Below are 45075 nucleotides of genomic sequence, written 5' to 3'. Positions count from 1 at the left end.
TGGTACTGCAGGGGGGACCCTGTGGGAGAGTAGGACGCCGCCGAACAATCATTGTGGGAAAGCCCCGCACCTCTGGTGCGGGGCTTTTCTGCGTTCGGGGCCCACCCCTGTGCATCCCGGCCTCGTGGCTGAGGGTAAGGTCATGGGGCACATCGTCAGCTCGTTCCCACAGGAGGCCCCCGGGTGGAGGTCCAGGAGACTCGCGTTCAGACGAACCGGGTCCTCACCATCCCCAACATCCTCAGCATGGCTCGCCTCGTCGGCGTACCCCTGTTCCTGTGGTTGATCCTCCGGCCCGAGTTCGGCGGGCCCAACAGCGACGGCTGGGCGTTGCTCGTGCTCGCCTTCAGTGGTGTGAGCGACTATCTCGACGGGAAGCTGGCCAGGCGCTGGAACCAGATCAGCAGCCTCGGCCGGCTGCTGGATCCGGCCGCCGACCGGCTGTACATCCTTTCCACGCTCGTGGGACTCACCTGGCGGGAGATCCTGCCGCTCTGGGTGACGGTCGTCCTTTTGGCCCGCGAGCTCATGCTGCTCGTCGCGGTCGGAATCCTCCGTCGGCACGGGTACCCGCCGCCGCAGGTGAACTTCCTCGGCAAAGCTGCGACTTTCAACTTGATGTACGCGTTCCCCTTGCTGCTGCTCAGTGACGGAACCACATGGCTTGCGTCACTCGCTGAAGTTTTCGGGTGGGCCTTCGCCGGATGGGGTACAACTCTCTATTGGTGGGCAGGGATCCTCTACGTGGTCCAGGTCCGTCGACTCGTGAAGGCGGATACCGCGGCCGATTGAGCCCGTCCGTCCCGTGCCGTGCAGCGTCGCCGGCAGGACGAGGACGCTTAGAGAGCCCGAAGCGCGGGCAGGCGAAGTCGGCAGGACCGTCGTCTCTTCAAGGAGGACGCTTCCGACATGAAGGCCGTCGTGATGGCCGGTGGCGAAGGCACCCGTCTTCGCCCCATGACCTCGAGCATGCCCAAGCCTCTTCTGCCGGTGGTGAACCGGCCGATCATGGAGCATGTTCTGAGGCTGCTCAAGAGGCACGGTCTCAATGAGACCGTCGTCACCGTGCAGTTTCTCGCTTCTCTCGTAAGGAATTACTTCGGGGACGGCGAAGAGCTCGGAATGGAGCTCACGTACGCGAACGAGGAGAAGCCGCTCGGCACAGCGGGGAGCGTGAAGAATGCCGAGGAGGCGTTGAAGGACGACGCCTTCCTCGTCATTTCGGGGGATGCGCTCACCGATTTCGACCTCAGTGATCTGATCGCCTTCCACAAGGAGAAGGGCGCCCTCGTCACGGTCTGTCTGACCCGTGTGCCCAATCCGCTGGAATTCGGCATCACGATCGTCGACGAGGAAGGAAAGGTCGAACGATTCCTGGAGAAGCCCACCTGGGGGCAGGTCTTCTCCGACACGGTGAACACGGGCATCTACGTCATGGAGCCCGAGGTCTTCGACTACGTCCAGCCCGACGTGCCCGTCGACTGGTCGGGTGATGTCTTCCCGCAGTTGATGAAGGAAGGCAAGCCGATCTACGGCTATGTCGCCGAGGGCTACTGGGAGGACGTCGGCACCCACGAGAGCTACGTCAAGGCCCAGGCCGACGTGCTCGAGGGCAAGGTCCAGGTCGACATCGACGGCTTCGAGATCTCCCCGGGGGTCTGGGTCGCCGAAGGGGCCGAGGTCCACCCCGACGCCGTGCTGCGCGGTCCGCTGTACATCGGCGACTACGCCAAGGTGGAGGCCGGCGCGGAGATCCGCGAGCACACGGTCATCGGATCCAACGTCGTGGTCAAGAGCGGGGCCTTCCTGCACAAGGCCGTGATCCACGACAACGTCTACGTCGGGCAGCAGAGCAATCTGCGCGGCTGCGTGGTCGGCAAGAACACCGACGTCATGCGGGCGGCCCGGATCGAGGACGGGGCCGTCATCGGGGACGAGTGCCTGATCGGTGAGGAATCGATCGTGCAGGGCAACGTGCGGGTCTACCCGTTCAAGACGATCGAGGCCGGCGCGTTCGTCAACACCTCCGTCATCTGGGAGTCGCGCGGGCAGGCCCACCTGTTCGGCGCGCGGGGCGTGTCCGGCATTCTCAACGTGGAGATCACCCCCGAGCTGGCGGTGCGGCTGGCCGGCGCGTACGCGACCACGCTGAAGAAGGGTGCGACGGTCACCACGGCGCGTGACCACTCCCGTGGTGCGCGGGCGCTCAAACGGGCGGTGATCTCGGCGCTGCAGGCCAGCGCCATCGACGTGAGGGACCTGGAGAACGTGCCGCTGCCGGTGGCCCGGCAGCAGACGGCGCGGGGCAGCGCCGGCGGGATCATGGTGCGGACCTCGCCGGGTGTGCCGGACTCCGTCGACATCATGTTCTTCGACGAGAGAGGTGCGGACCTCTCCCAGGCCGGGCAGCGCAAGCTGGACCGGGTCTTCGCGCGGCAGGAGTACCGGCGGGCGTTCCCCGGGGAGATCGGCGACCTGTCCTTCCCGGCCAGCGTCTTCGACTCGTACACCGGCTCGCTGCTGCGGAACGTGGACACCTCCGGAATCGCGGAGGCGGGGCTGAAGGTGGTCGTGGACGCCTCCAACGGCAGTGCCGGACTCGTTCTGCCCAGCCTCCTCGGGCGGCTCCAGGTGGACTCGCTGACGATCAACCCCGGCCTCGACGAGTCGCGGCCGACCGAGTCCGCCGAGAGCCGGCGGGCCGGTCTGGTGCGGCTCGGCGAGATCGTCGCCTCGGCACGGGCCGCGTTCGGCGTGCGCTTCGACCCCGTGGGGGAGCGGCTCTCGCTCGTCGACGAGCGCGGGCGGATCATCGAGGACGACCGGGCGCTGCTGGTCCTGCTGGACCTGGTGGCGGCCGAGCGCAGATCCGGGCGGGTCGCGCTGCCGGTGACCACCACGCGGATCGCGGAGCAGGTGGCCGCGTACCACGGCACACAGGTGGAGTGGACGACGACCTCGCCGGACGACCTCACGAGGGTCGGGCGCGAGGAGTCGACGATCTTCGGCGGGGACGGCCGCGGCGGGTTCATCGTGCCGGAGTTCAGCAGCGTCTTCGACGGTGCGGCGGCGTTCGTGCGGCTGATCGGTCTGGTGGCGCGGACGCAGCTCACCCTCAGCCAGATCGACGCGCGGATCCCGCGGGCCCATGTGCTGAAGCGGGACCTCGCCACGCCGTGGGCGGTGAAGGGACTGGTGATGCGCCGGGTGGTCGAGGCGGCCGGGGACCGGTCCGTGGACACCACCGACGGCGTACGGGTGGTGGAGGCCGACGGGCGCTGGGTGATGGTGCTGCCGGACCCGGCCGAGGCCGTCACCCATCTGTGGGCCGAGGGCCCGGACGACGCCTCCGCGCAGGCCCTGCTCGACGAGTGGGCGGCGGTCGTCGACAGCGCAGGTCACTAGGGGAGACGAGGGTCCGGACGGGTCCGGAGGGCCGGGAGGTGCCCGAGGGGCGCCTCCCGGCCGTCGGAGGGGCCATTCGGCGGTAGGGCGTGCGACGTGCGACGATGTGCGGCATGTCGCAGCAGCCCCCCGTTCGGAGCACAGGATCGCCGCCTCCGCGTCCGGACGCGTCCATGTCGCTGCTGAACAACGTGATCGACCACGCGCTGGACGACGGCTACGCCGAGGCGTCCGCCCGGCGTGCCGCGGAGGGCGGCGGTCTGCCCCGTACGCTCCGGGCCAAGCTGGGTCTCGCGGCCGGCCTGGTGCTCGCGGCGGCCGTGGTGACGCTGGGTGCCGCCGAGGCGCGGGTGTCCGCGCCGGTCGTCGCCAAGGAGCGCCAGGACCTGATCGACCGGATCGAGTCGGAGACCTCCGCCGCCGACAAGCTGGAGGCGGACGTCGAGCGCATCCGCGGCGAGGTCGGCGAGCGGCAGCGCAAGGCCCTGGAGCAGCACGGCGGTGACCAGGGGGAGCTGGTGGCGCTGCTGTCGGGGGCGACCCCGGTGCACGGCCCCGGTGTGAAGCTGGTCGTCGACGACGCCAAGGGCGCCGACGCGGGAGGCGGCGGTCCGCGCGAGAGCGCCGGGTTCTCGGACACCGGGCGGGTGCGCGACCGTGACATGCAGCAGATCGTCAACGGGTTGTGGCAGTCGGGTGCGGAGGCCGTCGCGATCAACGGGCAGCGGCTGACCGCGCTCTCGGCGATCAGGGCGGCGGGCGACGCCATACTGGTCGACAACAAGCCACTGGTGCCGCCGTACACCGTTCTCGCCATCGGTGACGGGCAGCGGCTGAGCACGGCGTTCCAGGACAGCGCCGACGGCCAGTACCTGCACGTGCTGCAGGAGAACTTCGGGATCCGCACGAGCATCTCGGCCGAGGGCGACGTACGTCTGCCGGCCGCGCCGAGCCTGATCGTACGTACAGCAGAGCCGAGGGGAGCCGGGGCGGCCAAGGCCACCGGGCAGGCCACGGCCGACACAGGGAAGGGCACATCTTGATCGCCGTACTGGGCCTGATCGTGGGAGTCGTGGTCGGACTGTTGGTCCGGCCCGAGGTTCCGGCGGTGGTCGAGCCCTATCTTCCGATCGCCGTGGTCGCCGCCCTCGACGCGGTCTTCGGCGGCCTGCGCGCCATGCTCGACGGGATCTTCGTCGACAAGGTCTTCGTGGTGTCGTTCCTGTCGAACGTGGTCGTGGCCGCGCTGATCGTCTTCCTCGGCGACAAGCTGGGCGTGGGCGCGCAGCTGTCGACCGGTGTGGTGGTCGTCCTCGGCATCCGGATCTTCTCCAACGCGGCCGCCATCCGGCGGCACGTGTTCCGGGCGTGAGGCCGATGAGCGAGAACGACAAGAAGCCCGGTCCGGACGAGGGGCTGCCCGAGGGCGGTGCCGAGGGACGTCGGGACGAGGCCACGCCCGCGCCGGCTCCTGAGCCCGCGGTCCCGGCGGCGCCCGGCCCGCTGCCCGCACCCGCGGCTCCGCCCGCGCCCGCGGCCCCGCCCGCACCCGCGGCTCCGGTGGAGCCGCAGGTCTCCGGGCGGCAGCTGCTGGCCGCGAGCCTGTGGCCGCCGAGGGTGACCCGGGCCCAACTGATCGTCGCGCTGCTGCTGTTCGCGCTGGGACTCGGTCTGGCGATCCAGGTCAGCTCCACCACCGACAACAGCGCGCTGCGCGGGGCCCGCCAGGAGGACCTGGTGCGGATCCTCGACGAACTCGACGACCGTACGCAGCGCCTCGAGGACGAGAAGACCCGTCTGGAGGGCCAGCGCTCGGAGCTGGAGTCCAGCTCCGACCAGGCCGAGGAGGCCCGGAAGCAGACCCAGGAGAAGGAGCAGCAGCTCGGGATCCTGGCCGGCACGGTCGCCGCGCAGGGGCCCGGCATCACCCTGACGATCACGGATCCCAGCGGGGCCATCGAGTCGGACATGCTGCTCGACGCGATCCAGGAGCTGCGGGCCGCGGGTGCGGAGGCGATCCAGGTCGACGGCGTGCGGGTGGTCGCGGACAGCTACTTCTCGGGAAGTGGCAGCGACATGCAGATCGATGGAACGAAGGTGACCGCTCCGTACGTCTTCAAGGTCATCGGCAAGCCGGAGGATCTCGAGCCCGCGCTCAACATCCCCGGTGGCGTCGTACAGACACTGGAGAAGGAGCAGGCCACGGCCACGGTTGAGCGTTCCGGGAAGATCGTCGTCGACGCCTTGCGGCCTGCGAAGCGGCCTGACTACGCTCGGTCGTCCTCGCAGTGAGGCAGGGGGCGATGAGGGTCACGCGGCAAGGGCATGACGTTGCGGGGGGTCGCCGCACCACAAGGGTGGTGCGTGGTGGAAACTGTCGAGTGGTTACGGACGTTGTGAAGATGTCCGGGTCGGCAGGTGTGTTGAGTCAGGGTTCGTCCTGCCCCACGGGCGGGTCTGTTTCGGTCAAGGGGAATCGCCCGTGAAGTGGTTTTCGAAGTTGTTCGGCAAGAGCGCCAGCGAGGACGGCGGCAACGCCAGGCACCGCGCCCCGCGCCACGCCCAGAGCGAGGAACAGGGCGGCGAGCGCCCGCTCTTCCGCGACGAGGTGGGTGCTCAGGGCGGTGACATTCCGGGCGGACAGGGCGCGTCGTCTGTTGACCCTGCCGGTGCCGCGCGCATAGGTTTCGGTGAACCATCAACCTCAGGTACGGGTGGAGGGTTCACCCCCGACCCGTACGCGACACAGACCTCCGCGGGGCAGCCGCGGCAGGAGGACGCGTCCATGCCGGTGTGTACGAGGTGCGGTCACCGCAATACGGCGGACAGCCGTTTCTGCTCCCACTGCGGCGCGCCGCTGCGGGGCGGGGTGGCTCCGGAGCGGGCCTCCGAGACCACCTCGACGATCTCCATCTCGGGGCTGGAGGCCTACGACTCGGAGGTCACCGGTCAGACCGCGCTTCCGTCGCTCTCGGCCGAGGCGCTGGCCGCGGTGGAGGCCCTGCCGCTCGGTGCCGCGCTGCTCATCGTGCGACGCGGTCCGAACTCGGGCAGCCGCTTCCTGCTGGACGGCGAGCTGACCACGGCCGGCCGGCACCCGCAGAGCGACATCTTCCTGGACGACGTGACCGTGTCGCGTCGCCACGTGGAGTTCCGTCGGCAGCCGGACGGCACCTTCACGGTGTCGGACGTCGGCAGCCTCAACGGCACCTACGTCAACCGCGAGCCGATCGACCAGGTCGTGCTGTCCAACGGTGACGAGGTGCAGATCGGCAAGTACCGGCTCGTGTTCTTCGCGAGCCAGCGGGGCGTGTGACGCCCCGGAGAACCTTCAGGGAAGGTCCATGCTGCGAACACCGACGGGCGGTGCCGGACACGGCACCGCCACCGCGGGCGAACGGCTGGTCAGCATCGGCACGGTGCTGAGCCAGCTGCGTGACGAGTTTCCCGAAGTGACGATTTCCAAGATCCGGTTCCTGGAGGCCGAGGGGCTCGTCGAGCCCCAGCGCACGGCCTCCGGGTACCGGAAGTTCAGCCCGCGGGATGTGGAGCGGCTCGCTCAGATCCTGCGGATGCAGCGGGACCACTACCTCCCGCTGAAGGTCATTCGCGAGCATCTGGACGCCCTGGAGCGCGGCGAGCAGGTCAAGCTGCCTTCGCCGAGCCCGCAGCGGGATCTGCTCGACGGGGCCCTGGACGGCCGGGAGGCGGAGGGCGACCGTCCCACCGCGGCCCGGATCGGGCGTGCGGAGCTGCTGGCCGCCGCCGAGGTCACCGAGGCCGAGCTGGCCGAGTGGGAGTCGTACGGACTGATCGCGCCGGTCGAGGGCGGCGGGTACGACGCGGAGACCGTCACGGTGGCGAAACTGGTGGCGGATCTGGGGAGATTCGGTCTGGAACCCCGGCACCTGAGGGCCGTCAAGGCCGCCGCGGAGCGTGAGGCCGGACTGGTCGAACAGATGGTCGCGCCGCTGCGCCGGCACCGTAATCCGCAGACCAGGGCGCATGCCGAGGCGACCGCGAAGGAGCTCGCCGGGCTCTCCGTACGCCTGCACGCGGCACTGGTCCAGACCGCCCTGGGACTGCGGCTGTCGTGATCAGGGGATGGCCCGACTACCCAAACCGGCCGGGCACGTCCTAGGGTTGCTGTGTGAACGAGCTCGACGTTGTGGGTGTCCGGGTGGAAATGCCCTCCAACCAGCCGATCGTTCTCCTGCGTGAAGTGGGAGGCGATCGGTACCTCCCCATCTGGATCGGACCGGGAGAGGCGACCGCGATCGCCTTCGCCCAGCAGGGCATGGCCCCTGCAAGGCCGCTGACGCACGACCTCTTCAAGGACGTCCTGGAAGCCGTGGGGCAGGAGCTCACCGAGGTCCGCATCACGGATCTGCGGGACGGGGTCTTCTACGCCGAGCTGGTCTTCGCCAGCGGCGTCGAGGTGAGTGCCAGGCCGTCCGACGCGATAGCGCTCGCGTTGCGCACCGGGACGCCGATCTACGGCAGTGACGGGGTGCTCGACGACGCGGGGATCGCGATTCCGGACGAGCAGGAGGACGAGGTGGAGAAGTTCCGCGAGTTCCTCGACCAGATCTCACCGGAGGACTTCGAGACCGGCAACCAGTGAGGCCCCCCGTGGCCGTGCCGAAGAGCGTCCTCGGCGCATTCGAGTAGCCTTTCCCCGGAGAGGGGCACGTGAAACCACTCTCAGGGTGATTATCACTCGGCGTGCCGAGTGTGGCGATCGTTGACGCACCCCGAGTGACTGCCTACCTTCGAGTGGGCAGGTCAAGGACGGAGGGTCGGCGTGATGAGCAGCGGCGACGGTACGGCAGGGGGCTTCCTGGGGCGTGCCCCCGGGGAGAAGGGCCCGTATCCGCTTCACGGCAGTGTGGGCGACTTCGGCGGGGACGTGAGCGCGGGCGCGGAGGCAGTCGGCTACCGCGGCCCCACGGCCTGCGCGGCGGCCGGCATCACCTACCGGCAGTTGGACTACTGGGCGCGCACCGGGCTCGTCGAGCCGAGCGTGCGGCCCGCGTACGGGTCGGGGACCCAGCGTCTCTACAGCTTCCGCGACGTCGTGGTCCTCAAGATCGTCAAGCGCTTTCTGGACACCGGGGTCGCGCTGCAGAACATCCGCGCGGCCGTGCAGCACCTGCGGGCCAGGGGCTTTCGCGACCTGGAGCGCATGACGCTCATGAGCGACGGCGCCACCGTGTACGAGTGCTCCTCGCCCGACGAGGTCGTGGACCTGCTCCAGGGCGGCCAGGGCGTCTTCGGCATCGCCGTAGGGGTGGTGTGGCGGGACGTCGAGGCGGCGCTGTCGCAGCTCCACGGCGAGCGGATCGACACCGGGGAGACGCTCATCGGACACAACCCGGCGGACGAGCTGGCGCGCCGGCGCCGGGACCGCGCGGTCTGACCGCCACCGGGGCGCCGTGAAGGGCGTCCCGGCCGGCCTGCCGAGGGCGGGCGGGTCCGGCGCGCGCGGGTGCGCGTTCGGGTCCGTTGTCAGTGGCGTAGGGCAGCATCGGAACCGTGAGAGCCGCGCCCACCATCCTGCATCTCGACATGGACGCCTTCTTCGCCGCGGCGGAGCAGGCGTCGAAGCCGAGCCTGCGCGGGAAGCCGGTGGTCGTGGGCGGGCTCGGGCCGCGCGGGGTGGTGGCGACCGCCTCGTACGAGGCCCGGCGCTTCGGGGTGCACTCGGCGATGCCCATGGCGCAGGCGCGGCGGCTCGCGCCCAACGCGGCGTATCTGGTGCCCCGCTTCGCCTTCTACCGCGCGATCAGCGGACAGGTCATGGAGCTGCTCGGGCGGCTCTCGCCGCTCGTGGAGCCGCTCAGCCTGGACGAGGCCTTCGTCGACCTGGAGGCCGGCGGTCTCGCCGACGACAGCGCGAGTGCGCGGGCCACGGGGGAGCGGCTGCGCCGGGACATCCTCGCGACGACCGGGCTGACCGGCTCGGTCGGGCTCGCCGGGTCGAAGATGCTCGCGAAGATCGCCTCCGAGGAGGCCAAGCCGGACGGGCTCGTGCTGATCGAGCCCGGCACGGAGCGCGAGCTCCTGGGGCCGCGGTCGGTGCGGATCATCCCGGGGGTCGGGCCGGCGACCGGGGAGCATCTGCGGCGGGCCGGGATCACCACGGTCGCCGAGGTGGTCGAGGCGGGCGAGGACGAGCTCGTACGGCTGCTCGGACGGGCGCACGGGGGCTCGCTGTACCTGATGGCCCTCGGGCACGACGACCGGCCCGTGGTGGCCGAGCGGGACGCCAAGTCCGTCTCCGTGGAGGACACCTTCGACGTGGACCTGCACGACCGGCTGCGGATCCGTCTCGAGGTCGAGCGGCTCGCCGAGCGGTGCGTGGCGCGGCTGCGCGGCTCGGGCCACTCGGGGCGGACCATCGTCCTGAAGGTGCGGCGCTACGACTTCTCGACCCTGACCCGCTCCGAGACGCTGCGCGGGCCGACGGACGACCCGGTGGTGGTGCGGGAGGCGGCGGCGCGGCTCCTCGACCTCGTGGACACCACGGGCGGGGTGCGGCTGCTCGGGGTCGGGGTGAGCGGGCTCGCCGACTACACGCAGGAGGACCTCTTCGCGCAGGCCGAGGCGGAGGCGCGGGCCGAGGCGGAGGCGCGGGCCGAGGCCGGCGCGCCGGCGGCCGAGGACACGGTGGCTCCCGAGGCGGCCGGGCCCGTGCCGCCGACGGCCGCCGAGGCCGCCGAGCGGCACTGGGCGCCCGGCCTGGACGTGCGCCACGCGGAGTACGGAGCGGGCTGGGTGCAGGGGAGCGGGGTCGGGCGGGTCACCGTGCGCTTCGAGGAGCCGGGGGCGCTGGTGCCGGGGCGGGTGCGGACGTTCTCCGTCGACGATCCGGAGCTGGAGCTCTCGGATCCGCTGCCCTTGGTGCCGGGTGGGGCGACGGGGGCGGCTGCCTGAGGCACGCCGAGGGGGTGACCCGGCCTTCGGCCGGGCCGTGTGGCCCGCCCGCACCACCCGTTCAGGTGCTTGCGCAGGGGTGCGGGCGTCACGTCGGGGTCTCGGCGCCGTGGACGGTCGGCCGGTGCGGGCCCCGCTAGGCCTCCTCCTGGCCCGCCAGGCGCCCGAAGTCGTGGTGCGGGGTGTCCGGGGGCGGCGGGGGCAGCGCGAGGCTGTAGTGGCGGTAGAGCTGGAGTTCCTGCTCGGGGGAGAGGTGGCGGCCCACGCCGAAGTCGGGGGCGTCCTTGATCAAAGCGCGCTCGTACGGGATGTGGAGGCCGTCACCGGCCAGCTCGCTCGGCTCCAGGGGGACGAACGCGTCCCGGCTGAACAGGCCGGTGCGCACCGCGGCCCATTCGGGGACGCCCGTCGCGTCGTCCAGGTACACCTCGTCCACGGTTCCGATCTTGTGTCCGTTCCGGTCGAACGCCTTGCGGCCGATCAGGCTGCGCGGATCGATATCGGTCTGCACGGTCCCTCCAACTGGTCGCAACTCCTCTACACCCCTACGAAAGTGCACAACTGGGATGTCGGCCACTTGAGCGATGGGAGGCTCAACCGCGCTGGTAGGGTGGCTGTGGCTGTCGACCCTGCGCGGGAGAGTCCTCCGGAGAAACCTTTCGGAGGCGCCGAAGGAGCAAATCCTCCCCGGAATCTCTCAGGCCCCCGTACCGCGCGGACGAGGTCACTCTGGAAAGCAGGGCGGGCGTCGACGGCACCCGCTCTCACCGACGGTGAAAGCCGGCCCTTCCGCGAGGCATGGCCGGTGAAGCTCTCAGGTTGAGATGACAGAGGGGGAGGCCGTCCGGGCACCCGCGCCGTGGTGCCCCTCGCAGGTCGTGACGACCAGGAGGCCCCCGCAGCATGACCGCCAACCGCATTCCGCTCTCCGAGCTCGAGCAGGGCATTCCCTTCGAGCAGCGGCACATCGGGCCCGACGCCGAGGCGCGGGCCAAGATGCTCGCCCAGGTCGGTTACGGCTCCCTCGACGAGCTGACGGCCGCGGCCGTGCCGGACGTCATCAAGAACGCCGAGGCGCTCGGCCTGCCGGCCGCCCGCACCGAGGCCGAGGTGCTGGCCGAGCTCCGGGCGCTGGCCGACCGCAACCAGGTGCTGGCCCCGATGATCGGTCTCGGCTACTACGGGACCTTCACCCCGCCGGTCATCCTCCGCAACGTCATGGAGAACCCGGCCTGGTACACCGCGTACACGCCGTACCAGCCCGAGATCTCCCAGGGCCGCCTCGAGGCCCTGCTCAACTTCCAGACGATGGTCGCCGACCTCACCGGTCTGCCCACCTCCGGCGCCTCGCTGCTCGACGAGGGCACCGCGGCCGCCGAGGCCATGGCCCTGTCCCGGCGCGTCGGCAAGGTCAAGGGCGGCGTGTTCCTCGTCGACGCCGACGCCCTGCCGCAGACCATCGCCGTCATCGAGACCCGCGCCGAGCCCACCGGCGTCGAGGTCGTCGTCGCCGACCTGTCCGCCGGCATCCCGGCCGAGGTCGCCGAGCGCGGCGTCTTCGGTGTGCTCCTGCAGTACCCGGGTGCCTCCGGTGCCATCCGCGACATCAAGCCGGTCATCGACCAGGCCCACGAGCTGGGCGCGATCGTCACCGTCGCCGCCGACCTGCTCGCGCTGACCCTGCTCACCTCGCCCGGTGCGCTCGGCGCCGACATCGCCGTCGGCACCACCCAGCGCTTCGGCGTCCCGATGGGCTTCGGCGGCCCGCACGCCGGCTACATGGCCGTCCAGGACAAGCACGCCCGCTCGCTGCCCGGCCGCCTCGTCGGCGTCTCCGTCGACGCCGACGGCAACAAGGCCTACCGCCTGGCCCTGCAGACCCGCGAGCAGCACATCCGCCGCGAGAAGGCCACCAGCAACATCTGCACCGCCCAGGTGCTGCTCGCCGTCATGGCCGGCATGTACGCCGTCTACCACGGCCCGGACGGCCTGAAGGGCATCGCGCAGCGGACCCACCGCTACGCCGCGATCCTCGCCGCCGGACTGCGCGCCGGGGGCGTCGAGCTCACCCAGGGCGCCTTCTTCGACACCCTCACCGCCCGTGTGCCCGGCCGCGCCGACGCGGTCGTCGCCGCCGCCCGCGAGGCCGGTGTCAACCTCTACCGCGTCGACGCCGACCACGTGTCGCTGTCCTGCGACGAGACCACCACCCGCGCGCAGCTCGACGCCGTCTGGGCCGCCTTCGGCGTGACCGCGGACATCGACGCGCTGGACGCCGTCACCGAGGACGCGCTGCCCGTCGACGCGCTGCGCTCGGACGCGTACCTGACCCACCCGGTCTTCCACGCGCACCGCTCCGAGACCGCGATGCTGCGCTACCTGCGCCGCCTCGCCGACCGCGACTACGCGCTCGACCGCGGCATGATCCCGCTCGGCTCCTGCACGATGAAGCTGAACGCGACGACCGAGATGGAGCCGGTGACCTGGCCCGAGTTCGGCCAGATCCACCCGTTCGCGCCGGTCGACCAGGCCGCCGGCTACCTCACGCTCATCAACGAGCTCGAGGAGCGCCTCGCCGAGGTCACCGGCTACGACAAGGTGTCCATCCAGCCCAACGCCGGCTCCCAGGGCGAGCTGGCCGGTCTGCTGGCCGTCCGCGCCTACCACCGCGCCAACGGCGACCTGCAGCGCACGGTCTGCCTCATCCCGTCCTCCGCGCACGGCACCAACGCCGCCTCCGCGGTCATGGCCGGCATGAAGGTCGTCGTGGTCAAGACCGCCGACGACGGCGAGGTCGACGTCGCGGACCTGCGCGCCAAGATCGAGCAGTACCGCGACGAGCTGTCCGTGCTGATGATCACCTACCCGTCCACGCACGGCGTGTTCGAGGAGCACGTCGCCGACATCTGTGCCGAGGTCCACGAGGCCGGCGGTCAGGTGTACGTCGACGGTGCCAACCTCAACGCGCTGGTGGGCCTGGCCAAGCCGGGCAAGTTCGGCGGCGACGTCTCGCACCTGAACCTGCACAAGACCTTCTGCATCCCGCACGGCGGCGGCGGCCCGGGCGTCGGCCCGGTCGGCGTCCGGGCGCACCTCGCCCCGTACCTGCCGAACCACCCGCTGCAGCCCACCGCGGGCCCGGAGACGGGCGTCGGCCCGATCTCGGCCGCCCCGTGGGGCTCCGCGGGCATCCTGCCGATCTCCTGGTCGTACGTGCGCCTGATGGGCGGCGAGGGCCTCAAGCGCGCCACCCAGGTGGCCGTCCTCGCGGCGAACTACATCGCCAAGCGCCTGGAGCCGCACTACCCGGTGCTCTACACCGGTCCGGCCGGTCTGGTCGCCCACGAGTGCATCGTGGACCTGCGCCCGCTGTCCAAGGCGACCGGCGTCAGCGTCGACGACATCGCCAAGCGTCTGATCGACTACGGCTTCCACGCGCCGACCATGTCCTTCCCGGTGGCCGGCACGCTGATGATCGAGCCCACCGAGTCCGAGGACCTGACCGAGCTCGACCGCTTCTGCGACACGATGATCGCGATCCGCGCCGAGATCGAGAAGGTCGGCTCCGGCGAATGGCCGGCCGAGGACAACCCGCTGCGCAACGCCCCGCACACCGCGGCGGCGCTGGGCGGCGAGTGGAACCACCCGTACACCCGTGACGAGGCCGTCTTCCCGGCGGGCGTCTCGGCCGCCGACAAGTACTGGCCGCCGGTCCGCCGCATCGACGGCGCGTTCGGCGACCGCAACCTGGTCTGCTCCTGCCCGCCGCTGGACGAGTACGACAACTGAGCACGACCTGAGCACCACCTGAGCACGGCGTAAGGGCCGGCCCGGAGCTTTCTCCGGGCCGGCCCTCGGCGTTCGTTCCGCGCTTCTCTCGGGTGGCTCAGGCCGCCGTCGTCACACTGGCCGCCGTCAGCGGCCGGTGCGGGGCGATGATCTGGCCGTCCGGCAGCAGCTCACCGGTGTCCTCGAAGATCAGGACCCCGTTGCACAGCAGGCTCCAGCCCTGCTCCGGGTGGTGCGCCACGAGTCGTGCCGCCTCCCGGTCGGCGGAGTCGGCGGTGGGACAGGCAGGCTGGTGCTGGCACATGGGTGGGTTCTTTCGCTGCGTCGTAGTGGATGTCCTGCGGCTCTTCGGATGCATCGCCGCCCCCGTAGGTCGGTTCGGTTCCGGTCCAGTCTTGCCCTAGGGACGCCGTTCCGCAGGTATTTCGCGGCAGCTCGTCCCCTCCTGGGAAGACGCATCACCCGCAGGGGCGGTTCAGGTCAACTGCACCGTCTCTTCGGGGGGTTCGGGGTGGTCCGAGCGGGCTAGTCCGAACGGGACAAGGATCGGACAGCAGTGCGCCCCGGGGCCGTGGGGCTCCCGGGGCGCGGGGTGCGCGTGGAGTGGATCAGGCGGGTGCCGCGGTCCCGAGGAGGGACGGCGGCACAGGCCCCAGGCGCAGGCTGAGCACGGGCAGGAGGTCCGCGACCCGGTAGGGGCGGTTGGCGGCGATCCCCGGTGGCGCGGGCGAGAGCGGCACGAGGAGGTCGGCCGCGCCGGGGACGACGCTGTCCCCGTCGGCCTCGGTGTCGGCGTGCAGCCACAGGGTGAGCATGTACAGCTCCGGTACGGACAGCAGCCGTGGCTGGTACGGGGTGAGCAGCGCCTCGGCCTGGATCAGGGCCCGTTCGGTGGCGGTGACGTAGGGGCCCTCGAAGAAGTGGGAGAAGGACCAGCCGTCGGGGGTGAGCATGGTGTCCGCGGCGGCGATCGCCCGGTCCCCGTTCCTGATCAGGAAGCGCCACCCGGCGAGCCGGGTGCGGGGCGGCTGTCCGGCGGCGCCGGCGCCGGCCGAGCCGACTCCCAGCACATGCACGGGCAGGGGCAGTTCGGGGCTCAGCGGTCCCTGTGCGGCACGCAGTGCAGGGGTGCGGGCCTCACGGACGGCTGTCGGCGAGCCGAGGGCCGTGAGGACACTGCGAAGGGCCGGCGCCGGGGCCGGGGAGGGTCGGAGCATGGTGGGTCGCCTCTCACTCAAGAGACACGGTGATGCGTGGGCAGGTACGACGGCGCTGTCAGCGACGGGGCCAGAGAAGGGGGCCATGAGGCCATGGCCGGGCGCCAACACTCTGCCTCGTCCGCGGAGTTTATACGACACGTGTTCACACAGTGTTTCCGCTAGACGGCGCCGGTATTCCTGACAAGGTGTCATTCGGTCGTATTTCCACGGCGATTCGATGGAATACGCGCGTCCGGCGGAACGCGTGCCTGCGATTTCCACCGGGAACGGGGTCGGCTGAATCTCGATCCCCCGCTGCGGGACAATATGACATTGGTATATGTCGATTGCCTCGTGCTCCCGGGTACTGCCGGTGGAGTGCCCGGCCCAGACTAACCGTCAACGCACACGTCCCGCAGGCGTTATGGATCAGTCGGCTGGGCATCATGGTCCGTGATGCTCGCGGCCGTCGTGGCGGCTGCCCACTCGGGGAGGGACGCTTCGATGGGGGAGAAGGTCGTGACGGACGGCTTCGACCTGTCCGACCGACAGCGCTACCGCAGGAAACTGCAGCAGTGCCTCGCGGGACTCGCGCGACTGCTCGCGGAGAAACGGTTCGACCGGCCCCGCAATCTCATGGGCATGGAGATCGAACTCAATCTCGCGGGCGAGGACGGCCTGCCCAGGATGCTCAACGCACCGGTGCTCGACCGTATCGCGAGCCCCGATTTCCAGACCGAACTCGGATTGTTCAACCTGGAAGTGAACATCGCCCCGCACCGGCTCGGCGGCCATGTATTCGACCGGCTGGCGGAGGAACTCGGCACCGGCCTCGGATATGCCGACCGCAGGGCCGCGGAACTCGGCGCCGGAGTCGTCATGATCGGCATACTGCCGACGCTCACCCAGGACGACGCCGTTTTCGACAACCTCTCCGCCGCAGACCGCTACACGCTCCTCAACAACCAGATCCTCGCCGCCCGCGGAGAGGACTTCACCCTCGACATCCACGGGGTGGAGCGCCTGGTCTGCTCCTCCTCCTCGATCGTGCCGGAGGCGGCCTGTACGTCGGTGCAGCTGCACCTGCAGGTCACCCCGCCCCGCTTCGCCGCCGTGTGGAACGCGGCGCAGGCCATCGCGGGGGTCCAGATAGCGGTGGGCGCCAACGCGCCCTTCCTCTTCGGCCGGGAGCTGTGGCGGGAGTCCCGGCCGCCGCTGTTCACCCAGGCCACCGACACCAGGCCGCCGGAGCTCCAGGCCCAGGGGGTCCGCCCGCGCACCTGGTTCGGGGAGCGCTGGGTGGACTCCGTGTACGACCTCTTCGAGGAGAACCTGCGCTACTTCCCGTCCCTGCTGCCGCTCCTCGACGAGGAGGACCCGCTGCGGGTCCTGGACGAGGGCGGGGTGCCCAAGCTGCACGAGCTGGTCCTGCACAACGGCACCGTCTACCGCTGGAACCGGCCCGTGTACGGCTGGGTCGACGGGGTCCCGCACCTCAGGGTGGAGAACCGGGTGCTGCCGGCCGGGCCGACCGTCACCGACGTGGTCGCCAACGCCGCCTTCTACTACGGACTGGTCCGCTCGCTCGCCGACGACTCGCGGCCCGTCTGGAAGCGGATGGCCTTCGAGGACGCCGAGCACAACTTCGACACCGCGTGCCGCCACGGCATCGACGCCGAGCTGCGCTGGCCCCGCTCGGGGCGCTCGGGCGGCCTGGCGAGCGTACCGGCCGTGCGTCTGGTCCTCGACGAGCTGTTGCCGCTGGCCGCCGCCGGCCTCGACGCCTGGCACGTCGAGCCGCGGGACCGCGACTTCTACCTGGGCGTGATCGAGGAGCGCTGCCGGCGGCGGGTCAACGGCGCCTCGTGGCAGGCGGACACCTTCCACCAGGCGCTGGACTCCGGTCACGGGCGTGCGGCGGCCCTCGCGGCGACCACCCGCCGCTACCGCGAGCTGATGCTGACCGGCGAGCCCGTGCACACCTGGCCGGTGGGGGTGCCGGCCTCCGCCTAGGTAGGGTTCCCGTACCCGGATCACTGTGGGGAATGGGAGACAGGTGTGGTGTCGGAGCAACGAGTGAGGGACGCTGCCCTGCCCCCGGACGGCCTGCCGCGCCGGATCCTGCGCGACGAGACGCTGATCGTCCTCGCGCTGTCGCTCGGCGCGAGCGGGGTCTCGGCCCTCATCAGCTTCATCGGCTCGCTCACCAAGCCGGGCGCGCTCAAGGACCAGGCCGCCACGCTCAACGGCTCGTACGCGCCCGGCCGCCCCTGGCTCGACCTCTCCTGGCAGCTGTTCGGCATCGCCACCGCGCTCGTCCCGGTCGTCCTCGTCGCGCACCTGCTGCTGCGCGAGGGCGCGGGGGTGCGCGGGCTGCGGGCGATCGGCTTCGACCGCACCCGGCCCTGGCCCGACCTGGGGCGCGGGGCGCTCGTCGCGGCCGGCATCGGCAGCGCGGGGCTCGCCTTCTACCTGGGGGCGAGGGCGGCCGGGTTCAACCTCACCGTGGTGCCCGAGTCCCTGCCGGACGTGTGGTGGAAGTACCCCGTCCTGGTGCTCTCGGCGATCCAGAACTCCGTCCTGGAGGAGGTCGTGGTCGTCGGCTACCTGCTGCGTCGGCTCGACCAGTTGGGCTGGTCGCCGCGGGCCTCGCTGGCGGCGAGCGCGGTGCTGCGCGGCTCGTACCACCTCTACCAGGGGATCGGCGGCTTCATCGGCAACATGGTCATGGGCGTGGTGTTCGTGTGGCTGTACCGGCGCTGGGGGCGGGTGGGGCCGCTGGTGGTCGCGCACGCCCTGCTCGACATCGTGGCCTTCGTCGGATACGGGCTGCTCGCCGGCAAGGTGGGGTGGCTGCCCACCCCGTAGCGCGGGTGGACGACACGAGGGGCGTACGGCATCGGCCGTACGCCCCTCGTCGTCTTGCGGTGCCCCGGCGCCGCAGCCTCAGCCGTGCAGCTCGCCCTCGATGACGGTGACCGCGTGGCCGGTGAGGAGGGTGCGGTCGCCGCGCAGCCGGGTGCGGACGAAGCCGGTGCGCGCGCCGCCCTGGAAGCCGGTCAGCTCGTCGCGACCGAAGCGGGCGGACCAGTAGGGCGCGAGGGCGGTGTGGGCGCTGCCCGTGACCGGGTCCTCGTCGATGCCGACGGCCGGGAAGAAGCCGCGCGAGACGAACTGGTAGGCGCCCTCGGGCCGGTCGGCGATGGCGGTGGCGATGATCCCGCGCCCGGACAGGGTGGCGAGCGCGGCGAAGTCCGGGGCGAGGCCGCGCACGGTCGCCTCGTCGCGGAGCTCCACGACCAGGTCGCCGATGTGGGCGGCGGTGTCGTGCACGGCGACGGGTTCGGCGCCCAGCGCCTTCGCCAGGCCCTCGGGGGCGTCCACCCGGGTCAGCGAGGAGGTCGGGAAGTCCAGCGTGATGGTGCCGTCGGCCTCGGCCGTGGCGCTGAGGATGCCGCAGCGGGCGGCGAAGCGGACCGTGCCGGTCGCCGTGCCGGTGCTGTGCAGGACGTGGGCGGTGGCCAGGGTGGCGTGGCCGCACATGTCGACCTCGGTGGTCGGGGTGAACCAGCGCAGGGCCCAGTCCGCCTCGCCGCCCGGGGGCAGCGGGTGGGCGAAGGCCGTCTCCGAGAGGTTGACCTCGGCGGCGACGTTCCTGAGCCAGGAGTCGTCCGGGAAGGAGTCGAGGAGCAGGACTCCGGCGGGGTTGCCCGAGAAGGGCCGGTCGGTGAAGGCGTCGACGATTCGAATCCGCATGTTCCGGACCGTACCGGAGCCGCGAAACGGCGGACCAAGGCCAATCCGGGAGCACTGGACCGATCCTCCGGCGAGGACCCGGCGCCGCCCGATTTCGCCGGGACCATCGCTCGGGTGTTGCTCAACGAACTGTTCCGATATATCGTTGAGGCATCGCGACAGTTCAACGATGGAATCCCGATGGAAGGAGCGTTGCGATGCGTATGTACGGACATGAGCACGGACACGGCTACGGAGCCGGGCGCGGAAACTGCGGACCCGGCCCTCGTGGTGACTTCGAAGGACGCCGGGCCGCCTTCGGGCCGTTCGGTCCCGGCTTCGGCGGCGGTGGCCCCTGGGGCGGCGGCGGCTTCGGCGGGCGCGGGCGTGGCGGAGGCCGCGGCCGGGCGCGGCGCGGCGATGTGCGCGCCTCGATCCTGGCCCTGCTGAAGGACCGCCCGATGCACGGCTACGAGATGATCCAGGAGATCGTCGAGCGCAGCGGCGGGGCCTGGAAGCCGAGCCCCGGCTCGGTCTACCCGACCCTCCAGATGCTGGAGGACGAGGGGCTGATCGCCAGTGAGAGCGAGGGCGGCAAGAAGCTGTTCACACTCACCGACGCCGGTCGCGCGGAGGCCGAGGCGGGGCCCGAGGCCCCGTGGGAGGAGGCCGGGCGCGGTGTCGACTGGGAGGCCGTGAACGAGATCCGGCAGGCCGGCTTCGGTCTGATGGAGGCGTTCGGCCAGGTCTGGAAGACCGGCACCCCCGATCAGCGGCAGAAGGCCGTCGAGGTGATCAACGAGGCCCGCAAGAAGCTGTACCTGATCCTGGCCGACGAGCGCTGAGCCGCAACGGCAGGAGCGTGGGGCCCCGCGGCGGAATGCCGCGGGGCCCCACGTCGTACGGAGTGCCGGCCCGCCCCGTCAGGCGACCAGGCCCGCGAGCTTGCGCAGCGACTCGGTCAGCGCCGCCGTCGCCGAGTCCTTGAGCTTGCCCGCCATCAGGGACACGGCCGCACCCGTGAACTCCCCGTCGATCCGTACGGTGGTGGCGGCCTCTCCGTCGGCGGTGAGGGAGTAGCGGGTGCCGACGTTGACGCCCATCGGGCCCTTGCCGCGGATCGCGAACACCCGGCCCGTCTCCAGCTCCTCCACCGTCCAGGTCACCTCGGCGGGGAAGCCCATCAGCTTCATGTTCTCGGCGAAGGTGGCGCCGGCCTCCAGGGTGGCCGGGCCGCCGTTCGGGAAACTGGTGTGGGTGGCGTTCCACTCCCCGTACGAGCCGAAGTCGGTGAGCTGCGCCCACACCTTCTCGGCCGGCGCCTCGATCCGTGCCTCCGCGCTGACTTCGGCCATGACGACCACCCCTTCACGCGTACCAGTCGGGCTTTCGGTGTCGCGGAACGTAGCCGGAGCGGCGCCAACATTCAATACTGATGAACCGTCAGTTCTGCGGTCTCGCCGCCGATCCACCAGATCTGGGCGGAGTCGAACCAGTCGGAGGCGCGCGGGCCGCCGCTCTCGTCGTGGCAGTGGAAGGCGGCCCAGAACAGGTCGGCCGGCAGCGCCGCCCGCGGTGCGTACACGCGGTAGACGTACTGCCGCCCGTCGAGCGCGAGAAGGGCCACCATCCAGAACATGTCTGAAGGACGTTGCGGGACGGGTCTGTGGTTGCGTGCGGGGCGTATGGCAAGGCGGCGCGCGCCCCTGACGGAGAACTCGTGCGATCTCCTCCGTAAGGAGGAGGAACCGCACGTCCGTGCACGACTCCGGTGGGATGCGCAGATGCTTCTCGCCGGGGATGTCCCGCCTTGCCCGGGCTGATGAGGTGGAAGGGTGCGTCCTCCCGTCCCTCCCGACCGCGTGCCCGAGCTGCTCGGGCCCGTCGCCGGCCCCGTGCCGCCCCGGCTGTCCGCGAACCGCCGCGCCGAGCTCGCGGACGGGCTGACCGTCGAGCTGGTCACCGCGGTGCAGGGCGCCCGGCGGCGCGCCCGGCGGGACGGCGACCGGCAGATCGACACCGCCCACCTGCTGCACTCCCTGATCGAGGCCGACCCGGAGGCCGGCGCTGCCTTCGAGAGCCCGGGGCAGCGGGCCAGGGTGCTCGGATACCTCGTCCAGCGCCCCATCGGATACGGGCTGCGCTGGCAGCGCTCCGTCGAGGACACCGGCTCGGACCTGCCCGTCCTTCGGGTCGAGGGCACCGATTCGGGCCTGCCCGTCCTGCGGGACGAGCGTGCGGTCCCGGAGCTGCCCGTCCTTCGGGGTGAGGACACCGGCTCGGACCTGCCCGTCCTTCGGGTCGAGGGCACCGATTCGGGCCTGCCCGTCCTGCGGGACGAGCGTGCGGTCCCGGACCTGCCCGTCCCGCTGGGCGACGCCGGGCTTCCCGGCCTGCCCGTCCCGCGGCGCGGCGCCGGGGCGGCCGTCGGCTGGTCGCCCGCCGCGGCCGGCGCTCTCGCCGGGGCCTTCGAGCGGGCCGCGCTCCGCGGTGACCGGCGGGTCCGTGGGCTCGACCTGCTCGCCGCGCTCGCCGCCGACCCCGGCAACCGGGCCGCCGAGGTGCTCCAGAGCGCGGGCGTCGACCCCCGCGATCTGGTCGATCGGCTCGGGGAGCCGTCTCAACAGGTGTAACGGGGGTTACGCACCTGACGGCGTCCTGTCATGATGGCCCGATGCACGCGTCTCAGGGGAAAAGCGCAGGCCTGGGACTCGCCCTGGTCTCCGCCTTCGCATTCGGTGGTTCCGGAGTGGCCGCCAAACCGCTCATCGAAGCGGGGCTCGACCCGCTCCACGTGGTCTGGCTGCGGGTGGCGGGCGCCGCCCTCGTCATGCTGCCGGTGGCCTGGCGCCACCGCGATCTGGTCCGCCGCAAACCCGCCCTGCTGGCGGGCTTCGGACTGCTGGCCGTCGCGGGTGTCCAGGGCTTCTACTTCGCCTCCATCTCCCGCATCCCGGTCGGCGTCGCCCTGCTCATCGAGTACCTGGCCCCGGCACTGGTCCTCGGCTGGGTCCGCTTCGTCCAGCGCAGGCCGGTCACCCGGCGGGCGGCCCTCGGCGTCGTCCTGGCCGTCGGCGGGCTCGCCTGTGTCGTCCAGGTCTGGTCCGGGCTCGGTTTCGACCTCCTCGGGCTGCTCCTCGCGGTCGCCGCCGCCTGCTGCCAGGTCGGCTACTTCGTCCTGTCCGACCAGGGCAGCGACGAGGCCGAACAGGCCGACCCGATCGGCGTCATCGCGTACGGACTGCTCGTCGGCGCCCTCGTCCTCACCGTCATCGCCCGCCCGTGGGAGATGGACGTGACGGTCCTCGGCGGCACCGCCGACCTGAACGGCACGGGCGTCCCCGCCTGGCTGCTGCTCGGCTGGATCGTCCTGATCGCCACCGTGCTCGCCTACGCCACCGGGGTCGTCTCGGTGCGCAGGCTCTCCCCGCAGGTGGCCGGAGTCGTGGCCTGTCTGGAGGCCGTGATCGCGACCGTCCTCGCCTGGGTGCTGCTCGGCGAGCACCTCGCGCCCCCGCAGATCATCGGCGGCGCCGTCGTCCTGGTCGGCGCCTTCATCGCCCAGTCCGCCACGCCCAAGGCGCCGGCCGGGGTGGTGGCGGGATCCGCCGAGGGAACGGCGCAGGCGAATGAGGCAGGCGAACGCCGGTTGTCGGTCGAGCGGTCCGCGAACTAGGGTGCCGATCATGCATTCGACCGTCCTTCCGCCCCCCGCCGCCTAGCGCGCGGGCGGCCCTTCTTCGCCGACGGAAGACCGGGCTCGGGCGGGCCGGCACAGGCCCCCGAGCGGGTCGTCGCTGCCCGCACGCGGACCCGACGCCCACCCTTTCCCCGTCTTCCTCGCGGAGAACACACGTGTCGAACACCCCTGCCTCCGGCCTGACCGAGACCTCCACCGGCCGGAGCCTCGCCTATCTGATCGTCGCCGGCATCGCCTGGGGCACGGCCGGGGCCGCCGCCTCGCTGGTCTTCAGCGCCAGCGACATGGGCCCCCTCGCCCTCTCCTTCTGGCGCTGCGTCGGCGGGCTCGTCCTGCTGCTCGGGGCCCTCGCGCTGCGGCGCGGGCCGCGGTCCACCACCGTCGAGCCGCGTGGCAGGCGACTCGTCCGCGTCCTCGGCACCGGCGTCGGTCTCGCCGTCTTCCAGAGCGCCTACTTCGCCGCCGTCGACCTCACCGGCCTCGCCGTCGGCACCGTCGTCACGCTCGGCGCCGGGCCCGTGCTGATCGCCGTCGGCGCCCGGCTGACGATGGGCGAGCGGATCGGCGCCGGGGGCGCCGCGGCCGTCGCCGGGGCGCTCGCCGGACTCGCCGTCCTCGTCCTGGGCGGCGGGCAGGCCGAGGTCCGGCCGCTCGGCGTCCTGCTCGCCGTCGTGTCCGCGGCCGGATACGCGGCGATCACCCTGCTGACCCGGTGGCTCGGCCGCGACGGCGGCGGCGCGGACGCGCTGTCCACCACCACCTGGGCCTTCGCGGTCGGCGCGGTGGGCCTGCTGCCGATGGCCGCGACCGAGGGACTGCTCCCGGGCACCGACGCCCCGGCGCGGATCCTGCTCCTGCTCGTCTACGTCGCCGCCGTGCCGACCGCGCTCGCCTACGCCCTCTACTTCGCCGGTGCGGCCGTCGTCCGCGCCGCCACCGTCTCCGTGATCATGCTCCTGGAGCCGGTGAGCGCGGCGCTCATCGCCGTCACCCTGCTCGGCGAACGGCTCACCGCCGCCACCGTCGTGGGCACGCTGCTGCTGCTCACCGCCGTCACGGGGCTCGCCTTCGCCGAGGCCCGCTCGGCGGCCGCGGCCCGGCGGCGGCCGGGGGAGCCGGTCGCGGTGCGCGGCTGACCGCCGCGCGGCCCTACGCCCCCGTGCGGCGCCGCAGCTGGTGGGCCCGGGCGGCGCTGTCGCCCGGGCCCGCGCGCTCCGCGAGCCGGGCCGCGACCCGGTCCTGGACGTCCTGGGGTTTGTTGCCCGCGTACTTGAACTTCGCCCGCACGTCGGTCACTTCCAGACGCAGCCCCCGGATGCCCGGCAGCATGCGCCCGAACGGGGCCTCGCCGGGGCACACCTCGGCGGTGCCGCCCTCCGGCTGGAAGTGGGCCACCTGGCGGTTGAGCAGCTCCGCCTTCTCGGCCGGGTCGTCGACGATGTGGGCGACGCAGCGGAGCTGGACGGCCGCGTAGTACGAGGTGGGCGTGCCGTGCTCCGAGGGGGCGCCCTCGGGGGCGGTCCAGTGACCGGGCACGAAGACGTAGTCGTCGACCACGCTCAGCAGGACGACGGGGTTGCGCTCCAGGTCGTGCCAGAGCGGGTTGGGGCGGGCGAGATGCGCGATGACCTGGCCGTAAGGACCGGGGTCCGGCTCGTGGCGGAAGTGCATCGGCTGCACCCAGGGCGGTTCGCCCGGGGAGCCGTTCACCGCGAGCTGGCCGAAGTCGTGGGCGGTCAGCCAGGCGTGCCACTCGGCGTCGTCGCGCGGGGAGTCCCAGGGGTGGATCAGCATGGCCGCCCCCTCACAGGGCCGCGAGGTAGCCGGGCAGGGCGATGGCCGGGTCGAGGCCGGCGGCCGGGACCGGGGTGCCGTACCGCCGCTGGACCGGGACGACGCCCGCCCAGTGCGGGAGCACGGCGTCCTCCGGGTCGTCGTTGGGGCCGCCGGTGCGGACCTTGGCGGACACCTCGTCGAGGTCGAGGCGCAGGACCGCGGTCGCGGCGAGCTCCTTGGCGTTGCCGGGGCGCGAGTCGGCGGAGCGGCCGGGGACGACGTGGTCGACCAGGGCGTCCAGGGCGGTGCGCAGCTCCTCGGCGTCGGTGACCTGGTGGGCCGTGCCGTGCACGACGACGGAGCGGTAGTTGAGCGAGTGGTGGAAGGCGGACTTGGCCAGCACCAGACCGTCCACGTGGGTCACGGTGAGGCAGACCGGCAGTCCGGGGGCCCCTTCGTCGCGGCCCGCCGCCCGCAGCGGGCGGGAGCCGGTCGAGCCGTGCACGTACAGGCGCTCGCCTATCCGCCCGTACAGGGTGGGCAGGACGACGGGCGCGCCGTCGCGGACGAAGCCGAGGTGGCAGACGTAGGTCTCGTCGAGGATCGAGTGCACCAGCGCACGGTCGTACGAGGCGCGCTGGGCCGAGCGCGTGGGGACGGTGCGTTCGGTCGGCTCGTAGGTCTCCGGCTCCGGCATTGCGTTCTCCATTGCACTAGTGCATAGTTGGCTTTGTGCTAGGAGAGTATAGGATCGAAGGCCGTCGCGCATCGGAGATCGCCGCCAGCGTCGAGCGGGGAGTGGGCGGCGGTTTTCTCGCGCCCGGACAACTACTGCCTCCCATGCGGGAGTTGGCTGCCTCGCTCGGGGTGAATCCCAATACCGTCGCGGCCGCCTACCGGACGCTGCGCGAGCGGGGCGTGATCGAGACCGACGGGCGGCGGGGGAGCCGCGTGCGGTCAGCGCCCGCGACGACGGCCCGCGGCTCGATCCGGGTGGACGCTCCCGAGGGCGTGCGGGACGTGAGCGAGGGCAGCCCCGACCCGGCGCTGCTGCCCGGCCTGGAGAAGGCCTTCGCCGCGGTGGCGTGCGCCTATGCCGAGCGGCCCCCGATGTACGGACAGGCGCCCGTCGACGAGGAGTTCGCGCGGCTCGCGCGGGCCGCGTTCGACGCGGAGGGGGTGCCGGCCGGACCGGTCGGCGTCGCCTCCGGCTCACTCGACGCGATCGAGCGGGTGCTCGCCGTCCACCTCAGGCCGGGCGACGCGGTGGCCGTGGAGGATCCCGGCTGGGGCAGTCTCCTCGATCTCGTACCGGCGCTCGGGCTGCGGCCCGTACCGGTCGCCGTGGACGACGACGGACCGCTGCCGGACGCCGTGGCCCGGGCGCTCCGGGGCGGGGCACGGGCGGTGATCGTCACCGACCGGGCGCAGAACCCGACGGGCGGCTGCGTGAGCGAGGAGCGGGCGGCCGCGTTGCGCGCGGTCCTCGCCGGGCATCCGGACGTGCTGCTGATCGAGGACGACCACGGGCACGGGATCGTCGCCGAGCCCCTGCACCCGCTCGCCGACGGCGCCGGGCGATGGGTCTTCGTGCGCTCGGTCGCCAAGGCCTACGGGCCGGACCTGCGGATCGCCGCCTTCACCGGCGACCCGGAGACCGTCGACCGGGTGCTCGGGCGGCAGCGGCTCGGCCCCGGCTGGGTGAGCCGGCTGCTCCAGCGCACGGTCGTGCACCTGTGGAGCACGGGCGCGGTGGACCCGGAGGCCGTCTCGGCGGCGTACGGGGAGCGGCGGGACGGCCTGGTGCGGGCCCTCGACCGGCGCGGGGTCGAGGCGCACGGGCGCGGCGGCATGAACGTCTGGGTCCCGGTCGCCGACGAGACCGGGGCGGTCGCCCGCATGCTCGCCGCGGGCTGGGCGGTGGCCCCCGGTGCCCGCTTCCGCATGGAGGCCGGCCCGGCGATCCGCGTCACCGTCTCCCGGCTCACCCCCGGCGACATCGAGCCGCTGGCCGACGCGATCGCGTACGCGGCGGGGCCGGCGCCGGCCAGGAGCTACGGGTGACCGGTCGGCCGGTCAGCCGATGAGCTTGCGGGTGACCTCCGGGGCGGCCTGCTGCCGGGGCTGAGCCGAGGGCGCTGCCAGGGGTCCGGAGGCCGGAGCCGAGGGTGCGGAGGCCGGTGCCGAGGGTGCGGGGGACGTGGCCACGGCCCGGGCCTCGGCCTTGCGGCGCGGGCCGCGGGTCTGGGTGAGGGCCGCGCCCGCGAGGACGACGACGGCGCCCACCGGCGTGTTCCAGGTGAGGTGCTCGCCGAGCAGGGCGACACCGGCGGCCGTGGCGATGACCGGGATGAAGTACGTGACCATGGACGCCGTCGTCGGGCCGACCTCCGCCACCACGCCGTACTGGAGCAGCATCGCGCAGCCCGTGCCCAGGGCGCCCAGGGCGATCACCGCGAGCAGCGGCAGCACCTCGACCCGGGTCGGCAGGCTGGTGAACAGCGGGGTGACCAACGCGAGTTGGAGGGTCGCGAGGCCGACCTGGGAGCCGGCCAGGGCGAGGTTCGAAGAGCCCGTGCCGGACAGGGTGCGGCGGACGTGGATCCAGCCGACCGCGTAGCTGAACGAGGCCAGCAGCGCCAGCGCCGTGCCCGTGACGTCCAGGCCCGAGAAGCCCTGCCAGGCGCCGAGCACCGTCAGCACGCCGATGAAGCCGATGCCCAGGCCCGCCGCCCGCACCCGGGTCGGCCGGTCCTCGGAGAGGGCCACGAGCGACAGGAGCATGCCCCACAGCGGGGTCGTGGCGTTGCAGATGCCGGCCAGGGTCGAGGGGATGGTCAGCTCGGCGTACGAGAACAGCGAGAACGGCAGGGCGTTCAGGAGGAACGCCGCCACCGTCAGATGGCCCCAGGTGCGGGCGCCGCGCGGCAGTCGGTCCCGCTTCACGACGAGGGCGACGGCGAGCACCGCCGTACCGAAGAGGAGCCGGCCGAAGGTCACCTGGAAGGGGGCGAAGCCCTCCGTGCCGACCTTGATGAAGAGGAAGCTGAAGCCCCAGATCAGCGCCAGCGCGCCGAAACGTACGCGCCAGTCGAACGCGGGGAGGCGACGGGAGGGGGACGGGAGGACGGGGCTGCTCATGCCGTTCAGACTGACCGAGCCCATCTCTTAGCACAAGCCAGAATTCCTGGACTCGTTGCCTTAGCATTGCTTACATGTTGAACCTGGAGCGCCTGCGCACCCTGGACGCCGTCGCCCGGCACGGCTCCGTCAGCGGTGCCGCCGAAGGGCTGCACGTCACCACGTCGGCCGTCTCCCAGCAGCTGTCGAAGCTGGAGCGGGAGGTCGGCCAGCAGCTCCTCGCCAAGAACGGGCGCGGAGTGCGCCTCACCGACGCCGGACTGCTGCTCGCCGAGCACGCCTCCCGCATCCTCTCCCAGGTCCAGCTCGCCCAGGCGGACATCGAGGCGCAGCGCGGCCAGGTGGTCGGCGAGGTGCGCATCGCCGCCTTCCCGACGGCGATGCGCGGACTCTTTCCCACCGCGATCCGCGCCCTGCGCGCCGCCCATCCCGATCTGCGCGTCCACACCGCCGAGCTGGAGCCCGACCTCGGGGTGCGCGAGGTGCTGCGCGGGGACAGCGACCTCGCCGTGGTCCTGGACTGGAACAACAAGCGGGCGCCCGTGCCCGCCGGTCTCGAGCGGGCGCGGCTGCTGGACGACGCCGCCGACGTCGCCCTGCCCGCCGACCATCCGCTGGCCGGCCGGGAGGCGGTGGAGCTGGAGGACTTCGCGGACGAGGAGTGGGTCTCCTGGCCCGCGGGGGAGTTCTGCCACGACTGGCTGATGTTCACCCTCCGCTCGAAGGGCTTCGAGCCGCGGATCGCACATGTCGCGGGCGACCACCACACCCAGCTCGCCCTGGTCGCCGCGGGCCTCGGCATCTGCATCGCCCCCCGGCTCGGCCGGCCCGCGGCGATGGACGGGGTCGCCTTCGTGCCCGTGCGCCAGTCGGTGCGGCGGCACATCTACGCGACCTGGCGCACCGATGCCGGGCGCCGGCCGTCCATCCGCGCGGTCGTCGAGGCGCTGCGGGCGGCGGGGGAGCCGATGGGGGGCTGAGGCGCAGGCGCCCGGGGGCCGCCGGGGGCCTTCAGGGGCCGGGTCGCCGCAGCTACAGCTTGCGGAAGTCCCAGGACGCGACGGCCTCCGGCGTGAGACGCATCCATGCGTGCCGGCCGTCGTGCGGCATCGCGTCCAGGCCGAAGTTCTTCGCCGCGAAGAGCCGCTCGGGCGCCTCCAGTTCGGGGCACGGCTCACCCGTGCGCGGGGCCTCGCCCACGAACTCCACGGTGCCCGAGAGCTCCACCCCGCGCAGCTCCCCGTACTCCTCGCCGTCGTCCACCACGACCGCGATCCGCGGCCGGGCGCGCAGCTCGGCCCAGCGGCGGCTGCGGGTCAGCGAGTAGAGCCAGAGCGAGCTGCCGTCCCAGGCGAACCAGAGGGCGCTGACGTGCGGCCGCCCGTCGGCGGACACGGTCGCCACGCGGCAGGTGCGCTGCTCGGCGAGGAAGGTGTCGAGCTCGGCCGGGGTCATCATGATCCGGCGTCCACGGCGCTGTGCGACGGTCATCGTCCGCACCCTTCTGGATTTCTGATGAGGTGTCAGAAATCATGAGGGGTCAAGCGGCCCCGGTGCAAGGCATGCGCGGGGGCGACCGGCGTCGAGGAGGAGACCGTGGGGGACAGGGAACAGCCAAGGGGACAGGTGAGGGGACGGGCCGCCGGGCGTCTCAAGGAGCAGCTCAGGGATCAACTCGCCCCCGACGGCGCCGTGCTGCTCACCGTCGAGTGCCAGCAGGGGGTCGTCGGCCGGGACAGCGCGTTGCCCGAACTCGCCGCCGTCGCCCGCTCGTCGGGCGCCCTGCACAACGTCGCCCGACTGGTCGCCGCCGCGCACGAGGCCGACGTGCAGGTCCTGCACGCCGTCGCCGAGCGGCGCCCCGACGGGCGCGGCGCCAACCGCAACGCCCGCCTCTTCCGTGCCGCCGCCCGGCTCCCCGTACAGCAGCACAGCGGAAGCACCGCCGTACGCATCGCCGACCCGATCGAGGTCGCCGCCGAGGACATCGTCGTACGGCGCCTGCACGGACTCTCGCCCATCGCCGGCACCGACGTCGACGCCCTGCTGCGCAACCTCGGCTGCCGGACCCTCGTCGTCACCGGCGTCTCCGCCAACGTGGCCATCCCGAACGCCGTCTTCGACGCCGTCAACCTCGGCTACACCGTCGTCGTGCCCGCCGACGCCATCGCGGGGGTGCCGGCCGACTACACCCCCGCGATGATCCGGAACACCCTCGCCCTCGTCGCCACCATCGCGACCACCGACGACGTGCTCGGATGCTGGAAGGCCCCGCGCCGCAGGGCGGCGCGCACCGGGCCCGACGGGGTCAGCCCAGCCTGATCGCGTCCCCCGTCACCTCGATCGGCGCCGGCTCCAGCGGGCTCGGCGCGGGACCGCCCTTGACGCTGCCGTCCGAGACGTCGAACCGGCTCTGGTGGCAGGGGCAGACGATGACGCCGTCGGCGACCTTGGCCACCGTGCAGCCGGCGTGGGTGCAGCGTGCGGAGAAGGCCTTGAACTCGCCCGCCTTGGGCTGGGTGATCACCACTCCCTTGTCGGCGAGCACCTTCCCGCCGCCGACCGGGATGTCACCGGTCCGGGCGAGCGGCGGGGTCTGCTCGACGCCGCCCGACGCGTCCGAACCGCCGCCGCTCGCACCGGCCGAGTCGCCCTGGCCGCCGGCCGCGCCCTTGCCTCCGGTCGCCCCGTCTCCGTCACCGGAGCCACCGCCGCAGGCCGCGAGGGCCGCCACGAGACCCACGCCGCCCGCCGCCGAGACCACTGCCCTGCGCCCCACACCACTCATGCGTCACCCCTTGAGATCCGCCGCTCCCCGGATTCCCGGACGGCCGGCGCCATGTTTCCCGAAGAAGGCCCCCGGCCGCCACGGTCGACCCCGTGTGCCCGGCCCGCCGGGGCCGGGACAATCGGTGAGAGCGGGGAGGAAACGGATCGCACCGGGCGCCGGGAGCGGAAACGGTGACGTGTCCGTCGTCTCCCGCTCGCGGCGCCGCTCAGCGCGGCAGGCCCGTGCAGGCCTCGCGGGTCGCCCGGTGCACCGCGCGGGCCAGCCGGGCGCCCCACAGTGAACGGGGTCCGGCGAACGGCTCGGCCGGGGCCCCGGCGGCGGGGCACGCCACGCACACGGCGTCCGTGGGCGTGCCGGAGGCGTCGGCGCCCAGCTCCACCAGGGCCTGGACCTTCGCCTCGGTGGCCGTGGCGATCGCGTTGACCAGGGCCGCGTCCGTCAGCGGCACCGGCAGCGACACGATGATGTTGATGGTGCCGGGGCGGGGCGTGCCGACGTCCCCGGCGTCCGGGGCGGCCGCCCAGCCGCGTACCCCGATCCCCGCCGTGACGACGGCCTCGGCGCCGCCGTCCGCGGCGAACCGCCGGTCGCCGACCGAGGCCGCCGTCATCAAGCCCACCCCCGCCCCCCGGAGCCCGGCCCCCGCGGCCAGGGCGCCGAGGTGGGCGACCGGGTCGCGGCGGGAGTACCCCGGAGGGACCTGGGCGTTCACCACCCAGTCGCGGGCGCCGATGCCGCCGCCGAGAACGGCGCTCGACACCATCCGGGTGCCGGGGCCGGGCGCCCAGACCAGCAGCGGCCAGCGCCGCCCGTCCTCCTCGTGGTCGAGCAGGACGGAGTCGGCGAGCGCGGGCATGGCGGAAGGGGTTCGCAGAAGCACCCCGCACCCTAACCCCCGGGCGCTCGGCGACGCCGGTCCTGAGCCGGCGGGCGCCCGATAGCCTGGGCAAATGCTTACCGAAGTGACAGCGACCCGCTATGTCACGCCCCTGCGTGAGGGCGGCTCGCTCCCCGGGATCGTCGAGGCCGACGATCTCGGGACCTACGTCATGAAATTCACCGGCGCCGGGCAGGGCCGCAAGACCCTCGTGGCCGAGGTGATCTGCGGGCAGCTCGCCCGCCGCCTCGGCCTGCGGGTGCCGGAGCTGGTCTCCATCCAGCTCGACCCGGTCATCGGCCTCTCCGAGCCCGACCAGGAGGTGCAGGAGCTGCTCAAGGCGAGCGGTGGACTCAACCTCGGCATGGACTTCCTGCCCGGCTCGCTCGGCTTCGATCCGCTCGCCTACGAGGTGGACCCGAAGGAGGCCGGCAAGGTCGTCTGGTTCGACGCCGTGATCAACAACGTCGACCGGTCCTGGCGCAACCCCAACATGCTCGTCTGGCACGGCGACCTGTGGCTCATCGACCACGGCGCCACCATGATCTGGCACCACAACTGGCCGGGTGCGCAGGCCTCCGCCGCGAAGCCGTACGACGCCTCCGACCACGCCCTGGCCCGGTTCTCGCCCGATGTCGGCGCCGCTGCCGCCGAGTTGGCGCCGCTGGTGACGCGGGAGCTCCTGGACGAGGTGGCCGCCGACGTGCCCGACGAGTGGCTGGTCGACGAGCCCGGCTTCGCGACCACCGACGAGCTGCGCAACGCCTACGTGGAGGCCCTGCTGCCGCGGGCCGCGACGATCCACGAGCGGATCACCCTCGGCCCCCGCACCGACCGGCGGCCCCAGCAGCCCCCCGGCTGGCTCGCCGAACGCCTCGCCCCGCGCACCGCCCAGAAGGACAGCACCACGTGACCGATCGCGATGTCTTCGAGTACGCGCTGCTGCGCGTCGTCCCCCGCGTCGAGCGCGGCGAGTGCTTCAACGCGGGGGTGGTCGTCTACTGCCGGGCCCGCTCCTTCGTCGCCGCCCGGACCCATCTGGACGAGGCGAAACTGGCCGCGCTCGACCCGGCGGCCGACGTCACCGGCGTACGGGCCGCGCTGAGCGCCGTCGAGGGGGTCTGCCTCGGCGGCGAGGAGGCCGGGCAGGCGGCCGGGGACGACGCCGGCCGGCGCTTCCGCTGGCTGATCGCGCCCCGGTCCACGGTCGTCCAGCCGGGGCCGGTGCACACGGGTCTCACCGCCGACCCGGAGGCCGAGGTGGAACGCCTGCTCGACCTGCTGGTGCGGTAGCGCGCCGGGAGTGGGCCGGTGCACCCGGTGGGCCGTTGACACCGGGTGCCAGGGCTTCTAGCGTCTCGTCTGCGGACGATACTAAGCGGTCGCTCATGTGCGGGAGAGTGAGCGGGCCGCCGGTACGGACCGCATCCAGGGACGATCCAAGGGCGAGGAGAACCAAGCATGTCCACCACCGAGCAGCGCGTAGCCGTCGTCACCGGTGCGGCTCGCGGCATCGGAGCCGCGACCGCGATCCGGCTCGCCGCCGAGGGCCGCGCAGTCGCCGTACTCGACCTCGACGAGGCGGCCTGCAAGGACACCGTCGAGAAGATCACCGCCGCGGGCGGCACCGCGCTCGCCGTCGGCTGCGACGTCTCCGACAGCGCCCAGGTGGAGGCCGCCGTCGCGCGGGTCGCCGCCGAGCTCGGCGCGCCGACCATCCTCGTCAACAACGCGGGCGTGCTCCGCGACAACCTGCTCTTCAAGATGTCCGAGTCGGACTGGGACCTCGTGATGAACGTGCACCTCAAGGGCGCGTTCCTGATGGCCAAGGCCTGTCAGAAGCACATGGTGGACGCCGGGTTCGGGCGGATCGTCTCCCTCTCGTCCTCTTCCGCGCTCGGCAACCGCGGCCAGGCCAACTACTCCGCCGTCAAGGCCGGTCTGCAGGGCTTCACCAAGACCCTCGCCAAGGAGCTCGGCAAGTTCGGCATCACCGCCAACGCCGTCGCCCCCGGCTTCATCGTCACCGAGATGACCGCCCAGACCGCCGAGCGGGTCGGCATGGGCTTCGAGGACTTCCAGGCCGCGGCCGCCTCGATGATCCCGGTCCAGCGGGTCGGCCGCCCCGAGGACGTCGCCAACGCCATCGCCTTCTTCACGGGCGACGACGCCGGCTTCGTCTCCGGCCAGGTCATGTACGTGGCCGGCGGCCCGCTCAACTGACGCGCGGGCACGGGAGGAGGACGCGATGAGCGCGAAGGAACTGCCCGAGCCGTCGGGCAAGGTCGCCCTGGTCACCGGCGCGAGCCGGGGCATCGGATACGGCGTCGCCGAGGCCCTGGTCGCCCGCGGCGACCGGGTCTGCATCACCGGAAGGGGCGAGGAGGCCCTCAAGGAGGCCGTGGAGCGCCTCGGTGCCGACCGCGTGATCGGCGTGCCCGGCAAGGCGCACGACGAGGCCCACCAGGCCGCCGCGGTCGCCGCCACCATGGAGGCGTTCGGCCGGGTGGACTTCCTGGTCAACAACGCCGGCACCAACCCGGTCTTCGGGCCGATCGCCGAGCTCGACCTGAACGTGGCCCGCAAGGTCTTCGAGACCAATGTGGTGTCGGCCCTCGGCTTCGCCCAGCAGACCTACCGGGCGTGGCAGAAGGAGCACGGCGGCGCGATCGTGAACATCGCCTCGATCGCCGGAGTCTCCGCGTCGCCGTTCATCGGCGCGTACGGGATGAGCAAGGCGGCGATGATCAACCTGACCCTCCAGCTGGCGCACGAGTTCGCTCCCGCGGTCCGGGTCAACGCCATCGCGCCGGCCGTCGTGAAGACGAAGTTCGCCGCCGCGCTCTACGAGGGCCGGGAGGCCGAGGCGGCGTCGCGCTACGCGCTCGGCCGGCTGGGCGAGCCGCAGGACATCGGCGGGGCCGCCGCCTTCCTCACCTCGTCCCAGGCGGAGTGGATCACCGGCCAGACCCTGGTCGTCGACGGCGGTCTTTTCCTGAACGCCGGTGTCGAGTGACCGATATCCGGACACTCTCCTGAATTCCTGACCGGTTTGGCCCCGGTTATACGCGGAATGAGCCGAGTGCCCCGCCAGGGCCGAACGTTGATCTGGCGGGGCGCTGCGGTATGGTCTGCCGACCCAGGCTGAACGAGGAGCGTGCACGTGTTCAACCGGACCAGTCTGCAGGCCGCTGCAGCCCTTGCGTCCATATCCCTCCTGTCCGGATGCAGTGTGTTTTCGGACGGTGAATCCGCAGGGGATCAGAGAATCGTCGTCGGTACGACGAGTTCTCCGTCCACGCTTGATCCGGCCGCCGCCTGGGACAATTCCTGGGAGCTTTTCCGGAATGTCTTCCAGACCCTCGTGAGTTTCCCGACGGGAAGCACGAGCCCGCAGCCCGACGCGGCGGACTGCAAGTTCAAGGAGGGCAGCTCCAGCCGGGTCTTCGAGTGCGAGCTCCACGACGGGCTGACCTTCTCCAACGGGCACAAGCTGGACGCCAAGGCCGTCCAGTACTCGATCGAGCGGATCCGCACGATCGACGCCCAGGGAGGCCCCAACGGGATGCTCGGCTCGCTCGACAAGGTCGAGGCCGTCGACGACCGCACGGTGGTCTTCCGGCTGAACAAGTCGGACGCGACCTTCCCGTTCGTCCTCGCCACCCCGGCCATGTCGATCGTCGACCCGGCGGAGTACCCGGCGGACAAGCTCCGCGAGGACGGCAAGCTGCTCGGCTCGGGGCCGTACGTCCTCGACTCGTACACCGAGGGCGAGAAGGCCGAGCTGACCCGCAACCCCAGCTACAAGGGCTTCGCCGACCGCAAGAACGGCGGGGTGACCATCCGGTACTTCAAGGAGTCCGAGACGATGGTCGCCGCCCTGAAGAAGAAGGAGATCGACGCCACCTACCGCGGTCTGACCGCGGCCGAGGTCGTCGAGCTCCAGGCCGACAAGCCGGAGAACAAGGGGCTCCAGCTCGTCGAGTCCACCGGCGCCGACATCCGCTACCTGGTCTTCAACACCCGTGACGAGACCGTCGACCGGCTGCCCGTCCGCAAGGCCATCGCGCAGCTCGTCGACCGCGACGAGCTGGTGAGCAAGGTCTACCAGGGCACGGCGGAGCCGCTGTACTCCATGGTCCCCAAGGGCATCTCGGCCCACACCACCAAGTTCTACGACCGCTTCGGCTCGCCCGACCCGGCCAAGGCCAAGGCGATCCTGCGCGAGGCCGGCATCACCAAGCCGGTCAAGCTCGACTTCTGGTACACCACGGACCGCTACGGCTCCTCGACGGCCGCCGAGTTCGCCGAGCTCAAGCGGCAGCTGGAGGAGAACGGCCTCTTCGAGGTCACCCTGCACGGAAAGCCGTGGAAGGAGTTCCAGACCGGCTACCAGAAGGGCCAGTACCCGGTCTTCGGCCGCGGCTGGTTCCCCGACTTCCCGGACCCGGACAACTTCGTGGCCCCGTTCGTGGGCAAGAAGAACGTCCTCGGCACCCCGTACGTCAGCCCGAAGATCACCGAGGAGCTGCTCCCGAAGTCGCGTCGCGAGAGCGACCGCGGGGCCGTCACGGACGAGTTCGTGCAGGCCCAGGAGATCATGGTGCAGGACGTCCGGCTGCTGCCGCTGTGGCAGGGCAAGCTCTACATCGCGGCGAGCGAGGACATCGGCGGCGGCGAGCGGGCGCTCGACCCGCAGACGGTCATGCAGATGTGGGAGCTCAGCCGCCGCACCAGCTGGTAGCAGGGCCGCGGTCGCGGGCGGCGGGCGGCGTTGTCAGTGGTCCCCGGTAGGTTCTCGTACGTAAGCGAAACACCCACCGGAGGTTGTTGACGTGACCGACACCGACATGCTGCCCGCGTCCTGGCGCGATGTCCTCGGCGAGGAGCTGCAGAAGCCCTACTTCAAGCAGCTCACCGAGTTCGTCGAGGAGGAGCGGGCCAACGGGCCGGTCTACCCGCCGCGCGAGGAGGTCTTCGCCGCCCTCGCCGCGACCCCGTTCGACAAGGTGAAGGTCCTGATCCTCGGTCAGGACCCGTACCACGGCGAGGGCCAGGGCCACGGGCTCTGCTTCTCCGTCCGCCCCGGGGTGAAGACCCCGCCTTCGCTGCGCAACATCTACAAGGAGATGCAGGCCGAGCTGGGGCACCCGATCCCGGACAACGGCTATCTGATGCCGTGGGCCGAGCAGGGCGTCCTGCTGCTGAACGCGGTGCTGACCGTGCGCGCCGGCGAGGCCAACTCGCACAAGGGCAAGGGCTGGGAGAAGTTCACCGACGCGGTGATCAAGGCCGTGGCCTCCCGCCCCGACCCGGCGGTCTTCGTGCTGTGGGGCAACTACGCCCAGAAGAAGCTGCCGCTCATCGACGAGGAGCGCCACGTGGTGGTGAAGGGCGCCCACCCCTCCCCGCTGTCGGCGAGGAAGTTCTTCGGCTCCAGCCCCTTCACCCAGATCGACGCCGCCGTCGCCGCCCAGGGACACGAGCCGATCGACTGGCGCATCCCGGACCTCGGCTGAGCCTCGCCCGGATCCGGCGCGGCTGCGGCTAGCGTCGGATCCGGCCCGTTTCGAACCGGGGGCCGGAGCGACAGCGTGGAGGCCGCAGTGACCGGGCAGCAGGTGTCGGACGACGGCGTCATGACCAGGATCGGGCAGGCGATGATGCTCCTCCACGGCGGTGACCGGGAGGAGGCCCGCAACCGCTTCGGGGAGATCTGGGACCAGCTGGGGCCGGACGGCGACCCGCTCCACCGCTGTACGCTCGCCCACTACATGGCCGACGCCCAGGACGACCCCGACACCGAGCTGGCCTGGGATCTGCGGGCCCTGACGGCCGCCGAGGGGCTCGACGACGAGCGGCTCGCGCGCCATGACTCCGCGGTGGCGCTGCGCGCCCTGTACCCCTCGCTCCATCTCAACCTGGCCGCCGACTACGTGAAGCTGGCCCACCCGGACGCGGCCCGGGTCCATCTGGACCGGGCCCGAGCCGCGTCCGAGGTCCTGGACGACGACGGGTACGGCAACGGGGTGCGGGCCGCGATCGAGCGCCTGGAGGTGCGGCTGCGGGGTCAGCGCCCGTAGGTGGCGCGGCAGACCTTCGCCTGCTCGCTGTTCGGGCCCCAGCCGCCGTAGCGGGCGCCCAGCTCGCACACCTCGGCCGCGGATCGGGGCGGCCGGGGAAGTCCGGGCAGGTCGACGGCCGGGTGGTGGTGCTGCCTGCCGTCGGCGGAGGGGTGCGGCTTCTTCGCGTGGTGCGGCGGGTTCTGCTCCGCCCGCTGCTCGCGCCCGCCGTGCCCGCCGCCCGCGCCGTCCGTGCGCGGGCGCCGCTCGACGGACGAGCGGGGCTCGGGGGCCGGGGGATCGGGCATCGCCGCCTCCAGGGCCTCGCGGGCGGGGCCCTGGACGATCTGGGGCGCGACGTCCTGGCCGGGCCGTTCGACCGCCGGGCCCGGGACGGGCGCGGGGGCCGTGGGGGGCGGCTCGACCGCGATACAGCCCGAGAGGGCGGCCATCGCGACGCCGGCCAGGATCCTCACTGTGGTTCTGGTTCCATGCACCCGCGCAACTCTGCTGCTCGGGCCCGGTCCCCCACACCCCTACTCGCCGGGAATGCCCCACATGAGTGATCACCCCCGTGCGGGCTGACCCGGTACGACCGGCCGCGGGTTCAGTCGCCCGTGGCGCCGTCGATCCGCTCCCGGATGAGGTCCGCGTGGCCGTTGTGGCGCGCGTACTCCTCGATCATGTGGAGGTAGATCCAGCGCAGGTTGAAGGTCCGTCCTGTGCGGTGCGTGCCGGTGCCCAGCTCGTCGAGGCCGCGGCCGGCGGCGTTGGCCCTGGCGTGGGCGATCTCGGCCTGCCAGGTGGCGTAGGTCTCCTCCCAGGTGTCCTCGTCGGTGACGTGGATGTCGGCGTCGCGGTCCTCGTCGGTGCTGTAGATCCAGCCGGCCTCCTCCTCACCGGCCAGGACGCGGCGGAACCAGCCCCGCTCGACCTCGGCCATGTGGCGGACCAGGCCCATCAGGTTGAGGTCGGAGGGAGGCGCGGAGACGGTGCGCAGCTGGGCGTCGTCGAGACCCTCGCACTTCATCGCGAGGGTCGCGCGGTGGAAGTCGAGCCACTGCTCCAGCGCCTCGCGCTCGCCGGTGAGGGTGCCGGGGTCGATACGGGGGTCGGTGTCGGTCTGTTCGGTGGTCATCCCGGCATCGTCGCCCAAGATCCTCCGGCGGGCCACCCCCTCGCGGTGTGAGAGCACCAGGCGCGCGCCCGCGGGCGGTTCAGCGGCCGAGCAGACCGCGCAGCAGCTCGGCGAACCCGGTGCGCAGCTCGTCGAGGCCGGGTACGGCGGCGTGGAAGCTGCCGGCGGCGCAGGAGAACATCAGCCCCTCGCACCAGGCGATGAGCGAGAGCGCGTGGCGCTCGGGGGCGGGTGATCCCGCCGCGGCCATCATCGCGGTCACCGGCCCGTGGAAGACCGAGCCCGCGCTGTCGAAGAAGGTGCGCAGCTCGGGGCGGCGGGTGGCCTCCAGGGCCAGCTCGTAGCGGGAGACGAGCAGGGACCGGTGGTCGGTGAGGTAGCGGTGGAGGGCGCGGGCGAGGGCGTCGACGAGTGCCTCGGGTCCCGCGTCGGGCGCCGGCAGCTCGTCGGGGGTGAGCACCGCGGCCTCCCGCTGCACCTGGCGGCGTACGGCGGTCTCCAGGAGGGCCTGGCGGGTGCGGGCGTGGTTGGAGGTGGACCCCGGGGGGAGCCCGGCCCGCTCGTCGACGGCGCGGTGGGTGAGCCCGCGCATCCCGCGCTCCACGAGCAGGTCGAGGGCGGCGTCGCCGATGCGCTCGGTGCGGGTGGGAGGGGCGGCGGGGGGCGGTGCGGCGGTCATGGGGACAACCTATCGACCGGGGGAGGGGAGCGGGACTACGGGTGTAGTGAATCAGGGCCCCTTGGGCTGTTCCGTCGACTACGGGTGTAGTACGTTCTGAGGCGTCACTACATCTGTAGTCCGCCCTCTGGGGGTCCGCGCCCCTACGGCGGAGTCGTCCGAGGGGGAGTCATGGAACAGCACCGTGCCGTCGTCGTCGGAGCCGGCATCGGCGGCCTCACCGCCGCCATCGCCCTGCGCTCCCGCGGCTGGGACGTCACCGTCCTCGAACGCGCCGCGGACCTCACGCCCGTCGGCGCGGGGATCGGCCTCGCCCCCAACGCCCTGCGCGCCCTCGACGTCATCGGCCTCGGCGACCGGGTGCGCGAACTCGCCGCCTGGCAGGGCGACGGCGGAATGCGCCGCCCCGACGGGCGCTGGCTCGCCCGTACCGACGCCGAGGCCGCCGCCGAGCGCTTCGGCGGGCCGCTCGTCCTGCTGCACCGCGCCACCCTCGTCGACCTGCTGCGCGCCGCCCTGCCCGGGACCGCCGTCCGCACCCAAGCGGCCGCGACCCTCGTCGAGCCCGGCGCCGCCGGCCGGCCCGCCCTCGTCGGCACCCCGGACGGGGCCCTGGAGGCGGACCTGGTGGTCGCCGCCGACGGCATCCGCTCCGCGACCCGCCGCACCCTCTTCCCCGCCCACCCGGGCCCCCGCTACTCCGGCTTCACCACCTGGCGGACCGTCATCCCCGCCCCCGCCGAGCCCTTCGCCCCCCACGAGACCTGGGGCCCCGGACGCCTGTGGGGCAGCCAGCCGCTCAAGGACGGCCGCGTCTACGCCTACGCCATGGCCGCCGCGCCCGCCGGCGCCCACGCCCCCGACGGCGAGAAGGCCGAACTGCTGCGCCTGTTCGGCGACTGGCACCACCCCGTCCCCGCGATCCTGGCCGCCACCGAGGAATCCGCCGTGCTGCGCCACGACGTCCACCACCTGATCGACCCGCTGCCCGCGTTCCACCGCGGCCGCACCGCCCTCCTCGGTGACGCCGCCCACGCCATGCAGCCGACCCTCGGCCAGGGCGGAAACCAGGCCATCGAGGACGCCATCGTCCTCGCCCACCACGCCGGAAGCGGCCGGCCCGTACCGGCCGCGCTGGCCGACTACACCGCCGACCGGCTGCCGCGCACCAGCGCGCTCGTCCGCAGGGCCGCCCGCACCGGCCGGCTCGCGCTGCTCTCCGCCGGTCCCGCGGTCGCCCTGCGGAACACGGCCGTCAGCGCCGTCTCCCGCTTCGGCCCCGGACTCGTGCTGCGCGGCTTCGACGGCATCGCCGACTGGAGGCCGCCGGTCGGCGCCGTGCCCCCGCGCGTAAGCTGACCGGCGCACACGGCCCTCCGGCCGGGTGAACACCGCCCGGCCGGCGACAGAAGCGAACGACCGCAAGGAGAACCCGTGAAGGTTGGCTGCATCGGACTCGGCGACATCGCGCAGAAGGCCTATCTGCCCGTCCTGTCCACCCTTCCCGGGGTCGAACTCCACGTGCAGACCCGCACCCCCGCCACCCTGGAGCGGGTCGCCGACAGCTACCACCTGCCCGCCGTGCGCCGGCACACCGACCTCGACTCGCTCATCTCCGCCGGGCTCGACGCGGCCTTCGTGCACGCCTCGACCGCCGCGCACGCCGAGATCGCCACCCGGCTCATCGAGGCCGGCGTGCCGACCTACGTCGACAAGCCGCTCGCCTACGAGTACGCCGACTCCGAACGGCTCGTCGAACTGGCCGAGAAGCGCGCGGTCAGCCTCGCCGTCGGCTTCAACCGCAGGCTCGCACCCGGCTACGCCCAGTGCCTCGACCACCCGCGCGAACTGATCCTGCTGCAGAAGAACCGCATCGGACTTCCCGAGGACCCGCGCACCTTCGTCCTCGACGACTTCATCCACGTCGTCGACACCCTGCGCTTCCTGCTGCCCGGCGAGATCGAGCACGTCGACGTGCGCGCCCGGGTCCGCGAGGGCCTCATGCACCACGTCGTGCTCCAGCTCTCCGGCGACGGCTTCACCGCGATCGGCATGATGAACCGTCTGAACGGCTCCACCGAGGAGATCCTGGAGGTCTCCGGACAGGACACCAAGCGCCAGGTCCTCAACCTCTCCGAGATCGTCGACCACAAGGGCCAGCCGACCGTGCGCCGCCGCGGCGACTGGGTGCCGGTGGCCCGCCAGCGCGGCATCGAACAGGCGGTCGTCGCCTTCCTCGACGCCGTACGCGAGGGGCGGCTGCTCAGTGCACGGGACGCCCTGCTGACCCACGAACTGTGCGAGCGGGTGGTACGAGAGGCCCTCGCCCAGGCCTCCTGAGCGTCCGGGCCCCCTCGGCCGCGCACAGCGCGCCGATCACCAGGGCGGCGCCGTAGACCGGCCAGTCGCCGAACCGGGCGTAGACCGTGGCCGAGCGCGCGAGCGGCAGGGCGTACACCGTGGCGGCGCTGCGGTCGGTGCCGAGCGCGGTGCCGGTCCGGCGCCCGTCCGGGGCGTACGCGGCGCTGATCCCGGTCAGCGTCGCGTGCACCACCGGCCGCCCCGACTCCGCGGCCCGCAGCGCGCCCAGCGAGGCGTGCTGGGCCGGGGCCCAGGTGTCCTGGAACGTGGAGGTCGCCGACTGCACGACCACCACGTCCGCGCCGTCCCTGACCAGCCGTCGGGTCATGTCGGGGAAGGCCGACTCGAAGCACACCAGCGGCCCGACCCGCAGGCCCGGCCCGCCGCCCTCGCGCGGGGGCGGCGTCATCACGACCGGGCGGGTGCCCCGCCGGCGGTCCTCGCCCGCCGCGCCCTTGCCGACCGAGGTCGCCCAGCCGAGCAGGGCGCGCGCCGGGACGTACTCGCCGAACGGCACCAGGCGCATCTTGTCGTAGCGCTCGCCGGTCGGCCCCTGCGGGCCGATCAGGATCGCGCTCTTGTAGATGCCGGGCCGGTCGGAGCGGCGCGCGTCCACGTTGACCAGGAGCGGCGCGCCGACCGTGCGGGAGAGCGCGGCGAGCCGGGCGGCGAGGTCGGGCCGTGCCCCCAGGTCCGCGCCGACACTGCTCTCGCCCCACACCACCAGGTCCGGCCGCTGCCCGGCGAGCCCCCGGGTCAGCTCCTCGGCGCGCGCGAAGCGCCGCTCGACGCTGTCCGGCCCGTCGAACACGCCCGGCTGGACCGCCGCGATCCGAACCGTGCCGGCAGTCCGCGGCGGGGCGGCGGCCCACCAGACCAGGCCCACGACGAGGGCGCAGCCCAGCAGGCCCACGAGCACGGTACGGCGCACCGGGCGCACCGCCAGGAGCAGCGCGAGGCCCGTGTTCACCGCCACCACCAGCAGGCTCACCAGCCAGACCCCGCCGACCGAGGCGAGCCGCAGCGCGGGCGGCACCTGCCACTGGCTGGCCCCGAGCAGCCCCCACGGGCCGCCCAAGCCCTCCCAGGAACGGACCAGTTCGACCAGGAGCCAGCCGGACGGGACCACGAGGAGCGCGGCGGCGGCCCGCGCGGCGGACGGCTCGCCGCCCAGCATCGCCCGCACCACCCACCCCCACGGCAGCCAGAGCAGTCCCAGGAGCGCGGCGAGGACCAGCAGGAAGACATGGAGGCTCGGCAGCAGCCAGTGGTGCACCGCCAGCATGAAGCCGAGCCCTCCGAGCCAGCCGTCCAGACCGGCGCGGCGCGGGCTCGGAGCCGTACGGATCAGCAGCAGCCAGGGGACGAGGGCGACGTACGCAGCCCACCACAGCGCGGGCGCGGGGAAGGCGAGCGCGGGCAGGGCCCCGAAGAACACGGCGAGCGCGGCGCGGACGGTCCCGGAGCCGGGCCCCTGACCCGCGAACGGATTGCGCATGCCGTGCCTCCCGGTGTCGCTCCCCCGGACCTCGTCCGGGTGCACCCCCACCAGTGTGCGCGTGGCCCGGCCGGGGGCCGTCACATCCGGCGCCACTTCTCCTCGACGACGACCGAACGCAGCAACCAGCCACCGCCCGCGCGCCGCAACGTGAAGGCGTAGCGCCCGCCGCACACGAAGTCCTCTCCCGACTCGAACCGCATGGGGTTGAGGTAGTCGGCGCGCACGGTCGCGGCGTCTCCCGGATAGCCCCCCAGATCCTGGATGAGCACCCGCCGGTTGACGATGAGGTGCTGGCGTACGGGAAACAGCCGCATCGTCTCCGCGAGCCAGTCGGCGACCTCGGCGGCCGGGCCCTCGATTCCGCCGGAGCCGCGGTAGTCGGCGCGCCCGTCCGGGGTGAACAGCGCGCGGTAGGCGGCCCAGTCGGAGTCGTCCACGGCCGCCGCGTAGCCGGTGACCAGGTCGTCGATGGCCAGCCGGTCCATCACGGTCGCGAGATCCACGCGCTGCGTCATCGGTTCAGTGTCGGGCAGAGCGGGCGCGGGGCCAAGGGGCGTGCGTGCAGGGCTTGGTACGAGACCCGTCATACTTTCGGCCATGCGCATGAACATCGATCCGGAGCAGACCGGCCCGAACCCCTTCTACCGGCTGCTCACCGCGACGGTCGTGCCCCGCCCCATCGCGTGGGTGTCGACGACCGGGGCCGACGGGACGGACAACCTCGCCCCGCACTCCTTCTTCACCATCTCCTCGGTCGTGCCGCCGGTCGTCCAGTTCACCTCGGTGGGCCGCAAGGACTCGCTGCGCAACGTCGAGGAGACGGGGGAGTTCGTGGTGAACCTCGCTCCCGAGGGGCTCTTCGAGCAGGTCAACGCGACGGCGACGGACTTCCCGCGCGGGACGAGCGAGTTCGACGCGTGCGGCGTCGAGCGCGAGCCGAGCCTGCGGGTGCGACCGCCGCGGGTCGCGCAGTCGCCGGTGGCCCTGGAGTGCGTGCTGCACAGCACGCTGCGGATCGGCGACTCGACGGTCGTCTTCGGGCGGGTCGTGCACGCGGCCGTGGAGGAGTCGGTGCTCGTCGACGGACACCCGGAGATGACCCTGATGAGGCCGCTGTCCCGGCTCGGCAAGAACGAGTGGGGCACGCTCGGCGGGATCCAGGAGCTGGCGCGGGTCCCGTACCAGGCCTGAGACGGCCCTTCCGGGGTGTCACGGGTGCCCGGGGGAGCGGCCTCCCCGGTCGACGAGGAGCGCCTCGGCGGCGGCCGTCGCCACCACCTCGGCGACCGTGGACAGGGCGGGCGAGTCCAGCTTCCACTGCTGCCAGTACAGCGGGACGTCCATGGGCCGGGTCGGCGCCAGTTCCACCAGCCGGCCGGCCCGCAGGAGCGGTCCGGCCTGCGGCTCGGGCACCATGCCCCAGCCGAGGCCGAAGGCCACCGCGTCCCGGAAGCCGTCGGACGTGGGGACCAGGTGGCGGACCCGTCCGGCGTCGGAGAGTCCCCCGGTGAGCGAGCGGACGAAGGCGTCCTGGAGGGCGTCACGCCGGTCGAAGACCACGGTCGGCGCCTGCGCCAGGTCCGCCGCCAGGGACCCCGTGAGGTGCCGGGCGGCGAACTCGGGCGCGGCCACGGCCCGGTAGCGGGCGAGGCCGAGCCGCCGCACCGTGCAGCCGGCCACCGGGTCGGGCGAGGAGGTCACGGCGGCCATCACCTGGCCCTCGCGCAGCAGGGCGGTGGTGTGCGACTCGTCCTCCCGGTAGAGCTCGAAGCAGATCGGCGGCTCCTGCGGGACCCGGGTGAGCGCGGGCAGGAACCAGGTGGCCAGGGAGTCGGCGTTGACCGCGATCGGGACGCGCGCCGCACCCTGTTCGGCGGCGAGACCCAGTTCGCTGCGGGCGTCCCGTTCGAGCCGCGCCAGCTGGCGGGCGAACCGCACCACCACCTCGCCGGACTCCGTGGGGCGCACCGGTTTCGTACGCATCA

The 45075-nt window shown here is 72.6% G+C and carries 48 protein-coding genes and 1 riboswitch (1 of these 49 only partly in view); of the genes, 30 read left to right on the top strand and 18 right to left on the bottom strand.

From position 1 onward, the window contains the following. The first annotated feature begins 183 nt into the window (after positions 1–183). The 10 genes from ACH414_RS19540 to ACH414_RS19495 all read left to right on the top strand — a co-directional run bounded on the left by ACH414_RS19540 (position 184) and on the right by ACH414_RS19495 (position 10341). Positions 184–792, top strand: a complete 609-nt coding sequence (locus ACH414_RS19540) for a CDP-alcohol phosphatidyltransferase family protein (RefSeq protein ID WP_386568351.1) — start codon at positions 184–186, stop codon at positions 790–792. A 117-nt stretch (positions 793–909) separates the two neighbouring features. After that, positions 910–3405 carry a sugar phosphate nucleotidyltransferase gene (locus ACH414_RS19535; protein ID WP_382533368.1) on the top strand — a complete coding sequence of 832 codons (2496 nt, stop codon included), beginning with the start codon at positions 910–912 and terminating at the stop codon, positions 3403–3405. 113 nt (positions 3406–3518) lie between these two features. Beyond that, positions 3519–4448, top strand: a complete 930-nt coding sequence (locus ACH414_RS19530) for a DUF881 domain-containing protein (RefSeq protein WP_382533370.1) — start codon at positions 3519–3521, stop codon at positions 4446–4448. After that, on the top strand, positions 4445–4777 hold the full coding sequence (locus ACH414_RS19525; protein ID WP_015032176.1) for a small basic family protein: 333 nt from the start codon (positions 4445–4447) through the stop codon (positions 4775–4777). The genes ACH414_RS19530 and ACH414_RS19525 overlap by 4 nt, the downstream gene beginning before the upstream one ends. A 5-nt stretch (positions 4778–4782) precedes the next feature. Beyond that, positions 4783–5697, top strand: a complete 915-nt coding sequence (locus ACH414_RS19520) for a DUF881 domain-containing protein (RefSeq protein ID WP_398942620.1) — start codon at positions 4783–4785, stop codon at positions 5695–5697. Positions 5698–5779: 82 nt separating this feature from the next. Further along, positions 5780–6721, top strand: a complete 942-nt coding sequence (locus ACH414_RS19515; RefSeq protein ID WP_382534207.1) for an FHA domain-containing protein — start codon at positions 5780–5782, stop codon at positions 6719–6721. Positions 6722–6749: 28 nt separating this feature from the next. Continuing rightward, on the top strand, positions 6750–7502 hold the full coding sequence (locus ACH414_RS19510; protein ID WP_382533374.1) for a MerR family transcriptional regulator: 753 nt from the start codon (positions 6750–6752) through the stop codon (positions 7500–7502). Between the two features lie 53 nt (positions 7503–7555). Then, positions 7556–8029: a bifunctional nuclease family protein gene (locus tag ACH414_RS19505; protein WP_046912036.1), complete on the top strand. Its 474-nt coding sequence runs from the start codon at positions 7556–7558 to the stop codon at positions 8027–8029. A gap of 183 nt (positions 8030–8212) precedes the next feature. Further along, the gene (locus ACH414_RS19500) at positions 8213–8824 is read left to right on the top strand and encodes a MerR family transcriptional regulator (RefSeq protein WP_382533376.1); all 612 of its coding nucleotides are present in this window, start codon (positions 8213–8215) and stop codon (positions 8822–8824) included. Between the two features lie 116 nt (positions 8825–8940). Next, on the top strand, positions 8941–10341 hold the full coding sequence (locus ACH414_RS19495) for a DNA polymerase IV (RefSeq protein WP_386568357.1): 1401 nt from the start codon (positions 8941–8943) through the stop codon (positions 10339–10341). A 136-nt stretch (positions 10342–10477) separates the two neighbouring features. Here the strand turns inward: ACH414_RS19495 and ACH414_RS19490 are convergent, their stop codons facing one another. Further along, positions 10478–10852 carry a PRC-barrel domain-containing protein gene (locus ACH414_RS19490; protein ID WP_382533380.1) on the bottom strand — a complete coding sequence of 125 codons (375 nt, stop codon included), beginning with the start codon at positions 10850–10852 and terminating at the stop codon, positions 10478–10480. 113 nt (positions 10853–10965) lie between these two features. Further along, a riboswitch (glycine riboswitch) is annotated at positions 10966–11064 on the top strand. Between the two features lie 180 nt (positions 11065–11244). Between ACH414_RS19490 and gcvP the strand changes: the two genes are divergently transcribed. Beyond that, complete coding sequence (gene gcvP, locus ACH414_RS19485) at positions 11245–14130, top strand: aminomethyl-transferring glycine dehydrogenase (RefSeq protein WP_382533382.1); 2886 nt, start codon at positions 11245–11247, stop codon at positions 14128–14130. Between the two features lie 97 nt (positions 14131–14227). Here the strand turns inward: gcvP and ACH414_RS19480 are convergent, their stop codons facing one another. Together ACH414_RS19480 and ACH414_RS19475 are read right to left on the bottom strand one after the other, a co-directional pair. After that, the gene (locus ACH414_RS19480; protein ID WP_382533384.1) at positions 14228–14434 is read right to left on the bottom strand and encodes a DUF5999 family protein; all 207 of its coding nucleotides are present in this window, start codon (positions 14432–14434) and stop codon (positions 14228–14230) included. A gap of 304 nt (positions 14435–14738) precedes the next feature. After that, the gene (locus ACH414_RS19475) at positions 14739–15347 is read right to left on the bottom strand and encodes a hypothetical protein (RefSeq protein ID WP_382533386.1); all 609 of its coding nucleotides are present in this window, start codon (positions 15345–15347) and stop codon (positions 14739–14741) included. A 486-nt stretch (positions 15348–15833) separates the two neighbouring features. Here ACH414_RS19475 and ACH414_RS19470 point away from each other — a divergent pair, with 486 nt between their 5' ends. Both ACH414_RS19470 and ACH414_RS19465 read left to right on the top strand, forming a co-directional pair. After that, a complete protein-coding gene (locus tag ACH414_RS19470) occupies positions 15834–17342 on the top strand; it encodes a glutamate--cysteine ligase (RefSeq protein WP_386568362.1) in 1509 nt (502 codons plus the stop codon). 63 nt (positions 17343–17405) lie between these two features. Next, positions 17406–18197, top strand: coding sequence for a CPBP family intramembrane glutamic endopeptidase (locus ACH414_RS19465; RefSeq protein ID WP_382533390.1), 792 nt, complete (start codon positions 17406–17408; stop codon positions 18195–18197). Positions 18198–18275: 78 nt separating this feature from the next. On the opposite strand, the gene ACH414_RS19460 is transcribed toward ACH414_RS19465, so the two are convergent. Continuing rightward, a complete protein-coding gene (locus ACH414_RS19460) occupies positions 18276–19085 on the bottom strand; it encodes a PhzF family phenazine biosynthesis protein (protein WP_398942615.1) in 810 nt (269 codons plus the stop codon). Between the two features lie 197 nt (positions 19086–19282). Here ACH414_RS19460 and ACH414_RS19455 point away from each other — a divergent pair, with 197 nt between their 5' ends. Next, a complete protein-coding gene (locus ACH414_RS19455) occupies positions 19283–19909 on the top strand; it encodes a PadR family transcriptional regulator (protein WP_398942613.1) in 627 nt (208 codons plus the stop codon). A 78-nt stretch (positions 19910–19987) separates the two neighbouring features. Here ACH414_RS19455 and ACH414_RS19450 read toward each other — a convergent pair whose 3' ends face one another. Together ACH414_RS19450 and ACH414_RS19445 are read right to left on the bottom strand one after the other, a co-directional pair. After that, positions 19988–20419 carry an SRPBCC family protein gene (locus ACH414_RS19450; RefSeq protein ID WP_386568366.1) on the bottom strand — a complete coding sequence of 144 codons (432 nt, stop codon included), beginning with the start codon at positions 20417–20419 and terminating at the stop codon, positions 19988–19990. Positions 20420–20490: 71 nt separating this feature from the next. Next, positions 20491–20703: a hypothetical protein gene (locus tag ACH414_RS19445; protein WP_382533398.1), complete on the bottom strand. Its 213-nt coding sequence runs from the start codon at positions 20701–20703 to the stop codon at positions 20491–20493. Between the two features lie 196 nt (positions 20704–20899). Between ACH414_RS19445 and ACH414_RS19440 the strand changes: the two genes are divergently transcribed. The 3 genes from ACH414_RS19440 to ACH414_RS19430 all read left to right on the top strand — a co-directional run bounded on the left by ACH414_RS19440 (position 20900) and on the right by ACH414_RS19430 (position 23900). Beyond that, positions 20900–21697: a Clp protease N-terminal domain-containing protein gene (locus ACH414_RS19440; protein ID WP_398942611.1), complete on the top strand. Its 798-nt coding sequence runs from the start codon at positions 20900–20902 to the stop codon at positions 21695–21697. A gap of 41 nt (positions 21698–21738) precedes the next feature. Continuing rightward, entirely contained in the window at positions 21739–22740 is a 1002-nt protein-coding gene (locus tag ACH414_RS19435; RefSeq protein WP_391770327.1) for a DMT family transporter, read from the top strand. Positions 22741–22919: 179 nt separating this feature from the next. Then, positions 22920–23900 (top strand): DMT family transporter, encoded by a 981-nt coding sequence (locus ACH414_RS19430; protein ID WP_382533403.1) that lies wholly within the window; start codon positions 22920–22922, stop codon positions 23898–23900. A 13-nt stretch (positions 23901–23913) separates the two neighbouring features. Here the strand turns inward: ACH414_RS19430 and ACH414_RS19425 are convergent, their stop codons facing one another. Together ACH414_RS19425 and ACH414_RS19420 are read right to left on the bottom strand one after the other, a co-directional pair. Beyond that, the gene (locus ACH414_RS19425; RefSeq protein ID WP_382533404.1) at positions 23914–24558 is read right to left on the bottom strand and encodes an FMN-binding negative transcriptional regulator; all 645 of its coding nucleotides are present in this window, start codon (positions 24556–24558) and stop codon (positions 23914–23916) included. Positions 24559–24568: 10 nt separating this feature from the next. Then, positions 24569–25237 (bottom strand): pyridoxamine 5'-phosphate oxidase family protein, encoded by a 669-nt coding sequence (locus tag ACH414_RS19420; RefSeq protein WP_382533406.1) that lies wholly within the window; start codon positions 25235–25237, stop codon positions 24569–24571. 35 nt (positions 25238–25272) lie between these two features. On the opposite strand from ACH414_RS19420, the gene ACH414_RS19415 reads away from it, so the two are divergent. Continuing rightward, complete coding sequence (locus tag ACH414_RS19415) at positions 25273–26604, top strand: aminotransferase class I/II-fold pyridoxal phosphate-dependent enzyme (RefSeq protein ID WP_398942608.1); 1332 nt, start codon at positions 25273–25275, stop codon at positions 26602–26604. A 12-nt stretch (positions 26605–26616) separates the two neighbouring features. On the opposite strand, the gene ACH414_RS19410 is transcribed toward ACH414_RS19415, so the two are convergent. Continuing rightward, positions 26617–27681, bottom strand: a complete 1065-nt coding sequence (locus ACH414_RS19410; RefSeq protein WP_382533410.1) for a DMT family transporter — start codon at positions 27679–27681, stop codon at positions 26617–26619. A gap of 74 nt (positions 27682–27755) precedes the next feature. Here ACH414_RS19410 and ACH414_RS19405 point away from each other — a divergent pair, with 74 nt between their 5' ends. Then, complete coding sequence (locus tag ACH414_RS19405) at positions 27756–28661, top strand: LysR family transcriptional regulator (RefSeq protein ID WP_382533412.1); 906 nt, start codon at positions 27756–27758, stop codon at positions 28659–28661. Between the two features lie 52 nt (positions 28662–28713). Here ACH414_RS19405 and ACH414_RS19400 read toward each other — a convergent pair whose 3' ends face one another. Beyond that, a complete protein-coding gene (locus ACH414_RS19400; RefSeq protein ID WP_382533414.1) occupies positions 28714–29172 on the bottom strand; it encodes a pyridoxamine 5'-phosphate oxidase family protein in 459 nt (152 codons plus the stop codon). 135 nt (positions 29173–29307) lie between these two features. Here ACH414_RS19400 and ACH414_RS19395 point away from each other — a divergent pair, with 135 nt between their 5' ends. Then, positions 29308–30003, top strand: coding sequence for a cysteine hydrolase (locus ACH414_RS19395; RefSeq protein WP_398942605.1), 696 nt, complete (start codon positions 29308–29310; stop codon positions 30001–30003). Here ACH414_RS19395 and ACH414_RS19390 read toward each other — a convergent pair. Then, complete coding sequence (locus ACH414_RS19390; protein ID WP_398942604.1) at positions 29990–30469, bottom strand: Rieske (2Fe-2S) protein; 480 nt, start codon at positions 30467–30469, stop codon at positions 29990–29992. The two genes, ACH414_RS19395 and ACH414_RS19390, sit on opposite strands and share 14 nt — an antisense overlap. A gap of 208 nt (positions 30470–30677) precedes the next feature. Next, the gene (locus ACH414_RS19385) at positions 30678–31328 is read right to left on the bottom strand and encodes an adenosylcobinamide amidohydrolase (RefSeq protein WP_398942602.1); all 651 of its coding nucleotides are present in this window, start codon (positions 31326–31328) and stop codon (positions 30678–30680) included. A gap of 94 nt (positions 31329–31422) precedes the next feature. Here ACH414_RS19385 and ACH414_RS19380 point away from each other — a divergent pair, with 94 nt between their 5' ends. From ACH414_RS19380 to ACH414_RS19350, 7 genes are all read left to right on the top strand, one after another. Beyond that, positions 31423–32262 (top strand): HipA family kinase, encoded by an 840-nt coding sequence (locus tag ACH414_RS19380; RefSeq protein ID WP_382533419.1) that lies wholly within the window; start codon positions 31423–31425, stop codon positions 32260–32262. Further along, entirely contained in the window at positions 32259–32642 is a 384-nt protein-coding gene (locus ACH414_RS19375; RefSeq protein ID WP_382533421.1) for a DUF3037 domain-containing protein, read from the top strand. Before ACH414_RS19380 ends, ACH414_RS19375 begins: the two co-directional genes overlap by 4 nt. Positions 32643–32810: 168 nt before the next feature. Beyond that, positions 32811–33572: a 3-oxoacyl-ACP reductase FabG gene (fabG, locus tag ACH414_RS19370; protein ID WP_382533423.1), complete on the top strand. Its 762-nt coding sequence runs from the start codon at positions 32811–32813 to the stop codon at positions 33570–33572. Positions 33573–33597: 25 nt separating this feature from the next. Next, positions 33598–34365 carry an SDR family oxidoreductase gene (locus tag ACH414_RS19365; protein ID WP_382533425.1) on the top strand — a complete coding sequence of 256 codons (768 nt, stop codon included), beginning with the start codon at positions 33598–33600 and terminating at the stop codon, positions 34363–34365. 147 nt (positions 34366–34512) lie between these two features. Continuing rightward, entirely contained in the window at positions 34513–36093 is a 1581-nt protein-coding gene (locus tag ACH414_RS19360; RefSeq protein WP_382533427.1) for an ABC transporter substrate-binding protein, read from the top strand. 91 nt (positions 36094–36184) lie between these two features. Beyond that, complete coding sequence (ung, locus tag ACH414_RS19355; protein WP_382533429.1) at positions 36185–36868, top strand: uracil-DNA glycosylase; 684 nt, start codon at positions 36185–36187, stop codon at positions 36866–36868. A 120-nt stretch (positions 36869–36988) separates the two neighbouring features. Further along, a complete protein-coding gene (locus ACH414_RS19350) occupies positions 36989–37432 on the top strand; it encodes a hypothetical protein (protein WP_398942635.1) in 444 nt (147 codons plus the stop codon). Here the strand turns inward: ACH414_RS19350 and ACH414_RS19345 are convergent. From ACH414_RS19345 to ACH414_RS19335, 3 genes are all read right to left on the bottom strand, one after another. Beyond that, complete coding sequence (locus ACH414_RS19345) at positions 37420–37908, bottom strand: hypothetical protein (RefSeq protein ID WP_382533431.1); 489 nt, start codon at positions 37906–37908, stop codon at positions 37420–37422. The two genes, ACH414_RS19350 and ACH414_RS19345, sit on opposite strands and share 13 nt — an antisense overlap. A 110-nt stretch (positions 37909–38018) precedes the next feature. Further along, on the bottom strand, positions 38019–38549 hold the full coding sequence (locus ACH414_RS19340) for a DinB family protein (RefSeq protein WP_398942598.1): 531 nt from the start codon (positions 38547–38549) through the stop codon (positions 38019–38021). Positions 38550–38628: 79 nt separating this feature from the next. After that, positions 38629–39228: a TetR/AcrR family transcriptional regulator gene (locus ACH414_RS19335; RefSeq protein ID WP_382533435.1), complete on the bottom strand. Its 600-nt coding sequence runs from the start codon at positions 39226–39228 to the stop codon at positions 38629–38631. A 171-nt stretch (positions 39229–39399) separates the two neighbouring features. On the opposite strand from ACH414_RS19335, the gene ACH414_RS19330 reads away from it, so the two are divergent. Beyond that, positions 39400–40587, top strand: a complete 1188-nt coding sequence (locus ACH414_RS19330) for an FAD-dependent monooxygenase (protein ID WP_386568441.1) — start codon at positions 39400–39402, stop codon at positions 40585–40587. Positions 40588–40662: 75 nt separating this feature from the next. After that, complete coding sequence (locus ACH414_RS19325) at positions 40663–41568, top strand: Gfo/Idh/MocA family protein (RefSeq protein ID WP_382533439.1); 906 nt, start codon at positions 40663–40665, stop codon at positions 41566–41568. Here ACH414_RS19325 and lnt read toward each other — a convergent pair. Both lnt and ACH414_RS19315 read right to left on the bottom strand, forming a co-directional pair. Continuing rightward, the gene (gene lnt / locus ACH414_RS19320; protein WP_386568445.1) at positions 41492–43087 is read right to left on the bottom strand and encodes an apolipoprotein N-acyltransferase; all 1596 of its coding nucleotides are present in this window, start codon (positions 43085–43087) and stop codon (positions 41492–41494) included. The genes ACH414_RS19325 and lnt overlap by 77 nt on opposite strands. Positions 43088–43167: 80 nt before the next feature. Then, on the bottom strand, positions 43168–43605 hold the full coding sequence (locus ACH414_RS19315; protein WP_382533442.1) for a nuclear transport factor 2 family protein: 438 nt from the start codon (positions 43603–43605) through the stop codon (positions 43168–43170). 82 nt (positions 43606–43687) lie between these two features. Here ACH414_RS19315 and ACH414_RS19310 point away from each other — a divergent pair, with 82 nt between their 5' ends. Then, on the top strand, positions 43688–44281 hold the full coding sequence (locus ACH414_RS19310) for a flavin reductase family protein (RefSeq protein WP_382533444.1): 594 nt from the start codon (positions 43688–43690) through the stop codon (positions 44279–44281). 18 nt (positions 44282–44299) lie between these two features. Here the strand turns inward: ACH414_RS19310 and ACH414_RS19305 are convergent, their stop codons facing one another. Then, positions 44300–45075, bottom strand: partial view of a LysR family transcriptional regulator ArgP gene (locus ACH414_RS19305; RefSeq protein WP_382533446.1) — the 3' portion only. Its footprint extends 151 nt past the window's final position; the window shows 776 of its 927 coding nt (coding positions 152–927); its start codon lies beyond the right edge, outside the window; the stop codon is at positions 44300–44302.

Source organism: Streptomyces sp. NPDC020422 (assembly GCF_044386705.1).
GTDB lineage: Bacteria > Actinomycetota > Actinomycetes > Streptomycetales > Streptomycetaceae > Streptomyces.
The sequence above is the reverse complement of the archived record's forward strand: the minus strand, read 5'-3'. Positions and strand labels throughout refer to the sequence as shown.

What these genes read in the sequence shown, in the direction of transcription:
- ACH414_RS19530 (WP_382533370.1), top strand. Translation starts at nt 3,519, where the DNA reads ATGTCGCAGCAGCCCCCCGTTCGGAGCACAGGATCGCCGCCTCCGCGT.
- ACH414_RS19500 (WP_382533376.1), top strand. Translation starts at nt 8,213, where the DNA reads ATGAGCAGCGGCGACGGTACGGCAGGGGGCTTCCTGGGGCGTGCCCCC.
- ACH414_RS19420 (WP_382533406.1), bottom strand. Translation starts at nt 25,237, where the DNA reads ATGCCGGAGCCGGAGACCTACGAGCCGACCGAACGCACCGTCCCCACG.
- ACH414_RS19410 (WP_382533410.1), bottom strand. Translation starts at nt 27,681, where the DNA reads ATGAGCAGCCCCGTCCTCCCGTCCCCCTCCCGTCGCCTCCCCGCGTTC.
- ACH414_RS19365 (WP_382533425.1), top strand. Translation starts at nt 33,598, where the DNA reads ATGAGCGCGAAGGAACTGCCCGAGCCGTCGGGCAAGGTCGCCCTGGTC.
- ACH414_RS19520 (WP_398942620.1), top strand. Translation starts at nt 4,783, where the DNA reads ATGAGCGAGAACGACAAGAAGCCCGGTCCGGACGAGGGGCTGCCCGAG.
- ACH414_RS19385 (WP_398942602.1), bottom strand. Translation starts at nt 31,328, where the DNA reads ATGCCCGCGCTCGCCGACTCCGTCCTGCTCGACCACGAGGAGGACGGG.
- ACH414_RS19425 (WP_382533404.1), bottom strand. Translation starts at nt 24,558, where the DNA reads ATGCTGATCCACCCCTGGGACTCCCCGCGCGACGACGCCGAGTGGCAC.
- gcvP (WP_382533382.1), top strand. Translation starts at nt 11,245, where the DNA reads ATGACCGCCAACCGCATTCCGCTCTCCGAGCTCGAGCAGGGCATTCCC.
- ACH414_RS19455 (WP_398942613.1), top strand. Translation starts at nt 19,283, where the DNA reads ATGCGTATGTACGGACATGAGCACGGACACGGCTACGGAGCCGGGCGC.
- ACH414_RS19450 (WP_386568366.1), bottom strand. Translation starts at nt 20,419, where the DNA reads ATGGCCGAAGTCAGCGCGGAGGCACGGATCGAGGCGCCGGCCGAGAAG.
- ACH414_RS19475 (WP_382533386.1), bottom strand. Translation starts at nt 15,347, where the DNA reads ATGCTCCGACCCTCCCCGGCCCCGGCGCCGGCCCTTCGCAGTGTCCTC.
- ACH414_RS19510 (WP_382533374.1), top strand. Translation starts at nt 6,750, where the DNA reads ATGCTGCGAACACCGACGGGCGGTGCCGGACACGGCACCGCCACCGCG.
- lnt (WP_386568445.1), bottom strand. Translation starts at nt 43,087, where the DNA reads ATGCGCAATCCGTTCGCGGGTCAGGGGCCCGGCTCCGGGACCGTCCGC.
- ACH414_RS19335 (WP_382533435.1), bottom strand. Translation starts at nt 39,228, where the DNA reads ATGACCGCCGCACCGCCCCCCGCCGCCCCTCCCACCCGCACCGAGCGC.
- ACH414_RS19535 (WP_382533368.1), top strand. Translation starts at nt 910, where the DNA reads ATGAAGGCCGTCGTGATGGCCGGTGGCGAAGGCACCCGTCTTCGCCCC.
- ACH414_RS19445 (WP_382533398.1), bottom strand. Translation starts at nt 20,703, where the DNA reads ATGTTCTGGATGGTGGCCCTTCTCGCGCTCGACGGGCGGCAGTACGTC.
- ACH414_RS19435 (WP_391770327.1), top strand. Translation starts at nt 21,739, where the DNA reads ATGCACGCGTCTCAGGGGAAAAGCGCAGGCCTGGGACTCGCCCTGGTC.
- ACH414_RS19480 (WP_382533384.1), bottom strand. Translation starts at nt 14,434, where the DNA reads ATGTGCCAGCACCAGCCTGCCTGTCCCACCGCCGACTCCGCCGACCGG.
- ACH414_RS19350 (WP_398942635.1), top strand. Translation starts at nt 36,989, where the DNA reads ATGACCAGGATCGGGCAGGCGATGATGCTCCTCCACGGCGGTGACCGG.
- ACH414_RS19315 (WP_382533442.1), bottom strand. Translation starts at nt 43,605, where the DNA reads ATGACGCAGCGCGTGGATCTCGCGACCGTGATGGACCGGCTGGCCATC.
- ACH414_RS19330 (WP_386568441.1), top strand. Translation starts at nt 39,400, where the DNA reads ATGGAACAGCACCGTGCCGTCGTCGTCGGAGCCGGCATCGGCGGCCTC.
- ACH414_RS19405 (WP_382533412.1), top strand. Translation starts at nt 27,756, where the DNA reads ATGTTGAACCTGGAGCGCCTGCGCACCCTGGACGCCGTCGCCCGGCAC.
- fabG (WP_382533423.1), top strand. Translation starts at nt 32,811, where the DNA reads ATGTCCACCACCGAGCAGCGCGTAGCCGTCGTCACCGGTGCGGCTCGC.
- ACH414_RS19460 (WP_398942615.1), bottom strand. Translation starts at nt 19,085, where the DNA reads ATGCGGATTCGAATCGTCGACGCCTTCACCGACCGGCCCTTCTCGGGC.
- ACH414_RS19470 (WP_386568362.1), top strand. Translation starts at nt 15,834, where the DNA reads ATGGGGGAGAAGGTCGTGACGGACGGCTTCGACCTGTCCGACCGACAG.
- ACH414_RS19390 (WP_398942604.1), bottom strand. Translation starts at nt 30,469, where the DNA reads ATGAGTGGTGTGGGGCGCAGGGCAGTGGTCTCGGCGGCGGGCGGCGTG.
- ACH414_RS19310 (WP_382533444.1), top strand. Translation starts at nt 43,688, where the DNA reads ATGCGCATGAACATCGATCCGGAGCAGACCGGCCCGAACCCCTTCTAC.
- ACH414_RS19380 (WP_382533419.1), top strand. Translation starts at nt 31,423, where the DNA reads ATGCTTACCGAAGTGACAGCGACCCGCTATGTCACGCCCCTGCGTGAG.
- ACH414_RS19400 (WP_382533414.1), bottom strand. Translation starts at nt 29,172, where the DNA reads ATGACCGTCGCACAGCGCCGTGGACGCCGGATCATGATGACCCCGGCC.
- ACH414_RS19340 (WP_398942598.1), bottom strand. Translation starts at nt 38,549, where the DNA reads ATGACCACCGAACAGACCGACACCGACCCCCGTATCGACCCCGGCACC.